Source organism: Butyrivibrio sp. AC2005, from assembly GCF_000424145.1.
Lineage (GTDB): Bacteria > Bacillota > Clostridia > Lachnospirales > Lachnospiraceae > Butyrivibrio.
The window spans coordinates 1-57,671 of the sequence record NZ_AUJI01000038.1; the positions used below are offsets into that span (position 1 = coordinate 1).

Genomic DNA, 57,671 nt, shown 5'->3' on the forward strand with positions numbered 1-57,671 from the left:
GTAGATTACTTTTACCACGAAGAAGTAAGAGGAACTGCCAATAGTGGAAAGAGAAATGTAATACATAATCCTTGATGGAAGAATAAAGTTTATAATTTTTTAATAAATTTCCTGCTCCAGGCCTATTGACTTAGAGTTAACTCCAGGGTGTAGGATGACCATATCGAGCCCGAGAAAAAGATGAAACTACAGATGATTTTTTTATAGAGAGAAGAGGTAATCTGATGAACGATATGATTATAAAGAACAAAACTTTTGATGAAGAGAGAGCCCTTTATGGGAGCAGAGATATTACAGCGACGGACTGCAAGTTTGATGGTCCTGCAGACGGAGAAAGTGCTTTTAAAGAAAGCAGGAACGTTACTGTGAAGAACAGCTTTTTTAATCTCAGATATCCATTCTGGCATGATGATAAGCTGGTTCTTGATAACATCGAAATGACTGAAAACTGCAGGGCAGCCCTCTGGTATACAAATGATGCAACAATCAGTAATTCCAAAATGCACGGGATTAAAGCATTGCGGGAGTGTTCAAATATTAAAATCGAAAGCAGTGACATTATTTCTCCTGAGTTTGGATGGTCGGTAAAAGACATTGAGATGAAAGATACTACTGTCCAGGGTGAATATTTCATGATGAGATCAGACCGACTTCATTTTGAGAATGTGACGCTTAAGGGTAAATACTCTTTCCAGTATATTACAGATTCTGTTTTTGAGAACTGCAACTTTGATACAAAAGATGCCTTCTGGCATGCAAAAAATGTGGTAGTAAGAAACAGTGTTATAAAGGGTGAATATCTTGCGTGGTATTGTGAGAATGTTACGTTTGAGAACTGCACAATCATTGGTACCCAGCCTCTTTGCTACTGTAAGGGATTAAAACTGATTAACTGCAAAATGGTTGATGCAGACCTTGCTTTTGAGAAATCTGAAGTGGAGGCAACGATTATCTCTCCTGTTGTCAGCATAAAAAATCCTCATTCAGGTTCTATTTCAGTTCCGGAAGTTTCAGAGATCATCATGGATGATGCAAGTGCTTCAGGAAAGATAATTGTTAATGGTATGGAAAAATGTGCCTGATAAATAGGAATCCCAATTATAGGAGATAAAGACCATGACAATCAAGGAAGTTTGTGAGATGTACAATCTGACCCCAGATACGCTGCGTTATTATGAGCGCGTAGGCGTCATCCCTGAGGTAACAAGAACAGCCGGAGGCATAAGAGATTATCAGGAAGAAGATATCGGATGGGTTGAAAATGCTGTGTGTATGCGTGACGCCGGAGTTCCTGTCGAAATGCTGATCGAATATGTGAAGCTTTTTCGGGAAGGCGATTCCACCATTGATGCCAGGACAAATCTGCTGAAGGAAGCTAGGGAGCAGATCCTTGAGGCTAAGAAGAAATATGATGTTGCCCTGGAGAAGCTGGATTATAAGATTGGTAGATATGAAGTGGCACAGAAAACAGGTAAGTTCACGTGGGAGTAAATGAGTAATTATCAGAAATGTAGGGGGTTATGACTTATGGCAATGGTTTACAGAGATTTTCAGGGTATCAGTCTTTCAGGGCTTGGATTCGGGGCTATGAGGCTTCCGGTTGTAAACGGTAACGATGCGGAGATAAATCGTGATGAGGCCAAAAAGATGGTTGATAGAGCAATGACAGCTGGAATCAACTATTACGATACAGCATTCGGATATCATGACGGTAACTCTGAGATAGTGATGGGTGAGATACTTTCAGGATACCCAAGGGACAGCTATTATATCGCAACAAAGTTTCCGGGGTATGACCTTTCAAATATGCCAAAGGTTAAAGAGATATTTGAAAAGCAGCTTGAAAAGACCGGGATGGAGTATTTTGATTTCTATCTTTTCCATAATGTGTGTGAGATGAACATCAATCAGTATCTTGATCCGAAGTACGGGATCTTTGATTATCTTATGGAGCAGAAGAAAAATGGCAGGATAAAGCATCTTGGATTTTCATGCCATGGAGAGTATGAAGTCCTTAAGAGATTCCTGGATGCATACGGTGAGCATATGGAATTCTGCCAGCTTCAGCTTAATTACCTTGACTGGAAGTTCCAGAAGGCTGAGGAAAAGGTTAAACTCCTTAATGATATGAATATACCAGTTTGGGTAATGGAGCCACTTCGGGGCGGCAAACTTGCAAAGCTTGATCCACTGTCAGAAGAAGAATTAAAAGCTCTCAGGCCTGACGAGGAAATCCCGGCATGGGCTTTCAGATTTTTGCAGTCAGTAAAAGGCGTAACGATGGTTCTTTCAGGGATGTCATCAATAGAGCAGCTTGAGGATAACCTTAAGACTTATTCTGAAGATAAGCCTCTTAATGAAAAAGAGATGGAAGGACTGATGAAGATAGTGGACAGGATGATGTCCACAAAATCTGTTCCATGCACAGCATGCCATTACTGCGTTAGTCACTGCCCACAGGGACTTGATATACCCTATCTTATCTCTTTATACAACGAACATCTCTATACAGCAGCTGCCGGAGGAATGACGTTCATAGCCCCCATGGCGCTTGCAGCAATGGATGAATCCAAGAAGCCGGTATCCTGTCTGCACTGTCATAGCTGCGAGAAGGTATGCCCACAGCAGATAAAGATTTCAGATATGATGTCTGATTTTGTTGAAAAGATTGGATAAATAGTACTGGAGATTTTTTATGAGATACAGGGTAAATAAAAGAACCGGAGATAAGGTCAGTGAGATAGGATTTGGCTCTGCATATATTTATGAAGCGGGAACCAAAGCTGCGGTTGAAGCAATCAGACGTGCCTATGATGGTGGTATCAACTACTTCGATATGGCCGCAGGAGATGGCAGTGCATTTCCCATGTATGGAGAGGCTTTGTCTGATGTGAGGAATAATATCTTTTACCAGATCCATTTTGGGGCGGATTATTCAAGAGGGACTTACGGGTGGTCACTTGATCTGGACACGGTTAAGAGATCACTGGATAAGCAGCTCCATGACCTTAGGACTGACTATATTGATTATGGATTTATTCACTGTCAGGACGAAGATTCTGATTGGGAAACTTATCAGCGGAACGGTGTATATGATTATCTTCTGAAAATGAAGGAAGAGGGAGTGGTAAAACATACAGGCCTTTCATCCCACACGCCATCAGTGATACAGAGGATTATGAATGAAGCTGAAATCGATATGCTCATGTTTTCTGTTAATCCGGAGTATGACTATGGTCGGGGCGATTATGCTCATGGCGGTGTTGACGAAAGATCGGAAATATACAAGAGATGTGAGAAGGAAGGGGTTGGAATTTCAGTAATGAAGCCATTCTCAGGAGGCCAGCTCCTTGATGCAAAGAGGTCGCCTTTCGGACAGGCACTCACACCTTTTCAATGCATAAAATATGCGCTTGATAAGCCCGGAGTACTCACAGTGCTCCCGGGAGCGCAGAGTGTAGCAGAGGTTGACGAACTATTGTCTTACTACGACAAGACAGATGAAGAGCTTGATTACTCAGTAATAGGTTCCTTTGCACCACCGCAGGCAAATGGTAAGTGTGTGTACTGTAATCATTGCAAACCGTGCCCCATGGGCATAGATATAGGCCTTGTGAACAAATATTATGATCTGGCAAAGGTGGGAGATACGCTTGCAAAAGAACATTATAGTACCTTGGAAAAGAAGGCATCAGATTGCATTTCCTGTGGCCACTGTGACGACAGATGTCCATTTGGCGTAAAGCAAAGCGAGAGAATGACAGAAATAAAGTCATTCATGGAATAACAAGAGGAGGATTTAAAATGAGCAGAGTGAATTTGTGGATGCCCCGCTTATAGATGAACTACCAATGGCTTTAGAGTGCAGAGTAAAAAGCTTTGAGGATGGTATTCTGATCGGTGAGATTGTAAACGTATCCGCTGATGAAAGCGTAGTTACGAACGGAAATGTAGATCCAAAGAAGCTTAAGCCAATTACCTTTGATCCGTGTAACAATACGTATGTTGCCCTTGGTGATGTTGTGGGTAATGCTTTTAAGGATGGAATGTCACTTAAATAAGACGGAAGGAGAATTCTTGTAGTGAAGGTATTGATAATCAATGGAAGCCCAAGAGTGGGTGGTAATACTTCAATAGCAGTGGACGAAATGGCTAAAACATTTACTGAGGAAGGTATTGAAGCGGAAATTGTTCAGGTCGGTAACAAAGATATCCGCGGATGTATCGCCTGTGGAAGCTGCATGGAGAAGGGAAAATGTGTATTTGATGATGTAGTAAACGAGCTTGCACCTAAGTTTGAGGAGGCAGATGGACTAGTAGTTGATTCACCTGTTTATTACGCATCTGCCAATGCAACACTTATAGCATGCTTGGACAGACTTTTCTATAGTACGCATTTTGACAAAAGCATGAAGGTTGGCGCAAGTGTGGTAGTATGCCGAAGAGGCGGCGCGTCAGCTACTTTCGATGAATTAAACAAGTACTTCACCATCTGTAATATGCCTATCGCATCCAGCCAGTATTGGAATAGTGTTCATGGAAGGGAAAAGGGACAGGCTGAAAAAGACCTTGAAGGCCTTCAGACAATGAGAGTTCTTGCCAGAAACATGTCCTTCCTAATGAAGAGCATAGCTCTAGGAAAAGAAAAATATGGCATGCCAAAATCGGAAGAACACTTGTGGACACATTTTATCAGTGAATGATTTAATACTCTTTTTGTCGATGCTAATCAAAGTTAGACCTTAATGATGGGAGCATAGTTACTCTATTTAAAGGACCTCAGCAGTTTTTCGATATTTATTGGAAATGATATAAAAAATCCTATAAAAAAATTAGCACTCTACTTGACAGAGTGCTAATTTGGTGTTATACCATATATAGAACAAAGGAACAGAGAAGACCATAAGGACTTGGGTTCCCTAGATCTGAAGAGTGGAATCGCCCCCTCCCGGTGGTCGGCGGCATATCGGTCGCCACATTGGAATCAGCTTCGCTGATGGTGGCTCCCTCCCTCCGTCCCAATGCTCAAAAATAAATGTTTTTGATGCAAAGGAGGAAAAAACTATGTTAGCACCTAGTATTTTTGAAGAAAATCTTTTTGACAATCTGTTCAATTTCCCGGATTTCAGAGAACTGAACAACATGGAGCGGAAGCTCTACGGACGTCACGCCGACAGGCTGATGAAGACTGATGTTAAGGAAGAGGATAACCAGTATGAAGTTAGTGTTGATCTTCCTGGTTTTGCCAAAGAGGATATTAACCTTGAACTGAATGACGGATACCTTACAATCAGTGCTTCAAAAAACATGAACAATGACAAGAATGATAAGAAAGGACGTCTGATCAGGCAGGAGCGATACAGTGGCTCGATGCAGAGAAGCTTCTATGTAGGCGACCAGATCACAGAAGAGGACGTAAAGGCAGCCTTCCATCACGGAGTTCTGACACTTACCATTCCTAAGAAAGAACAGGAAAAGCTTCCTGAAAAGAAACATATCATGATAGCTTAAGAGCCAATAGGCTCCACATAATAAGAAAACTCCTAGAAGGCATCCCGAGACCAATCACCTCGGGATGTTTTTTGTAGTATGATTTTCACGACAAATCAGAGCAAGAAATGTCGGGTAAGCTCTCGTATGATATAGTTAAACGAATTTTTACTTATACCTGCCCTCTTTGTTTTTTTGAGCTTCCGATGTATTTAATTTTGCGGTTTTAGCCAACTCCCTTGGTGATATTCCATATTCCTTTTTAAATGCGCGATAAAAATTTGAATAATCCTCAAAGCCATAATTATTGCAGGCTTCAGACATTGATTCACCGCTTAAAATTGCGTCGTGACATAGCTGAAGCCTTTTTTTTGCAACATATTTATGTAGTGAGATGCCAATGTTGTCTTTAAAAACATGTGAAATATAGAACTTACTCAAAAAGAAATGATTGGCAATGCTGTCCAAAGATAAGTCCTCGTCTATATTTCTTTCGATATATTCGCATATATTCTGATACAGAACATCCTGAGTTATTTTTTTGTTGTTAAATTGTTCATACGCAAGTCTGTTAACAGTAAGTATAAGTTCACAAACGCTGAGCTTTAGCTGACATTCTCTTCCAAAACGGGCACTCTTATTTTCCTCAATTATGTAAAAAAGTTTTGAAAGGATAGAATTAAAAGTAATTCTGTCAGTGTGAATGACATGTCTTGATTCTGTCAGCGCCATATTTACGGCATATGCATATTCCTGTCCCAGATGCTTCATTTCGGAAAAAGCTGATTTGCTGATCCATAAATCAAAACGCCTGTAGGGTATGTCAAAATCATGGACGAAAATTCCATGTGTAACAGAAGGCGGCACAATCAGAATATCTCCGTAGCTCAGCATATAGTGCTCTTGTTGTACCTGAGCTTCTGCATGTCCCTCTAGGAAAAAATAAAATTCATAATATTTATGCCTATGAAGACCGGTTCGGACCGTTGGCTTAGTGTCGTGATAATAATATAGTTCGAAATCAAGCGATTCCATATACTGTCTGTCGTCATACTGGCTGGTTAAATTCTTTTTCATATCCGATATTCTATACCATAATAGCAATAATTGCAAAAAGATTCATAAACAGCAATAAATGCAATATTATAAACAAGTTATGAATTTTTTTTGCAACAATGCTTTTATATAATACGTTATAGCAACAGGTGATAAACACACCTGATTCAAGAAGGAAGGGTATAGGAGGACAAAAATGAAAAATAAGTTACTTTCAATTCTGCTTTCGACATCTATGGTGGTGTCACTGGCAGCTTGTGGAAGCTCAAATCAGGGGGCAGAAACAGCAACAAGTGATGCTGCAGAATCAACAGAGGCTGCGGATTCAGCAAAAAGTGATGAGTCTGGGGAGACTGCGTCTGAAGAAACTGCTGAATCTAATGAGACAGCATCTGAAGAAACTGCTGAATCTAATGAGACAGCATCAGATTATGAACTTACAGATCTGTACATAACAGTAGACGGAACACTTACTGCAAATGTTGACAATGGACAGGATGCATTTGTAGAGCAGTGGGAGAAGGCTGTATCAGAGAAACTTGGACATGATATCAAGCTTCACATCAACCAGCCTGAGCATTCCGGATATAAGGACAATGTTGCTCAGCTTCTTACAACAGGTCAGCCCGGTGATGGACAGTATCCTGATGCTATGATAATGTCCGCTACAATGCTTAAGCAGTATCAGACTACAGGAATTCTTTGGAACCTTGCAGATGCATATGACAATGCTGATTTCCAGTCAAGGATTACACTGCCGCTTGTAAATGAGAATCTTAAGCTTGAAAACGGTGAGCAGTATGGATTTGCTCCTACATACGGCAATGGTTGTGTGACATATGTTAAGCAGTCATGGCTTGATGAAGCAGGAATAACAGCTGACAGCATTAAGACATTTGATGATTATTACAATATGCTAAAGGCATTTACAAAGGATGGCAGAACAGGTGTCATTGCCGCAGGCTTTGCAAAGCTTGACGAAGCACCTTATATCAATTATTTACCTGAGTTCTGGCAGGGAGCTTATCCTGCTATCTACGAAAAGGATGGCCAGTGGGTCGATGGATTCCAGGAACAGGCTACTATCGATGCGCTTGAGAGACTTGCACAGGGTTATGCTGATGGCGTAATTGATACAGATACAGAGGAAGCATCAACAAAGACAGCTCGTGAAAAGTGGTTCTCAAATGATCAGAGTACTTCAGAAGGTGTGTTCACATATTGGGCAGGAACATGGCTCAGAACACTTACAGATAATCTTGATAAGAATGATGTAGATACTGATCTTGGAGATGATAAACTTGTGCAGCTTACTCCTATCCAGGAAATTAAAGATACCTGGGGTGGCTACCTTAACCGTGAAGCACCTGTTTGGGTAATTACAGATGATGGCGATGGTGATAATTCACGTGAGCAAGCTATATTTGATGCACTTCTCGAGACCATGCTTGATGGAGATACCGTACAGACACTTTGGACTTATGGTGCAGAAGGTGTTCACTGGTCAACAGAGGCTGAGTCTTTCACAACAAATCCGGATGATCCTGAGAAGAAGACTGACTATGAGTATGCTGATGGTGAGTTCCACCTTAAGCAGTCACCGAATGACCCTAACACTTTATGGAAGAAGAACCATCTTGATCCGGTTCTTGTTATTGCACCTCTTACAAACGGATATGCTGATACCGATCCTCTAGTAGAGAAAGGAAATACATTCTTTACAGAGAACTGTGTAGACGCTCCTGCAGCTCCGTCATCAGAGGCTCTTACAGAGATCGAGGCAGATCTTGCTACAGATAAGACAACACTTGTTAACGAAGTTGTTGCAGGCAAAAAGACAGCAGCAGATGCTATTGCAGAGTATCAGAGTAAATGGGGTGATACAGTAAGCAGCATCCTTGATGAACTTAACGCAGCAGAATAATTATTGCTTTACCATTGGTTACTATTTTTTATATTCAAAATTATATGGGCATCCCACATGGATGCCCATATATCAACTAATGAGTAGGTTTACAACTCGTTAAAAACTATTTATGAGGTATTTTCATGGGCAAGACACAAAAGGTTACATCAACAGGACAGGTTATAAATAAGAAACCGTTAAAAACCAGAATATGGAATAATAGGGGATTTTACCTTATGTTCCTTCCGATTTTTATCTATGTGCTGATAGTTTACTATTGGCCTATGCTTGGAATTCGTTATTCGTTTTATGATTACACACTTAAGAAAATTGAATTCGTTGGCTTAAAACATTTTTCAAAAATGTTTTCAGATGTTGAATTCTGGAGAGCCTTTACTAATACGCTGAAACTATCTATTACAAAGCTTTTGATAACAACACTTACAGCCGTAATCGTGTCGGTATTTATCAATGAGATGACAAATCTGTTTGCAAAAAAAGTTTTACAGACAGTTATTTATCTTCCTCATTTTATGTCATGGACAGTTACAGCTGCTGTATTTACGCTTTTTCTTTCCACTTCATCGACAGGATTTATTAATGAGACTTTGAAAAGCTGGGGGTGGATTAGCCAAAGCATAGACTTTATGCATGAAACGAAGCTGTGGCCGATAGTGTATTATCTGGTAAATATATGGAAAGAGACAGGATGGGGAACAGTTATATTCCTGGCGACTCTTGCAGGAATAAATCCGGAAATATACGAAGCAGCTGACATCGATGGTGCAACGAGACTTCAGAAAATATGGTTTGTGACAGTACCTGAACTTGCAAACACAATAATAATTGTTCTTATTCTTAATCTTGCAAAGGTTCTGAATCTGTTTGAATCAGTTTTTGTAATGTATAACAACCGTGTTTTTGAAACATCTGATGTAATATCTACATATATTTACAGAAAGACTTTCCTTACAGCAATACCCAATTATGGATATACAACTGCAGTAGGTTTGTTTAAGTCACTTGTAGGATGTTTTCTGGTAGTTTTGTGCAACTGGGCAAGTAAAAAAATCCGCGGACGCGGAATCATCTGAGGAGGAATACAATGGCAAAGGCTAAAGAATATGCGGTTGGTCGTAAGAGAAAGACGGGCCTCTTCGATGTAATTAATTATGTTGTTTTTATACTTATAGGACTTATAGTTCTCGTACCTATATGGAAGGTTGTTGCTGACTCATTTAATGCGGTTGGGGTATATAAATTTCAGCTGTGGCCCAATCAGCCCACTCTGGATGGATATCGTACTATTTTGCATACTGCAAAGTTGTATACACCATTTGTAAATTCAGTAATAACTACTATTCTCGGAACTCTTCTGGGACTGATATTATCTACCCTTGGAGGTTATGTGCTTGCACAGTATGACCTTCCGGGAAGAGATCTTTTGGCATATTTTCTTTTGTTTACCATGATATTTTCAGGCGGTATGATACCTGAATACCTGGTTATGAAGAAACTGCATCTGGTTAACAGCATGTGGATTTTGGTTGTTAAGCATGGAATGAATGTTTACAACCTGGTGCTTATGAGAAACTTCTTTGAAGGAATTCCGGGATCATTGTTTGAGGCTGCAAAAATTGATGGATGCACACCAATGGGGATTTTCTTTAAAATAGTGCTTCCTCTTTCAAAGGCTGCGCTTGCATCCATAGGTCTTATGTTTGCTGTAACAGTTTGGAATGATTATTCAACAGTTCAGATTTATATTACGAATCGTGATCAGGTTAATTTCCAGTATATTCTGAGAGTTATGGTCATGGACGGAGATACGCCAACAACTTCATATAATGTTTCGCAGAACACTTTGTATTATTCAGCGATTGTTTGTGCGATTCTTCCATTTATGGCACTTTATCCGTTCCTGCAAAAATACTTTGTAAAGGGTGTAAATATCGGAGCGGTAAAAGAGTAAGAAATATATTTATAGAGCCGAAGCTTCGAAACATGAGCTTCGGCTTATATCTTAAGATGATGACAGGCAGGATATAAAAACTACTGACTTACTTAAGGGATGTCTCTGGAGGAGAAATGAGAATAATATTTTGGGCAGGAGATTCCACAAATACCTGCAATAAGGCAAATAAATATCCACAAACAGGTATAGCTCAGGCTTTTGACAGATATACCCGCCCCGATGTGGTCATATATGATCATGCTATTAATGGCAGAAGCACTAAAAGTTTTATTGACCAGGGAAGACTTGCGACAATAAACGATGAGATAAAAGAAGGAGATTTCCTTTTCATTCAGTTCGGACACAATGACGAGAAAAAAACTGATTTTAGCAGGTATACCGATCCGAAAGGATCTTTTGTTGATAATCTGGGAAAATTCGTGAATGTAGCCAGAAACAGAGGTGCAATACCGCTTTTTATAACACCTTTGGAGCGCAGAAGCTTTGAAGATGATCATGTACATCTTAGAAAATCAGATCATGAACCTTATGTTGAAGGATATTATATTGCTTCAGAAAAATACAATGTACCAATAATAGATCTGTATAAAGTAAGCAGAGAATTTATTGAAAAAACGGGAGATGAACCTACAAAAAAGTACTTTATGCACGTAAAACCGGGAGAGGTATTCTGGCTCCCGGATGGTTTGTCTACAGATAATACTCATTTAAGGTATGAAGGTGCTATGAAGTTTGGGGAACTTCTGGCAGGTGAGATTATAAAGGCAGGCGAGCCCTATGCGTCACTCATTGATGAAACAGTACTGGCGGAGCTTAAAATGGTTCACGATTCCAATCTGATGGACGAGGGTGTGGCAGATGAGTATAAGTGAGAAATGCACTAATCCAATTATATTTGTAAATCAGTAAGAAGGATAACAGCGATGCAATTGACACAAGATAGTGATTCAAACAGATTTGAGGAAAGGTACAGAAAATATAAGGACAAGCCGCTTGTAGCTCTAATATCTTTTTACAGTGGATATTATCATAACTTTGTTTTATCAGTATTTTTTTATACTATAAAACATTCACCTGTGTGGATAATGCCTATAGTTACAGCAAATATCATCAATTATGTAACAAGGGGAGCAGAAGATGCAGGCAGACTGATTATATTTAATGCATCGATTGTTGCAATATTGCTGATACTTAACATCCCTATGAATTATCTACATATGCATTTCAGGGCATCAGCAGTCAGAAAAGTTGAGGCCGGACTTAGAAGTGCACTTGTTCACAAAGTGCAGACGATGTCTATCCTGTCAGAAAAGGACATTCAGTCAGGACGTATACAGTCAAAAATAATACGTGATGTTGAGGCGATTGAGACACTATCAGATCAGATTTTTGTTAACTTCATGAATATCATCATCAATGTGGTGGTGGCACTTACAGTAACAGTATCAAAAAGCAGGGTTGTATTCATCTTTTTCCTATTGATGGTACCTATGGCGGCGATACTTGTATATATTTTCAAAAAACCGATAAAGGTTCATAACCAGCGTTTTAGAAAAGAAGTGGAGGCAACATCTGCAAAGGTATCAGAAATGATTGAACTGGTGCCTGTAACAAGAGCTCATGCACTTGAAGAAGATGAAATAAGCAGAATGGATGAACAAATGTATCAGATAGCAGCAGAAGGCTATCAGCTTGATATGGTTCAGACCAATTTTGGTGCGGTGAGCTGGGCTTTTTTTCAGATGTTTCAGGTAATATGCCTGGTATTCACATCTTTTCTTGCTCTGAGTGGCAAAATTCCTGCAGGTGACGTTGTTCTTTATCAAAGCTATTTTACAACTATAGTCGGGCAGGTGACGAGCATGCTGAATCTGTTGCCTACCATTTCAAAAGGGCTTGAGTCAGTAAGTAGTGTAGGTGAGATCTTGTCAGTTGAGGATATTGAAGATAACGAGGGAAAGATATCGATTGATGATTTAAAGGGCAATTACAGGTTTAGCCACGTCAGATATGCATATCCGGGTGATGAAAAAAATGTAATAAACGATTTGGATTTCGAGGTACACCGGGGAGAAACAGTAGCATTTGTTGGAGAATCAGGAGGAGGTAAATCCACAATTCTCAATTTGATAATCGGCTTTATGATGCCGGTGGATGGGATGATATATGTGGATGGAATTCCGTTAAATGAGATTAATCTTAGAAGCTACAGGAGATTCCTGGCTGTAGTACCACAGAATACAGCGCTGTTTTCAGGATCTATCAGAGACAATATCCTCTATGGAACAACTGATGTATCCGAGGAGGTTTTAGATCGGGTCATAAAGGAATCAGGGTTACAGGAAGTGATAAAAAAGCTTCCGAATGGCATGGATACATTTGTGGGAGAACATGGTGACAGACTCTCGGGTGGCCAGAAACAAAGAATATCAATTGCAAGAGCGCTTATACGTGATCCCAAAGTCATCATTCTGGATGAGGCAACTTCCGCTCTTGATGCAATTTCCGAACGGGAGGTTTCCGGTGCACTTGATAATATGTCTGATTCAAGGACTACATTTATCGTAGCTCATAAACTGGCAACCATCAGAAAAGCAGACGAGATAATTGTTATAAAGAATGGCAGGGTTGTAGAAAAAGGCACCTATGAAGAACTATTGAATAACAAGGGATATTTTTATTATATGGGTGAACAATTTGAGAACTGACAAGTATTACGCTATTTCCATGATGAGATACTGACGGAGGTGTTTGGGAAATATGACTAAAGCAGAAACAAAAGAACTTCTCAAAGAATATGTACTGTATCTGATGGAAAATTCCGATGCGGAACATCCTATGTGGAATATTGAGAAGGTCAGAAGCGGGAAACAGAATAAATGGAATTATATAGACGGGTGCATGATCACAGCGCTTCTAAGGCTATATTCAATAACGGGTGAGCGAAAGTTCCTGGATTTTGCAGATGATTTTGTCTCATTTTATGTAAATGAGGATGGAACAATAAATACCTATGAGGTAGGAGAATATAATCTGGATAATATAAGGCCTGCCTGCAACTTGTTCGCGCTATATGATCTGACCGGCAGGGAAAAATACAGAAAGGCTATGGATACAGTAAGAAGTCAGCTTGATACCATGCCAAGAACGAAGGAAGGCAATTTTTGGCATAAGCAGATTTATCCGAACCAGGTATGGCTTGATGGCTTATATATGGCACAGCCTTTTTATATGGAATATGAAAGAAGATATCGCAAGATGAACGGATGTCTTGATTCCTTCAGGCAGTTTGAGAATGTCAGAAGATTTATGCGAGATGAAAAGACAGGTCTGTATTATCACGGATATGACGAGTCAAGACAGATGTATTGGGCAGATAAAAATACGGGATGTAGCCCGAATTTCTGGCTAAGAGCGACAGGGTGGTTTATGGCTGCTCTTGTGGATACTGCAGAAGCAATGGGAGAGCAGACATATTACGAATACAGAACGCTTCAGGATATGTTAAAAAATCTGGCAGACAGTCTACTCAATTACCTTGATCCGGAATCAAAAATGTTTTACCAGGTAATAGACAAAAAGGGAGCTGCGGGCAATTATTTGGAGACCTCAGGGTCAGCCCTTATTTCTTATGCTTTGGCAAAAGGAGTGAGGTTATCTTATTTACCAAAAAGATATGCCCAAATTTCAGAAGAAATATTCTATGGAATAACAGAAAAATATCTGTCCAAAAACGAGGATGGTCTGCCAAGACTTGGAGGAATATGCCTTGTGGCAGGACTTGGTGGAAAAGATCACAGGGATGGTTCACTTTCGTACTATTTTGGCGAGCCTGTTGTAGAAAACGATGCGAAAGGAACTGCCCCGCTCCTGATGGCATATACAGAGCTTCTCAGTCTGGAACAACGAGGTGTGTTAAATGAAATTTGAAGTTATTGATACAGAGCCCAGAAATATTACGGTGGAACTTGATAATACTGAATGTTTTATGCCTGCAGAAGCAGTAAAAGTTATGGTTAATGATATTGAATACCATGCAGAGAACAGGAACGTATTTAGCATCGGTGGACTTGAACCTGATAAGGAATATGAGGTTTCAATCATTGATCATGAAGGGATATGTGAAAGAAAAGTCATAAAAACATCTTATGAATCTGTTTTGCTGGATGTAAGTGAATTCGGGGCAGTCGGAGATGGAAAAAATGATGACACGGCATATATTCAGGCCGCAATAAGTTCATGCCCATCGGATGGAACGGTATACCTGGGAAAAGGAACATTTTTATCGGGACCATTGTTTCTTAAAAGCGGCGTTCATATATGGATTGATAAAGGAGCGACTCTTTTAGGCAAAACCGATAGACAAAGTTACCCTATTCTGCCCGGAATGACACTATATACGGATGAAACTGCGGAATTTAACCTTGGTACCTGGGAAGGCAATCCTTTATCGTGTTTTGCCGCACTGATAACAGGTATTAATGTACATGATGTGAAGATATTCGGAGAGGGGACGATTGACGGTAATGCACAAAGGGGAGATTGGTGGATAAACCCAAAAGAAAAGGCTGGGGCATGGAGACCGAGACTGATATTCCTTAAGGAATGCAGTAACGTTACCGTGCAGGGGATAACTGTTCAGAATTCACCATCCTGGACAATCCATCCTTATTATTCGGAAGCAATAAATCTGATCGGTTTGAGTATTAAAAATCCGGACAATTCGCCAAATACTGATGGAATTGACCCTGAGAGCTGCAGTGATGTGAACATTATAGGAACTACAATATCTGTTGGGGATGATTGCATAGCAATTAAGTCAGGAAAATATTACATGGCTCTTAGGCACTACAAGAATACATCAAATATAACTGTCAGGAATTGCAGGCTTAACAGAGGGCATGGAAGTGTCACAGTAGGAAGCGAATGTGCAGGTGGAGTAAATGGCGTAAAGGTGACCAGATGTCTGTTTGATTCCACTGACAGAGGACTCAGAATTAAGACAAGAAGAGGAAGGGGTGAAAAGTCAATTCTTCAAAATATTCTGTTTGAGAATATAAAAATGGAGAATGTAAGAATGCCGTTTACCATCAATATGTTTTATTTTTGTGATCCGGACGGACACAGCGAATACTGTCAAAGTAAAGAGTTCATGGAAGTCAATGAAATGACTCCGTCAATAAAAGATATTACTGCGAGAAATATCGAATGTGCGGGAGTTGACGTGTGCCTGATCACGGTATATGGACTTCCGGAATCTAAAGTTGAAGAGGTAACGCTTGAGAACATTAAGGCAATCTACATGGATGAAAAGGACAGAGCTCCCGAAGTCCCTGTCATGATGGATGGCATTGACAAGATGAGCGGGAGAGGAATATTTGTCAGAAACACAAAGAAACTTGTCATTAGGGATGTGGAAGTAACAGGTACGGTGGACTCGGAGCCGGATATCAGCGAAACAGATATATGTGACATAGAAAATGTAAAGTTAGGATAAAAACCGGTATTGCGGGGAAAATGATGGAAAAAATAAGGATATCAGTGGGTCCTTTGGGGGATTACCGCACAATAGGAGAAGCTGCTGAAGCAGTGCCGTATATGGCAAGTGCTGTTATAGATATAGCAGAAGGGATCTATAAAGAAAAACTGTCCATAGAAAAAAAGGACATAACCCTCAGAGGGGCCGGAATGAATAAGACGGTCATATCTTATGATGACTGTGCAGAACAGCTTCTTGAAGATAATACAAAAAGAGGGACGTTCAGAAGTCAGACATTATTTATCGGCGGAGAGAGGGTCAAAGTGCAGGATCTGACCGTAGAGAATACTGCAGGCTGGGGAAACGGCGTAGGTCAGGCGCTTGCAATTTACGCAGATGCTGATGAGGTTGTAATGGAGAATGTCAGTATACGCTCAAGGCAGGATACACTTTTTATGGCACCACTTCCTTTGACAGAGCGGTTTAAGAACGGTTTCTTTGGTCCACGTATGCTTACAAACAGGCGAAATACGCGTCAGTTTTATAAAAACTGTGTGATTTGTGGAGATGTTGATTTCATATTCGGCGGTGCGGATGCGGTGTTTGATAACTGTGAGATAGTGGTAATGGACAGGAAAAAAGACATTAACGGCTATGTTACAGCGCCTTCCGAAAATCTTGGAGAATTAGGCATGGTGTTTAGAGAATGCCATATCCATGGTGAGAATAAAGATATGGAAGGTACCGTATTTTTAGGAAGACCCTGGAGACCGACAGGTAAGGTGGCATTCATAGATTGCACCTACGATAATTCCATACACCCACTAAGATTCAGCGAGTGGTATGAGATGGAAACGATGGAGAGTGAGGCATTCTTTGCGGAATACAATTCGAGGGATGAAATGGGGAATGAGCCTGATTTATCAAAGAGAAATAAATGGGTAAAACTCCTGTCACCTGAGGAAGCTTCAAAAATAAGAGAAGCGGCAGATAGTCTGGTAATGAGTGTTAGGAGGCAGAATTAATGCAGATAGGATTACGTGCACATGATGCGGAATATGGACCGTTAAATGAACTTATACCCAGAATAAAAGAACAGGGCTTTAGCTGTATTCACCTGGCGCTTTCCAAATCCATAAAGGAATTCAAGGTGACTGAAAGTGCCATGACTCCCGGACTTGCCATGTATATTAAAAATCTATGCAGAAATAATCATATAGATATTGCAGTGCTTGGCAATTATCAAAATCTTGCACATCCCGACAAAGACAAACTTGATGAGATTAAGAAAAGATATATAGCGCACATGAGATTTGCATCAATTCTTGGCTGCGGCGTTGTGGGTACTGAAACTGGTGCGGTTAATGCTGAATATAAATACGAGCCGGCGAATCATGAGCGGGAAGCACTTGATATTTTTATTAAGAATCTGAAGCCGGTGGTAAATGCTGCGGAGAAATTCGGTGTGATAGTTGCTATAGAACCTGTCTGGAAGCATATTGTATACGGCCCTGAACAGGCGAGATTTGTGCTTGATGAGATAGGAAGTCCCAACCTTCAAATTATTTTTGACCCTGTAAACATGCTCTATTCAGGAAATATTGATGAACAGGACAGCATTATTACGAAGACCTTCGATTTGCTTAAGGATGATATAGCTGTAATTCATATGAAGGATTTCGAATTATGCGGAGATGAACTTAAATCAATACCTGCGGGTAAAGGTGACCTGAACTATGAACTTCTTTTATCCAAGATCAAAGAATACAAGCCGTGCATACAGTGTACTCTGGAAAACACATCTCCTGACAATGCGGTAGATACGCGAATGTATGTGGAGAAATTGTATGCAAACATATAAAATAACTGCTGTTATAGAAGACGGACATAAATATTGTAAAAATTGTTGTACTTGTTGTATAAGTTGGTTTAAAACCCCAAAGCTATATAAAAAATAAAGATTTGCAATTAGTATTATAGGAAAGGTTTTAATTGGGAGCTGGTAAAAGATGAAAAATTTTTTAGATGAAGATTTTATTTTACAAACTGAGACTGCAAAGCATATTTTTCATGATTATGCGGAAAAATTGCCAATAATTGATTATCATTGCCATATTTCACCTCAGGAAATATATGAGGACAGGAGATTTGAAACTCTTGGAGATGTATGGTTTGGGGGAAAACAGGAGGATGGTTCCTATTTTGGAGATCACTATAAATGGAGACTGATGCGTTCAAACGGAATTCCTGAGGAGATGGTAACGGGAAGGGAAGATGAACTGCAAAGATTCAAAGGATTTGCAGAAGCTTTAACTAAAGCGATAGGCAACCCTATGTATCATTGGTGCAATCTGGAACTTAAAAAGTACTTCGGAATCACCAAGCCGCTTACTGTTCAAAATGCCGAGGAAATATGGAATAAATGTAATGACATGCTGCAAAATGATCCGGGGATGACCGTAAGAGGGCTGATCAGACAGAGCAACGTGGCATATGTGGGAACAACAGATGATCCGACAGACTCTCTTGAATGGCATGAGAAAATTGCGAACGACGATAGCATAGAGTTTATGGTCAGACCATCCTTCAGACCTGACAAGGCAATCAACATAACAAAAGAAGGCTTTAGAGAATATATTGTAAAACTTGCTGAAACTGTTGGAAAAAGATCACTTGATTCTGCTGAGGAAGTTATTGATGCGCTGATACAAAGAGTAGAATTTTTTGCTGCGCACGGCTGCGTTGCATCTGACCACGGACTGGATTATATCCCGTTTAAAATGATGACAATGGCCGAATGTAACAATGCTTTTACAAAGGTAATGAACGGGAAAGAAATAACACTTGATGAGGCAGAAGGATATCAGACAGCGCTGCTCCTTTCACTCGGAAAGGCTTATCACAAGCATGGAATTGCTATGGAGCTCCACTATTCCTGTCTTAGAAATATGAATGAGAGAATGTTCAGGCTGGAGGGACCGGATACCGGATTTGACATGATTGCCAATAATTCCTGCGGAGGGAATATTGCAAAGCTTATGTCGGAGCTTGATAAAACAGGTGAACTTCCAAAAACGATAATTTTCTCTTTGAATCCTGCAGATAATGCGCAGATAGAAACTATATTAGGATGCTTCCAGTCATCTGAGGTTCCCGGGAAAATTCAGCATGGTCCCGCATGGTGGTTTAATGACACCAAATCAGGAATGGAAGAGCAGATGAAATCGTTAGCTAATTTGGGGCTGCTTGGTAATTTTATTGGTATGCTTACAGACTCCAGATCATTTTTGTCATACACAAGGCATGATTATTTTAGAAGGATAATGTGCAATCTTATAGGAGAATGGGTAGAAAATGGGGAATACCCAAATGACGAGAAGGCACTGGAAAGCATTGTTTCCGGGATTTCTTATTATAACGCAAAGAGATATTTCGGAATCTGAGAGGAGGACTTTTAACATGGAGAAGCTTAGTTACAAACTATTGGGGGAAAAGGGGTACGATGGATACCTTCTAAAGGATGCACCGGAGAGGGTTCTTCAGTTTGGCGAAGGAAATTTCCTTCGTGCGTTCGTCGATTACTTTATCGATCTTATGAACGAAAAAGCAGGATTTAACAGCAAGGTTGTTTTATGTCAGCCAATAGAACAGGGACTCGCTGATATGATAAACGATCAGGAAGGTCTTTACACACTTTATTTACGGGGACAGGAAAATGGGCAAAAAGTTAATAACAAAAGAGTTATTTCCAGTGTTTCAAGATGCCTTAATCCATACAGAGAATTTGATGAATTCTTAGCCTGCGCCAAAAATCCCGAAATGAGATTCATTGTAAGCAACACTACAGAGGCAGGTATAGCTTATGATCCTTCCTGCAAACCGGAGGATAGACCGTGTGCAAGTTTTCCGGGAAAACTGACACAGTTCCTGTATGAAAGATTTAATAACAAACTTCCGGGATTTATTATTTTATCCTGCGAGCTCATAGACAGAAACGGAGATGAGCTACTAAAGTGCGTAAATAAATATATAGATCAGTGGGGATTGTCTGAAGAATTCAGAGACTTTGTAAATAATGATAATATTTTCTGCTCCACACTCGTGGACAGAATAGTTCCAGGTTATCCGAGAGCAGAAGCTGATGCTATTTGTGAGGAGCTTGGATATAAAGACAATATTATTGATACGGCTGAAGTGTTTGGCGCGTGGGTTATAGAAGGACCGCAGAAGATTAAGAAAGAATTTCCTGTGGAAGAAGCCGGACTTCCCATACTTGTAGTAGATAATGTTGATCCTTATAAAAAGCGCAAAGTAAGGATCTTAAACGGTGCGCATACATCTATGATTATGGGTGCATATCTTGCAGGACAGAATATTGTAAGAGATTGCATGAAAGATGATGTAATAAGGGGATATATGAATAAGGCTCTCTATGATGAGATTATTCCGGTTCTCAAGGGACTTGATAAGAAAGATCTTGAGGATTTCGCAGCCGCAGTTACAGACAGATTTGCAAATCCTTTCATTGACCATGAACTGCTTAGTATTTCCCTGAATTCAGCATCTAAGTGGAAGGCAAGAGTTATGTACACAGTACTCGAGTATTATGAACAGAAGAAGGAGTTACCCAAAGTACTGACATTTTCGTTTGCTGCATTTCTTGCTTTTTATCACAGAGGTTATGAAAAGCGGGAAGGCGCTCTGGTTGCAGAAAGAGACAATAATGAATACCTTATCAAAGATGACGAATGGGTACTTGATGCGTTCCTTGCTCTGAAAGATGCTGATAATGAGAAGTTGGCAAGAGATATTATTGCCAATGAGAAGATGTGGGGAGATGCGCTCATAAAACTATCCGGATTTGAAGAAGCAGTTATTAAAGACCTTGCCCTGATAGATGAAAAGGGCATGTATGAAGCCATGAGGGAGGTTCAGGGTGAATAGTATCAGGATACATCCTCTGGATAATGTTGCAGTTGCACTTAGAGACCTGGAAAAGGGTGAAATTATAGATGCATCTGAAGATGGGTTAAAAACTATTGAGGCAATTGGAAGAGGGCATAAAGTAGCGCTTAATGACATAGCCGAAGGATCCTCGATAGTAAAATACGGAAACTGTATAGGCATTGCCACAGATGAAATAAAATCAGGAAGTTTTGTGCATGTACATAATGTCAAAACCTCTCTTTCTGAGAATTCCAAATTTGAGTATAAACCTGAAATACCATTGCTTCCTAAAGTAGCAAACAGGACTTTTATGGGTTACAGGAGAGCCAAAGGAAAAGTAGGAATCAGAAATGAAATATGGATTATTCCTACTGTCGGATGTGTGAACCGGATTGCGGAGAAATTGGCCAGAGACAATCAGAACCTTGTAAAGGGATCAATTGAGGGATTATATGCATATACCCATCCGTACGGATGCTCTCAAATGGGTGATGACCATGAAACTACAAAGAGGGTCCTTGCAGCACTTGTAAAACATCCAAATGCAGGCGGGGTTCTTGTTCTTTCTTTGGGGTGTGAGAATCTTACTTCAGAACAATTCAAGGAAGAACTCAGGGAATGGAACGGAGAAAGAGTGAAATTCCTTACCTGTCAGGACTGCGTAGACGAGATTGAGGAAGGCAGCAAACTTCTCAAAGAATTGGCGGATTATGCAGGCCAGTCCAAGCGTGAGGAAATAGATGCATGCGAGCTTATTGTAGGAATGAAGTGCGGAGGTTCTGATGGCCTTTCAGGAATAACTGCCAATCCAACGGTTGGCAGATTTTCTGACAGACTTATCTCTCTGGGAGGTTCTACTGTTCTTACAGAGGTTCCTGAGATGTTCGGGGCTGAATCAATTCTTTTTAATAGATGTAAGGATAGCGCCACGTTCCATAAAGCAGTTTGTATGGTTGATAATTTCAAGAAATATTTTGTGGATCACGGACAGGTTGTATATGAAAATCCAAGCCCCGGAAATAAAGCTGGCGGGATTACAACTCTTGAGGACAAGTCTTGTGGATGTGTTCAAAAAGGCGGAAGTGCTCAGATTTCAGATGTACTGGAGTATGCTGAGCCGGTAAAAATTAAAGGACTGTCATTATTGTCAGGTCCGGGAAATGATATGGTATCTACTACAGACCTTACAGCTGCAGGAGCACATCTGATACTTTTTACAACCGGAAGGGGAACACCCTTTGGGGCACCTGTTCCGACAGTGAAGATTTCAACGAATACTGCGCTATATGAGAAGAAAGGCAATTGGATAGATTTCAATGCAGGAAAGGTAGCTGAAGGAAAAGAGTCTCTGGATGAAGCAGGGGACAGACTCCTGGACTATGTTTTGGATGTTGCAAGTGGACAAAAAACCAGGCAGGAAGACGCCGGGTATAGAGAAATATCCATATTTAAGGATGGAGTAACGCTCTGATTCGGAGTAAAACTTAAAGGTATTAATAGCGAATAGTTAATTTATTGGAGGAGATCATGGATTTAAATTTGAGAGAAGATGCAATATTTGATGCAGTATCATTAGGGGAAGTTATGCTTAGACTTGATCCAGGTGAAGGAAGAATCAGAACAGCCAGACATTTTAATGTTTGGGAAGGTGGCGGAGAATATAACGTAATAAGGGGCCTTAGACGTTGTTTTGGACTTAAGACCACTGTTCTTACAGCCTTTGCTGATAATGAAGTCGGAAAGCTTATGGAGGATCTGATTCTGCAGGGTGGAGTAGATACATCCTTCATTAAATGGATGAAAACAGACGGAATAGGCAGAGAGTGCAGAAATGGCCTCAATTTTACAGAGAGAGGTTTTGGAATAAGAGGAGCAAAGGGATGTTCCGATAGAGCAAATACTGCTATATCAAAGGTAAAGCCTGAAGATTTTGATCTTGAGAAGCTTTTTGGAGATATGGGAGTAAAGTGGCTTCACACCGGCGGAATATATGCTGCATTATCAGAACAGTCATGTGAGACAGTGCTTGAGGTTATCAAAACAGCTCGTAAATATGGAACAGTTATTTCTTATGACCTGAATTATCGTCCTTCCATGTGGAGTGCAATCGGAGGAAAGGAAAAGGCTCAGGAAGTAAATAAAGAGATAGCTAAGTATGTTGATGTAATGATTGGAAATGAGGAAGACTTTACTGCCTGCCTGGGATTCGAAATAGAAGGCAATGATGAGAACCTTGCTAAGCTTGATATTGATGGCTATAAAAAGATGATAAGAGAGGTAGTGAAAACATATCCTAACTTCAAGGCTGTTGCGACTACATTAAGAGAGGTAAAGACAGCAACAGTAAATGACTGGAGTGCGTTATGCTTTGCGGATGGTGAGATTTATAAGGCCAAGGACTACAAAGGTCTTGAGATTATGGACCGTGTAGGTGGCGGAGATTCATTTGCTTCCGGTCTTATATATGGGCTGATGATCACTGGCGATGCAGAAACAGCTGTTAATTACGGTGCGGCACATGGAGCTCTTGCTATGACTACTCCCGGAGATACAACAATGGCTGATAAGAGTGAAGTTGAAGCTATTATGGGCGGAAAAGGCGCAAGAGTACAGAGATAATAGGAAAAGGTATGGAGAAAAGGTATGGATATTAGATATTCTGCAAATCAGAGAGATGTAAAAAGATATACAACAGAAGAACTCAGAAAAGAGTTTTTGATAACAGGACTTTATGAGGCTGACAAGGTAAAGGCTGTTTACTCACATGTGGATAGAATGGTTACCTTTGGCTGTATGCCGGTTACGAGAGAAGTAGCCCTTGATGATGGAATAGATGTATATCACAATTTCGGAACTTCTTATATTTTGGAGAGAAGAGAAATCGGCATTTTCAATATTGGTGGTAAAGGTAAGATAAAGGTCGATGGAACAGAATATGCCCTTGATCATAAAGATTGCCTTTATATCACAAAGGGAGCCAAATCGATTCTGTTTTCATCAGACAATAAGGATACACCGGCTAAGTTTTATATGGTAAGTGCTCCTGCACATTGTTCTTATGAGACAAGGCTTCTTACTTTTAAGGATGCTGTTAAGCGTCCTCTTGGAACAACAGCCGAATGCAATAAGAGAGTCATTAACCAGTTTATTCATCCGGATGTTTTGAAAACCTGTCAGCTTAGTATGGGAATGACGGTTCTTGAAGAGGGAAGCGTATGGAATACGATGCCTTCACACACTCATGAGAGAAGGATGGAGATATATACATATTTTGATATACCTGAGAACCAGGTAGTATTCCATTTTATGGGAGAACCTACTGAGACCAGACATATTGTAATGAAAAACGAGGAGGCAGTAATATCACCTTCATGGTCAATTCATTCAGGAGCAGGTACTTCAAACTACACATTTATATGGGCAATGGGCGGAGAAAACCAGGAATTTGACGATATGGATAATCTGAAGCCGACAGATCTTATGTAATGTGAATGTTCATAGAGGAGAAATGAAATGAGCGAAGATATGTTTTCATTAAAAGGTAAGGTGGCATGGGTTACCGGTGCTGCCTATGGAATAGGTTATGCGATTGCTAAGGCATATATTGAGGCTGGAGCAAAGGTTGTTTTTAACTGCAGCAGACAGGATACTGTGGACAGAGGACTTAAGAGTTATGAAGAGGATGGGCTTTTCGATTCAGTTAAAGGTTATGTCTGTGATGTAACTGATGAGGCAGCCGTGAAAAAGCTTCATGAAACAATTGTGAAGGAAGTGGGTGAAGTAGACATCCTCGTCAATAATGCAGGAATGATAAGACGTGTGCCCATGACGGAGATGGAAGCAAGTGACTTTAGAAGAGTTATCGATGTTGACCTTACGGCTCCGTTTATCGTATCTAAGACTGTCATTCCGTCCATGATAAAAAGAGGTGGCGGTAAGATTATAAATATATGCTCAATGATGTCAGAACTTGGAAGAGAGACTGTATCAGCTTATGCGGCAGCAAAGGGTGGTCTTAAGATGCTTACCAGGAATATCGCATCGGAGTATGGTGCCTACAATATTCAGTGCAATGGTATCGGCCCGGGCTATATTGCTACAGAACAGACAGCTCCGCTGAGGGAGAGACAGGCTGATGGTTCAAGACATCCTTTTGACAGTTTCATAATTGCCAAGACACCTGCTGAAAGATGGGGTGAGTCAGATGATCTTAAAGGTCCTGCAGTTTTCCTTGCATCAAAGGCATCAGATTTTGTTAATGGACATATACTTTATGTTGATGGCGGTATTTTGGCTTATATCGGTAAACAGCCATAATACCGGATTAAGAATAATTTACTAATAAGAAGATATTAAAGGGAGAATCAAATGAGCAATATTATTGAGGAGCTATCACAATATGGAGTGGTTCCGGTAGTGGTTATAGATAGAGTAGAGGATGCAAAACCTCTTGGAGAGGCACTCGTTAAAGGTGGTTTAAAATGTGCTGAAGTGACATTCAGAACAGCTGCTGCAGCTGATGCAATTAAAATAATGACAGATAATTTTCCGGATATGCTGGTTGGAGCAGGAACTGTTTTATCAACAAAACAGGTGGATGAGGCCATTGAGGCAGGAGCAAAGTTCATTGTTAGCCCGGGATTTGATCCTGAGGTTGTGGATTACTGTCTTGAGAAAGGGTATCCAGTGCTTCCCGGAGTAGCTACTCCTTCAGAGGCAGCGCAGGGCGTAAAAAGAGGCCTCAAGGTTCTTAAATTTTTTCCCGCTGAACAGGCAGGCGGTCTTGCAATGATCAAGGCTATGGCAGCACCTTACACAGGCATTAAGTTCATGCCAACAGGTGGAATCAATGAAAAGAACATGAGAGATTATCTTTCTTATGACAGAATTGCATGTTGTGGTGGTAGCTGGATGGTCAAAGGTGATCTTATTAAATCATGCGCCTTTGATAAGATTGAGGATATGACAAAAGAAGCTGTTAAAGTTGTTAAGGAAATCAGAGGATGAAAGAACCAATACTGATGCACTATGGAGTCCAATCAATAGACTGATATTGTTTACGAAAAGCTGCGGGGGGTGATACCTCGCAGTTTTTTTTAATGACTGCCCAAAAAGGGAGCAAAGCAGATCAATCTTTTTGGTGAAGAAGCATACCAAGTAATGCAGCTCCGATTATTAACGGAGGTGACCTATGACATTTGATGATGAAAAAGACTATATCATGAGGATTATCAAAGAAGTAGCAAGAGTCCTCTTCTCATTGATGCTTGGCAAAAAATATGTTGCGGTAGAAATGGAAAAAGATAATGGATATGAAGTTTCAGGGAAAAAGCTTGAGGATTTCCTAATGATGATTGACCAGGGAATGATAAACGAAGCTGAAAATCAGCTCCTGGATAATATCGATTATTCAGATAAAGAAAATGTTGCTGCTGCAGCCTTGTTCTATCAATATTTATCAGAGAAAAGTGAAAGCTTCCTGACAGAACATGACTTTTTAAAGGAAGAGGTCCTGGATGGAATGAACCGGTTGGTTCAGAAGGCTGGATATGGAGATCTGCTAAACATAGTTGAGGGATTACAGGTACTATAAGCATATTATTGGCAGGTTAAAGGGGATGTGCCTTAAATAACAGGCACATGCCTTTTTATATATGAAGAATCAAGAATTTCTCATTGGTTAAAAATATTTCCAAATGATTAACCTGAATTCAATATCAAAATCAGATCCTCTTAGGTATCATTATTATTGAACCGGTTCCAATACTGTTTGGAGGAATTGCAGATGACTATTGGAAAAGTAATAAGAAAGTACCGCAAAGAAAAAGGGCTGACACAAGAGGAAATTGCTATCAGGCTTGGAGTGAGTACTCCTGCGGTAAATAAATGGGAGAATGACAATACCCTTCCGGATATCTCGTTATTAGTGCCTATTGCGAGATTATTTGGCATTTCTACTGATGAACTACTGTCATTTAAAGATGATATCACTGATAAAGAGATCGATATCTTCATCAAGGAATTGGATAGGAGATTGAAGCAGGAGCCATTTGAGGATGCCTTTGCTGATGCTAAAAAGAAAATTGAAGAATATCCCTGCAACGAGAAGCTTAAGTGGCAAGTAGCTGTTGTACTCAATGCGGCGAGACTTCTTAATGAAGTAGACAACAGCGACCAATATGATGAGGCAATCCGTTCATGGTTTTCTGGGTTGTTGGGATCAGAGGATTTATCAATCCGGAAATCGGCAGCGGAATCGCTTTTTCATTATTATTGCAGAAAAGAGGATTATCAAACTGCAGAAAAGTATCTCCAATACTATTCAGAGGACAATCCGGAACGCAAAGTGCTCCAGGCAAATATATTTGCGAAAACAGGACGGATTAGCGAAGCTTATGTAGCATATGAAGAGCTGATGCTTGCAGAAGTTAATCGGCTTCGCATTATAATGAATGCGTTGCAGGTTCTGTGTGAGGAAGACGGCAATTTGGAACAGGCTCATAGAGTAGCTGATGCCAATGAAAATGTAGCAAAATGTTTTGACATGGGTGTTTATCAGGAAAAATCAGTACAGTTAGAACTTGCTGCATATGAGAAAAATGTCGATGAAACAGCCAGGATTATGGAGGCTCTGATTGACAACTGCGCGTCTATATCAGACTTTACCAAGTCAAATCTGTTTTCACACCTTACATTTAAGCAGTCGGGGAAGGATTTTTATGCGGAGTTACAGGCTGAACTGATTAAAAGATTCTGCGACGAAGAGACTTTTGGATATATGAGTGGTAATATTTATTGGGAGTCTTTAAAAGATAAATCTCATGAAGTTTAAAGGTGGGAATAATTCTATGAAACGAGTATTGTTGGCAATTACCATATTATCCTTGAGTTTAGGACTGACTGGATGTGGAAAGAATTTCTCACTATCAGCAAATGCTTCTGAAGATGAGCAGGTTACGTGTCCTAAAGTACGCAAATGTTCATTTGTATCATTGTCAGAAAAATATGATGATGAAGAGGAAGAATGGTATTTTGATTCCAGTATTTTCAGGCACACCATGAAATATGACTTAAATGATTTTTATAGGCATAATGACAACTATGAAGCTATATACCGTACTTATAAAAATGTTCAAAGAAACAGCTCTAATTATATGATTATCTATGCAAGTCAAAACCTGGATAATCTTAGAGAAGAAGCAGCCTTGAACGAACACTATCACTTTATAGTTCTTGATCTTGCGGGTGACGATTTGTTGCCTAACAGCGAAAAGGAGTATCAGACACTGGTTTTTGATGTGGAAACAGGAGATTACTGGACTGGTGCTAGTAGCGATGAATTATCAGTTTATGGGAAATGCGTTGATAAAGAGTTTAGCGCTGATTCTGATCTGATTGAGTATGTCGAAGGAAAATGGCCAGTACCGGAATATATGACTTTTTATGAATACTTATGTTCTAAGGATTGGATGCCAGGTGGAAAATTGGATGATCTGTGATTTATGGGTTGGTATTACAGTAATATGGAAGACCTTCAGGATTTGTTTTCTGAAGGCCTTTTTTCTTACAACTTATTAACATACTTGATTTGATTGACATGGGTGACAGCGATGTAATAATGTCTTCAAATGTAGTCCCGCCCACATATTTCCTTGTCATTGGATTGATGAAAAGATTTTTGTATCCACCAATAAGAGAAAAATAACCTATATCGGTCAGCATTCTCTCAGCATAATTGATATCATTGATTATCAATCCTTTATCGTGTATAAGCTTTTGGATTTGCTGCCCATACGGAAGATATGGCTTAGACATAATAGAAACTCCCCAAAACAAAATTAAAGGAGGGCCATCAGGTCCTCCCGCGGTCCCAGTCCTCACGAGTATCTGGAACTTAGTCACTATAATTAGTTTAGTGGTTTTAAGGAGTTTGTCAATGTTGGCACCGATTTTGAAAAAATATTTTCCAGGTGATATGTTTTCATGACCTGAATCGTATTATAGTTAGAAGGCCTTCTAAAAATACAGAAAGAGAGTTTTGTCATGGAGGAAAAAGAAGCTAGGCGGATACTGGAAACATATGCTGATATGATACTGAGGATCAGTTATAGTTACTTACGCCAGACATATGACGCAGAGGACATCTGCCAGAATGTAATACTGAAATACCTGTCCTCCCACCAAAGATTTGATAGCCGTGAGCATGAAAAAGCCTGGATAATCAGGACTACGATCAATGCCTGCAAGGATCTGAGAAAGAGCGCTTTCTTCGGAAAGACAATAGGGCTTGATGCGCTGCCGGAAAGAGCTGTGCCGGAAGAACCGGTGTCTGTACTTACAGAAGAAATAAAAAAGCTCCCGGCAAATTACAGGATAAGCATCCACCTCTTCTATTACGAAGGGTATACCATCAAAGAAATTGCTCAGATTCTTGGAAAAAGAGAAACTGTAGTAACCAACTATCTCTCAAGAGGCAGAAAAAGGCTCAAGGATTCGCTGTCAAAGGATTCTCGTTTTTTTCTAAAGGAAGGTGAAGCATATGAATGATCAGATAAAAGAGATTTATAACCACTCCATGAATGAACTCCGTTTCTCCGGACAGACTAAAGAAAAAATGTTCCGCGTAATAAGTGAACAGTACTCAGAACAGCACAGTGGAGGAAAGATTATGAAGGCAAGTTTCAGATTTAAGTCAGCAGGTATCGTTGCAGCAGCATGTGTAATGCTTGTTGGAGTTACTGCTTTTGCAGGAAGTGGCATTGTTTCAAGTATAGAAAGCCATAACAGGATAGGCAGCGAGATAACGGCTTATGAGGATATGGCAAAACTGGAAAAGACTATCAGCATGGATGTACTTACAGTTGAAAAGTTCTGCAACGGCTTTACATTCAGAAACGCTGAAATCTATGATGAGTCAGATTACAGTGATGATGGAGCCAACCTAGCTAATGCTGCTGGCGTTAACATCACATATTCAAAGGATGGAATGGCTGATATCTATTTGGATGCCGATCCAGTCAGCACCATAAGGAATGACAAAGATACATCTATGGAGACAAGGATGGTTGGAGATGTTGCCGTAAAATACAGCCTTGATGAATACCTATTCCTTCCGCCAAGCCAGGAGGGACAGGCTTCACAGGAACTCCTTGACAGGATGGAAAACGATGATCATTTCTTTATCAGCTATGGCTCTGATCAGGAAACAACACAGATGATCACAAACCTTACATTTGATGTGGGCGATGTTCACTACTGCCTTATAACCTTCGATACAACACTTACAGTTGATGAATTGTTTGACATGGCTGAAGAATTGATTACATCAGGGAAATAATGCATAGCTATTATGGAGAGCTGTCAGTATTCGGGCAGCTCCCATTTTTGTTGTGACAACAGAAATATTCAGCTTTTTATTTACAGAGAAAATGTATATAGTATGATATGTTGGCTTATAAAATAATTTGGTGAGGAGAAATGCTTTGGGGGTAATAAATAAAAAACAGAAAATGACGAAGCTGCTGACCGCAGTATATATTTTAATTCTTGTGTGGCTAATCTTATTCAAAATGGCGATGCCAGCAGAGATACCTTACTTGGATCACATCAGGAATATCAATCTGATTCCGTTTTACTATGACAACGAGACATCCGGCCATGCTGCGGAGGTTATTAAGAATGTCATATTATTTATTCCGTTAGGGTTGTACCTTGCTATCTTGGGATTAAATTGTCAGAAAGCTGTTGTTATTGGCACTGCTCTGAGTATTGCGCTTGAAGTATTACAATATATATTTGGGGTAGGTGCCTCTGATATTACAGATGTGATTACTAATACGTTGGGAACAGCGGTTGGAGCAGGAACTTATGCTTCTCTTTCAATTTTTTTCAAGAAGAAAGAAAAACTTAATAAGGTTCTAAATATCATCGCATTAGTTTGTACAATTCTTATAATGGGTATGATAGCGTTGCTGTTTGCAGTTAATTGAAAAGCCCATAAACCCTGTAGGAAGTGATAGAATCAATCAACATTACACGCTTGACATTTTGCTGTTTTTTGTTAGTATTCTAATCAGAAGATGCGATTACACATCTATTGGAGTTTCGCCTCCATTAAGTGCGAACGATTATATTGGGGTTTCACTCCCACTAAATGTGAGCGATTATATTAGGATTTCACCCCTACAAGTGTGAGCGAATGTAATCAATTAGAGCAAGCTTGGCTTGCTCTAATTTAATGTATGGGAGATATATGAAGATTTCTTTTTATTATGTTGACTCGGAATATGTAGAGTTTTTAAAGGATACGGAGATAAATGCCAGGGGATTTACCAGAGTCCCTAATGTAGAATATGCTAATCGCAGGAAATTTGTATATGGCGTAATCATGAATATTGGCGATATCAATTATTATGTGCCAATCTTCGGAGAATAACGCCATCATGGATAATAAAGCATTTGATTCAAAGAGAATAGCGGCTGGATATGCCAAGAGACCATGGCTTCACAAATCTGTGATAGAGCAGCTTAAGATGGATTGTGGTCTCCCACAGGGATATAAGTTTAAAAAGGGTCTTGATGTAGGCTGTGGTGCAGGGCTCTCAACCAAGGCACTAAGGCTCATATGTGACAAAGTAACTGGAACGGATATTGCAGAATCAATGGTTGAGGTATGTAATGATATTTATGGTGCTGATACTGCATATTCCTTTTACGTTGCAAAAGCGGAAGAAACAAAAATCCCTAATGAAAAATACGATATTGTAACGGCTGCCGGATGCATCAACTGGGTGGATGAAAAGAAGTTCATGAATAATATGGCTGAGGTTATGGCTGATAATGGGCTTGTTGTAATATACGATTTTGGAATCACTGACAGGATGCTGGGAAACGATGGTTATACCAGATGGTACCAGGATGAGTACCTGCGCAGGTTCCCAAAGCCACCAAGAAAAGAAGACAAGTGGACTCAGTCTGATCTGATCGATGGCTTTGCAATGGAAAAGCAGACTGAATATAGCATGGAGTACAATTTTACCTTAGATGAATTTGTTGATTTCATGCTGATACAGTCAAATGTTAATGCCCAGATAGAAAGCGGAAGCGTCAGCTCTGATGATGTAAGAAAGTGGATGATGAAATCCCTTTCACCGATTTTTGGTGGTGGAGAGAGAACGCTTGTATTCTATGGATACAGCTGGTATGTAAGAAAATTGTAAAGTAGAAACAGGCATAATCGTATAAGGATAGGGCAGCAATAAAAATAGTTATCTGTAGTAGCGGATGGCTATTTTTTTTATATAAATATGTATACAGTGTCCAATTTGGACTTTATAAATCGTATTATTAGTAGAAGGCCTTCTAAAAGGAACAGAAAGCGAGATTACTCACACATGGATGAACAGGAAGTCAGGCGAGTTGTAAAGGATTACTCTGATATGATCAAGAGGATCAGTTACAACTACCTTCAGCACAGTTATGACTGCGACGATATCTGCCAAACTGTTTTCTTAAAGTATTTAACCGGAAATATCTCATATGAAAGCCGGGAGCATGAAAAGGCATGGATGGTAAGAACAACAATAAATGCCTGCCATGATCTGAAGAAAAGTGCTTTTTTCAGGAAAACAGTAGCGTTGGATGAAGTCACTGAGAAGGAAGCGCCACAGGTAAAGAACTCAGAGATACTTGATGAGATATGTAAACTCCCAAGTAATTACAGAACTGCCATCTATCTGTATTATTACGAGGGATATAATACTGAAGAAATTGCAGATATCATGGGCAAAAGAAAAACAGCAGTTTCAAAGTATCTCTCAAGGGGCAGAAGAATTCTTAAAGATACATTGTCAGATGAATATGCACCCAGAAATAAGGCAGGTGAATAATATGGGAAATGAAAGAATAGAGATCTACAAAGAATCCATGGAGAGTATCAAATTTTCTGATTATGAAAAGGAGCATATGGTCCACCAGATACTGAATGGTGGAGCTAAAGATGGAGGTCGTATGAAAGGAAAACTTGATATTAAAAAGCTTGGAATAACTATAGCAGCATGCCTGACATTATTTAGTGTGACAGCCCTTGCAGCAGGGGAAGCAGCAGGCATTGTCAGTTGGAACAGGATAGATACTAGAACAAGAAATTTTGAGGATTTGCCCAAGATTGAAGAAAAGGCCGGCATGGATATCACTGCTGTTGAAGCATTCAGTAATGGGTACACATTTGAGTATATGGAAGTCAGTGAGGCAAAAACACAGGATGCAGATGGCAATGATCTTAGAAACTTTAAAGGAATTGACTTGACTTATACAAAAGAGGGATGTCCTGATATTTATATTGGTATGGATCAGGCAGATATGTACGGTGATCCTCATGATAGGGATACGGCTGTTAGGGAAATTGACGGTATAACAGTTCACTATAACTATGATGAATACCTAAATCTTCCTGGGGATGAAAGACCTACAGAAGAGGAACTACAACGAACAGAAACAGATAATCATTTCTTTATCAGTGATGGAAGTGATGAGCGTTATACTTCCTATGTGAGTGGCATCGATTTTGAAATAGATGGCATAGCCTATATAATGATAGGCTTTGACATTGATATGTCAGCGGAGGATCTTTTTGGAATGGCTGAGGAAATCATCACTGCAAGGTAAGAAATGATTAAAGAGCATTCCTCAATGTGAACAGCCCCCTATCTACTTGACAGGGGGCTGTTCAAAAACGAGAGTGCCTTTTTATATTTTTTTAATAATTTCAGGGTACATTCCATATGAAGTTAAGACGATAAAATATATATAAGAAATGGATAAGTGTCTTACTATGCGTTTTTAGATATAAATGAATGAAACGGATGTCGGCTTTTTTACAAGGAGGTAGATCAGTATGACAGGAATTAATGGCATTTCTGCATATCAGCAGATAAATCAGAGTGTCTATAACGAGAAATCGGGAGTGTCTAAGACTCCTGATACAGGTAGGGCAGATCAGGCTGGTTCAGCAAAAAATTCTCAGCAGGCTAAAGTAGAAACAAAAGCGTGGAGTCCGATAGATACCACGAGTTCACTTGTGCCCAGAAAAACTGAATATGGGATGACTATTGGAGATGTGCAGCTTTCCGATAAGGCAAAGGACTACTATAATTCGCTGAAATCAAAATATCATAACATGGAGTTCATTGCTGTCAGCAAGGATATGAAAGCACAGGTCCAGCAGAATGCTGCCTCCTATGGCAATGCCAACAAAATGGTAGTCCTTATAGATGAAGAGAAGCTTGAGCGGATGGCGACGGATGAATCATATCGCAAAAAATATGAGGGAATCATTGCCATGGCACAGACAAAGATGTCAGAGGCTAAGATGGGACTTGCCAGCAGCGGCGCAAGTGTTAAGAATTTTGGGATGAGTGTTGATTCTAATGGTAAGGAGAGTTTCTTTGCCACTGTAAATAAATCTTCAGATCTTCAGAAAAAGCGTACAGAAAAGAAAGCAGCAGAGAAGAAGGCTCAGAAACTTCAGGAGAAGAAGAAAGCGGAAAAGAAGGCGCAGGAGGAACGTATCCAAAAAGCCAGGGATAAAAAAGCTGAAAAGGAAGATACTGATAAAGATGATTCCAGGATTAAAGATGACGAGGAATATGTAACATTCGAAGCAGATTCCATGGATGAACTTCTCTCTAAGGTGCAGACATACTCATACAATAATGCATCCGGAAAAGTTATGACTCAGGCCGAGCAGATGGTAGGAACAAAGATAGATTTCAGAGGCTGATGTTTTATGCACACAGCCGCACAGTGGAAATTGCTGCTATGCAGCGTGCGGCTGGCGCGAGAGGAATCGTATAAATACGATTCCTATATGTTATGAGGTACGGCATGAATATATCATTTATTGCGAATAATCTATATAGTTCACAGTACATGAAGAATGCCCAGGGGAATCTCTATGCTCAGAAGACTGACGGAGCCATGAAGAATACAATTATGGGAAAGATGCCGGTAAATCCTTTTGTATCAAGCTTTGACAGAAGAACAGACAATGAGGTTAATGATCGAAAAGGATTATCACAGCAGATGCGGCAGATGATACGCTCACTGAAGCAGGATTCTCAGCAAGATCAGAATAATAAAAAAATAAATGATTTTCTGACATCATCCGGTTCACCGGATGCAGCAGAGGAAGAGACAGCGCCTAAGCCGACCTATAATTATAAAGAGGTTGCATCCAAAATACAGAGTGCAAAGACATCAAACAGTGCCGGTCAGGCAGTACTGGCAGCAAAAAGAGCTGTGACGCAGATAAAGAGAAAGATTTCTGCGGGGGATGGTGATCCTGAGGAACTACAGTTTGCTTTAACCCATGCAAAGCGCATGGAAATGGTGGCAAGAAAAAAGAAACATCATCTGGAACTGGAAGAGATGGTGGCCCGTGCGCAGAAGCAGGATGAGCGCCTTGACGAACAGGAAGATGCTGTCCGGGGTATTCAGAGTGCCATAACACAGGCAGAGGAAGAAAAGATCACTGAGAAAGAAGACCAAATCTTCGATGAGCGCGAGGAGATGTTGGAGGGAGTCACCATCCGCGAAGCGGATTTAAGATGTGACGACCGAAATGCCGCCGAACAAAGTGAGGGGGAGGATAAGTTGCAGGGAGTCACCATCCGCGAAGCGGATTTAAGATGTGACGACCGAAATGCCGCCGAACAAAGTGAGGGGGCGGTTCAGTTGGAGGGAGCTCTAGAGCAAATCGAAGAAAGCGGAGCTAATGTTTCGGATGAAATGATGGCTGATCTGAACAAGATGATCTCTGAATTTGGCGAAGAAGAATTGGAAGAGTTGGAAGAAACCATGGAGATGCTTGAAGATATGGAAGTCGTAGATCCGCATATGAGCAAAGAGGATTTCGAGGATCTCAAGAGAAAGCACCGGGCTTCGGAAAACAAGGCTATAGTAAAAGCAAATATGGAATATCTTAAAGATATGATCAAGCATGAGCTTGGAAAAGCCGGAAGTATTCCCGGTATGGGAGGTGGACAGTCAGCTTCTGGAGCGGTTGGAAGCCCAGCAGTGCAGGGGGTAACCGTATCAATGCCGGCAATGGCAGCTCCGGTTTCAGATGGAGCTTCGATTGATGTTTCAATCTGATATGTAGTGGGTTATAAGAAAATAGCTAGCGAAAATACTAAGTTGAACAAAAGAATTTTTTGCCTATTTCGTACAAAAAAGTAAGTGTAAAACAGACCTTTATCAGTGTAATTGATAAGGTCTGTTTTTCTCTGTAGTAGTGTATTTTTTGGAATGGAGGTGACTGAGTTGAAAAAGAGAAAAAAGAAACCTATTGGAGTGATCATTACGACTACTGTGTTGCTGGTAATGGTAGTCTGCGGTCTTGTGTATAGCCATTTTGGAGGATTTAGTACAGGAAAAAGCGCAGATGTAGATGAATTTGCAAAGTATGCAGAGAAAATCACAGGTGATGAGCTTCCCGGAATAGATGTGCCCGAAGGCACGCGTATTGTTGCGCTTGGTGAAGCAACCCATGGTAATAAGGAGTTTCAAGAGCTAAAGAAACTTGTGTTTCAGGACATTGTAGAAAACAATGGAATAAGAGCATTTGCCCTTGAAGCAGACACTGGATGCTGTGAAGCTATAAACCGTTATATCCACGGAGGTGAGGGAACTTTGGAAGAAGCAACTGAAACTCTTAGATTCACAATTTACAGAACAGATGAGATGGAAGATCTCATATCCTGGATGAGATCCTATAACGAGACGGCACAGGAAGGTCAAGACCTGCGGTTTTATGGATTCGATATGCAGGATTATGAGTATGAGTATAGATATGTCCTTGAAGCGCTCACAAAGTCTGGAATCAGTACCACAAAGCTTGAAAAGCTGATGGATGGAACAGAATATTCAGATGAGTTTAGCAGGGAGGACAGAGAAAAGATTTTCTCGGAGGTTCGGGATCTTTTGTTAGAAAACAATGATCAGATGGCAGCACATTATGCGGATGTACTGATACAAAACAGTAAGCTCTTTGATGCGTATGAAAATGATCCGTCTGGTTCAAATGGTATGCGTGATATTTTAATGGCAGAAAATGCAATGTGGATTTTGAATCATGAAGAGCAGCTTGGAAATAATATGATCTTTATATGTGGGCATAACGGGCATATGGAGCAATTTGGAACGTACGTTGGCGGAAAAGATAAGGTCATGGGAAATATACTTGCTGATAAGGTTGGTAGTGATGCCTACTTTAGTATTGGAACGGATTTTTATAAAACAACCTGCAATGTGCCTCAAAACGGGAAACGGCGTACTACTTTCACAGCTTACTCACACGATCCTTTGGCAAAAGCAGCATATAAGAATGGGTATGATATGTGTTTACTTGATTTTTCAAAGGTTCCGGATGATTCAAGCATTGCAACTTTAGTAAATGGCTATATACTACTGGGAAGTTTGGATGAGCGTCCGGTAGGCGGACTTAATGGTATAATTATGAGAGCTATCCCATATGCTTACAGACAATGGAGAAATCCATCAGAAATATATGATGCTATGATATTCGTATCAAAGGCGCATCCAACAAAATCGAGGCCCAAAACAGGAGATACACTATGAAATTATCAAAACTTGGTATATGTGGAATTATCAGTCTGCTTTCATATACTGCGATGGTTATGTTTTCGCCCCTTGCTTATCCGGGGTATGACTGGCTTAGCATGGCGGTAAGTGATCTAAGTGCTGTTGGAGCTCCATCTGCAGAGCTTGCAGGGCAGCTGAATGCCTTGTATGGACCATGTGGACTTGTTTCTATCATGGCCGTCTGCGTGGCATCTCAGAATCTTAAGACTAAGGTTTTGAGGCTGGGAATATATTTCTTTGCTGCTATGGAATGGATTTCGGATGTAGGATACAAGCTTTTTCCATGGGTGGCAGATGCTGACAGTAGTCACCCCCAGAACATAATGCACCTTATAGTAACTGCTTTAGTGGTGATCTTTTCTCTGACAGCGCTTATCCTCTCAATAATCGGAGCTAAAAAAGAGGGGATGAAATCTCTTTTTATATGGGCCTGCGTGTGCCTTGCTGCGATGCTCCTTGGGCCTGTCGGAACAGGAATCATGCCAAAGGCAGTATTCGGGTTGTTTGAGAGATTCAGTACCTTTTCGGCAGTAACATTTAACGCAGTGTTGGGAACATTCTTGTTGCTTGGAAAATTCGGTAAGAGTTTTGACTGATCTGCAAAATATAATAAAGTAAGTGTAAAACAGACCTTTATCAGTGTAACTGATAGGGGCTGTTTTTTATTGTGATAGATTAGGGTGTGAAAGGGGAGTGGCATCAAGTAAAGCTTTGGTATGGTTATTGCAAGGAGTAAGAAAATGAATAGAAAACATGAAATTATATGTAATAGCGAAAGAGAAATGGACAGACGGGCAGATTCCTTGATAGAGCAGGGATACACGGTTGAGAGACATTCAGGTGTATTGCCTCTTCGGCCGGTTTGCATCCCCATATATAAAGTAGTATTTTGGGGGTGAATCAGCGTAAAACAGGAAGAGAAAAACATATTAGGAAAAGGAGATTGACCATGACGGATTATATCGCATTCTGCGGACTTGATTGTGAACAGTGTGACGCGCGTAAAGCAACGGTTAATGATGACAACGAGCTTAGAGTAAAGGTTTCTAAAGAATGGTCTGAGCTAAATGGAGTAGAGATAACCCCCGAAATGATAAATTGCGTAGGCTGCAGGCTTACAGGAGTGAAGACGCCTTTTTGCCAGTCTTTGTGCAAAATCAGGCAATGTGCATTGGGCAGAAAGGTTGTTACTTGCGGAGACTGCACTGAAATGACATCATGTTCCAGGCTTTCTGAAATAATCAGTAATAATCCTGATGCCAAGCGCAGACTTGAGGGTAAATAAAGCTCAGGACTTTGATATAATGTGTTGTAGTTAAAGATAATCGCGATATGACAGGGGGATTTATGGAAAACAAGGATTTTATTGAGGGTTCTGAATTACGTATTGCTATATGTGATGATGACAAGTCTGATCGGGAAAAGGTACATGTCCTTCTTCAGGACTACTTGAAGAAAAACTCTATAAAAGCACAGGTCAGGATATTTGATCATCCTGATACGCTCATAGAAGAGTGCGAGCATTACAGACCTCATATTTACATTCTAGATATAGTTATGCCAATGGTTACAGGAATACAGGCTGCCAGGGAACTTAGGTGGAATCAGCCGGATGCCCAGATCATTTTTGCAACTTCTGAGAGCTCATATGCGCTGGAGTCTTTTGATGTAAATCCCATAAATTATATTTTGAAGCCGATTGAAAAGGAAAAGTTCTTTTCAACTCTTGATCTGGCTATTTCCCGCGTGGATATTGGTAGTGATAAAAGCGTTTGTATAAAGATCAAGGGTGGCATGCAGACACTGCGGCTTAGCGACATTCTTTATATAGAATATCGCAATCATGTGGTTTCATACCATATGGATAATGGTGAGATCATATCAACCCCAACCCTGAGAATAGGATTTGCAGAATATCTTTCAGAGAATCATTCCGGCAAAGATTTTGTAAGATGCCATGAATCAATAGCTGTCAGCATAGCAGCAATTGATAAGCTGACAAAAACTGATATAACGCTTCGTGGTGGAGAACAGATACCTGTAACAAAGAGTAGATATTCAGATGTTTGTGACAGGTACATGGATTATAGGCTATGAGGAGTTGAAAATGGATAACAAAGCGAACAAGTATGATATCCCTAAAAGGGATGGCAGTGTATGGCCGGAGGATATCTGCCCGGCATACACACCAAGAGAGGATGCTATTCCAAGTATAAAAGGCTGCTGGTATTGTAAATATGCAGATTTTCATCTTAAAGAAGAAAGGGCACTTGAGGTAGGCATCTGCAAATGGCCAAAAAAAATTATTGATTAAGAGGGAAATGAAAATGATTTTTATAACACCAGTGCTTGGAATTATAGGCATAATAGGAGGACTGCTTTGTGCAACGGCTGATCTTTTGCTGGATTTAAAAGGGACGAAAAATAAGAAACTTGGAAAAATGGGAGTGATCGACAGCGAATGGGAAAACATGGCACATTGGAGGTTTGTACTGTCTGATATTCTGGCGATGTTTGCAGTACCGATGTACTCATGTGGATTTATTGCATTGATGATGATTCTAAAAAAGGAGCATCTGGTAATCTCGACAGTGTTCACAGTCATATTTCTGATTGGAGTAATGGGCGGGTTTATGATACATACTTTTCTGTGCCAGCAGCCGACTATTTACAGAAAAATCGTTGCAAAAGCTGATCAGGAGCTTGCTGAGGATGTTATACAGTCAGCCTTCAGGCAGATTTATGTACCGTTTTTTACACTGTATTCAATGCTTGTCATTATACCTGCGATTGCAGTCATAGTGCTGATTATTATTGGATATATTCATGCTCCGCTGTGGTGCGTGATTCTTAATCCCTTTGTCTTTCAACTTGTTGGATTTTGTTTTAGAGCAACGAAGCTTGAGATCTTCATTGATGCACCAAGCTGCTGTGCTGCGAGTCTGGGGCTTGCGGCATATGGGCTGTTGACACTCATTTGTTTATGAGGATTATTGAAGAATGAAAATAAGTGTAAAACAGACCCATATAAGTGTAATAAAGGGTCTGTTTTATCGGAGCTTATGCAGATGCCGGAATAACTATAGTGGTAAATTCGGAGAGGACTTCGAATAAACAGCATTTTACAAGTGGACTGCCTGGAACTTGAAATGGTATTATGAAAGACCGGAAAAATTAACGATGCTATAATAATTTAGAAATACATAGTATCAAGGGGGGATTAGTTATGGCTGACCTTTTGTCCAATCCATATACATTGCTGCTATTAGGGGATATAGTAGCTCTTTTTCTGTATTATGCCATGCATTTGAGTTTTTACGTGATGCGAGAATTCTTTAAGAAGCATAGGATTCTCGTATTTATGATATATGCATTAACTGTGCTGTCTTTCTTTTACGCCAATACGCTGGGAGTGATTTATATAAATCTGATAGCATCATACCTGGCATTCCTCATTCCATTATTCATTTGCTATAAAGTTAATAATATTCGAGGCATAATAAATTTCATTTTCTATTTTGCTGCCCAGAGCGCAATTGAAGTATTCATCACGATTTATGTTCAAGGCGTTCAGAGTATGGATATGGTTAAGATAAACTATGACTTTATGACTCCTCAGAGCTATGGAATTATCTTGTCTTTGCAGATTATTGTGGCCAGAGTCATCTGTCTTTTCGGAAATAAGGATAAGGACAAGAGGCTTGATAAGGAAATGCTTCCATATGTTGTGCTGCCAATCGCTACTATCATTATTTTGGTTCTTGATGGCAACAGATATCTTAGAGGAGAGGAATATAACCTTTCCCAATATTCTGAACTTATGGTGGTTCTTGTAGCTATTAACATACTTGTCTTTGGATTTCTTGAAAAACACACAAGACTCATGAAAATGGAGATGGAAGCAAGGCAAAATGAGTTAAAGCTTCAATCAGATGCGGTTATTATGGAGATTGCAACCAAAGCCATGAGGGAACGACTTGCTATTTCTGAGAGCATCATGCAGCAGGACAGAGCCATGCGTCATGACAGAAGACATTTTGAGGCTCTTCTTCAAACTCTTTTACAGGATGGCAAGACGCAGGAAGCCCTGGATTGTCTTAATGAGAGGCTCAAACAGGAACCCCACTCTGTAAAAAGATATTGCGAGAATACTACACTTAATGCGGCAATCACACATTACCTGTCTATGGCCGAAAAAGAGAATATAAAGGTAAATATATCTGCTAATATCCCTGCAAATCTGAATGTGGATGAGATGCAGCTTGCCATAGTGATCAGTAACCTTATAGAGAATGCTATCCATGCTTGCGAAAAAGTTCCTGAGAGTGAGAGACGGATTGACATCACGGCAAGGTATAAAAGTCAGCTTCTGTTTGAGATCACGAACTCATGCGCTGAGGAAGTAAAGCTGGATGAGGAAGGACATCCGTTTAATACTGAGGAAGAGCATGGAATAGGAACTAGAAGTGTTCTTAACTTTATAAATCAGACAGATAGCGAGATTAGATATATAGCAGAAGAGAAGACTTTTAAGGTCAGGATGCTGATAAATTAAAGAATAAGTGTAAAACAGACCTAAAATCAGTGAAACTGGGGTGGTCTGTTTTATTTTTGGGGGATAATAGTATTGTGAAAGGGAGAAACTGATTATGGTTACGAAGAAGGAACTAAAAGAATCACTAAAAGCACTTGGGATAGAAAATGGGATGACCTTGGAGGTACATTCTTCACTAAGCAGTTTCGGCGAACTAGAGGGTGGTGCAGAAACAGTGATAGATACGTTAAAAGAGCTTGTTACAACAGAGGGCAGTATTTTCATGCCTGCACTACGCCTAAGCCCAGAACTGCCGCTATCTGAGGAAGATAAAAAGCTTGGTGTTACGGTGAAAATAAAAATACTTCCAGCTGATGCAGACAGGACAGCCATGGGAATAATTGCTGATACATTCAGGAAAATGCCAGACACCTATACGGGAACAGATACGATCAGCACTTCCGGTTGGGGAAAGCACGGAAAAAAGGCGGTGGAAAGCGGCCTCGATTATCCAATCCACAATGGAGGAAAGGCTCTTTTGCTGGGAGTTGATATATATAAATTGACAGCGATGCATTACGTGGAAAGTATCACACCTGAGGATATCAATAAGAGGTTTGAACCCAATGAGGAGATAAATCGAATATATCCCCCGGGGGAGTGGTTTATGGAAGCAGGGCATCCACCTGTAAAGGCATGGTACAAAATACAGGATATGGCTTATGAAAATGGACTTATCAGAGAAAGCTTTATCGGCGACTGCAAGGCAATGTTTTTTGATATATGGTCTGTAGTTTCTTTATATGAAAATGAATTAAGACAAGATCCTTACGGTCTATGGGGTATGAAAAATGAATAAACGGTTCAGACAATATATAGGCATAGTAGTTGCAATATTTACGTATTATGTGGTTCATGAGGGTGCTCACCTTATCTGCGCCGCTTCTTTTGGCGTATTTAAGCAGATCATCTTTTCAGGGATAGGCATGCAGATAGATGTCTATCGTGAAAAGATGACAGATAATGAACTTGGCATTTTCTGCCTGGTAGGTGCGATAGCTACTTTGCTTGTGGGATATGTTTGGGTTCTTTTGGCAAAGAGAATCTGCAGGTCAAAAAATAAATTGATACTTGCATGCATGTACTACATAACAATAGCGCTTCTATTCCTGGATCCGTTCTACCTCAGCGTGATATGTGGCTTTGTGGGAGGCGGGGATATGAACGGCATCAGGCTCATATGCCCTGAAGTGGCAGCCCGAGTGATGTTTGGGGTGTTATTTATTATAAACGGCTTAGTTTTCTGGAAAAAAGTACTACCATGTTATAGAATGGCTTTCAGCATCAGCACATTCTTTATATAGAATATCGCAATCATGTGGTTTCATACCATATGGATAATGGTGAGATCATATCAACCCCAACCCTGAGAATAGGATTTGCAGAATATCTTTCAGAGAATCATTCCGGCAAAGATTTTGTAAGATGCCATGAATCAATAGCTGTCAGCATAGCAGCAATTGATAAACTGACAAAGATAGATATTACGCTTCGAGGTGGGGAACAGATACCTGTTACAAAGAGCAGATATTCTGAAGTTAGGGATAGTTATATGGATTTTAGATTTTGAAAGGCAATGCAATGGATAATAAAGCAAACAATTATGATATTCCTAAGAGAGACGGAAGTGTGTGGCCAGAAGATATCTGCCCTGCATACACTCCAAGAGAGGATGCAATTCCAAGCTTGAAAGGCTGCTGGTATTGTAAATATGCAGATTTTCATCTGAAGGAAGAAAGAGCTCTTGAGGTGGGAATCTGTAAATGGCCAAATAAAATAATTGATTAGTATGAATGATCCGGGAGGTTACTATGAAAATAGAAACAGAGAGATTAATCCTCAGAGAATTCACAGTAGATGACTTTGATGCCTTATATGAAATATTATCCGATCCTGAGACTATGCAGCATTATCCGGCCCCGTTTGACAGAGAGAAAACTATGGGATGGATAACCTGGAATCTTGATAATTATAAAACTTATGGGTTCGGATTATGGGCAGTCACACTTAAAAATACAGGGGAATTCATAGGCGATTGTGGTATTACAATCCAGAATATTGATGGAGAATTGCTACCTGAAATAGGCTACCACATTAACAAGAAACTCTGGAGACAGGGATTTGCAAAAGAAGCTGCTCGCGCATGCAGAGACTGGGCGTTTGAGAATACAGATTATGATAAGATTTACTCTTATATGAAGTATACCAATATCGGCTCCTACTCAACGGCTATGGCCAATGGTATGAAAAAAGTGAAAGAATACCCTGATCCCAAGAATGAAATATCTTACGCGTATGCAATTTCACGTACGGAGTGGGAAAAAGAGAAAGGGCAGGAGAGGAGTCAGGATGATAAAGAGTAAAACGAAATATGAAGCAACCCTAGAAGAAATAAGGGAACTTTTCGCATTGAAATGAATTATTATAAGTGCAGAACAGGCTCAAATAAGTGTATTTGGGTCTGTTTTATTTTGAGGATGATAGGATGAATCGGAAAGAGGAATGCTATCATGAATTATAAGATTTTTGGAAGTAAAACTGTAGATATCGTAATAGAAATGGGCCTTGGAGCATGCATAGCTGAATGGGAAGCGCTTGCAAGAGAGCTTGGAGAGAATCACGGTGTGCTTGTCTATGAACGAGCCGGGATAAATCACAGTGATAAGAGTGATAAAGAAAGAACGCCTACGAATATTGCTAAAGAATTAATGAATCTCCTAGATGAAATCCCGAATGATGAAAAGCTGGTGATAATAGGACATTCGCAGGGAGGACTGTATGCCAGCGAGTTCTGTGGTCTCTATCCGGAGATGGTAAAGGGACTAATTCTTTTGGACCCATTAACTACAGAAGATAATAGATTTAAGAAGGAATTAACTGCGAAGGAGTTTAAAAAATCCGGAGTAGATAAGAGTAAAAACTTTATTTTTTTAGAAACGCTTACTAAGCTTGGAATGAAAGGCTTTGTAAAGAAAGTGATGTGTCAGGCACCGCCTTTTTATTACGCCAATTTTTCCAAGGAGCAAAATGAGGATATCCTTAATTCGCTTGTAAATACCACGCATCTACGCACATGCAGGGAAGAGTATAGGCTAGCTCACGATGATGCATCGTTAAAAAATATGGTATCTAAGGAAAAATATCCTGATATTCCGATCATTCTTGTGACTCATTCATCTGAGGAAGCAATCAAGGAAAACATGGAATTTGGTGGAAACAGCCGTCCTTTTGCCGCCAGGATCGAACAACTGTGGCAGGAGATCATGAAAGAGTATTTAGGGTATTCGAAAATAGCAATATGGATCCAGGCTAAGAAAAGCACTCATTATATTCACCTGACGGAACCGGAAATAGTTATAGAGAGCGTCAATACCTTAAATAATTGATATACTTAAGAAAGGATATGTATCTGTTGCAGAATTGCAGGTAAAAAGTAAACACAACATACATTAAGGATGACGTTATGAGAATAGGAATAATTCAAGCGAGCTCTCAGGCTGAAAAAAATGAGCTTATTTTCAATACTGTAAAAAAATATGCCCCTAAAGATGCAGAGGTCATAAACTTTGGCTGTACTTTAGAAGAACAGGAAAAGTATTCATATATAGATGTTTCGGTTCTTGTTGGTATATTACTTGCAAGCGGCGCAGTTGACTTTGTTGTTACCGGTTGTTCATCCGGACAGGGAATGATGCTGGCGTGTAACAGTATGCCTGGAGTAATTTGTGGATATGCGCCTACTCCAAAGGACGCTTATCTGTTTGCACAGATCAATAATGGTAATGCTATTTCACTTCCGCTAGGCGAAGACTATACCTGGGCAGGGGAAGATAACTTTGAAAAGACAATAGAAGCGCTTTTTTCTGAGCCATTTGGACAGGGATATCCAAAGAGTGAAGCAGAAAGAAAGCGGAAAGACACTGAGAAACTCAAGGAAATAAGAAGAAAGTCGCAGATTCAGTTTGAGGATTTATTGGGTTCATTAGATACGTCAATAATTGAGAAGATAAATAAAAAGAATGATGTGATCAAGTATGTGAACGAATACGGAAAGTAACAACATTCGGTAAAGGAAATTCAGTGATCAGCAATTTTAAGTTAATCGGACTGAGAATAGGACAGATTTGAACAGAAAATGACAGGATGAGTACTTACTGACCAGATATACTAATTGTGTCAGGGTAAAGGAAAGGCTGTTTCGAGTCGTTGGTGTATGTTTAGCAACGGCCGGAACGGAGTAGGAGATTGTATAAGATGGAGTGGCTTACCAGCATTCGCACAGCAATTGATTATATGGAAGAACATCTGAAAGACAACATCAGTGCGCAGGATGTGGCAGATCAGGTGTATATTTCTCCGTTCTTTCTTCAGAAGGGATTCTCCTTGATGACCGGATACGGAATTGGGGAGTATATCAGAAACCGCAGGCTGTATCAGGCAGCATTGGATCTGAAGAATACGGATGATAAGGTAATCGATATTGCATACGCTTATTGCTATGAGACGCCTGAGAGCTTCACAAAGGCATTTTCTCGCTTTCACGGTGTAACACCATCACAGGTCCGTGATGGGGCGGCTGTGAGGACGTTCCTTCCACTGACTGTAAAACTACAGGTTCAAGGAGGCGATCAAATGAATTGTAAAATTACAAAAATGTTCCAGTTTAAGGTTATCGGTTTTCAAAAGATATTTGATAATGATACTGCTTATCAGGAGATCCCAAAGTTCTGGGATGAGATTTGCGAGAAGTATGCAGCAAATGTTTATGCCGGGAATGCTCCGGCCAATCCTTATGAGAAGGCTATCGTAGAGAACTGCATTGGAGAGTATGGAGTCTGCATCGATGATATCGGAGAGGGAAAGTTTAGGTATCTTGTGGCTGGGAAGTATGCCGGAGGGGAAGTTCCTGAAGGAATGGTGGTCTATGAGTTTCCGATGGGTGACTGGGCAGTATTTGACTGCATCGGCCCTATTCCTGAGGCACTGCAGAGCCTGAATACACAGATTTTCAATGAGTGGCTTCCGGGTAATCCGGACTATGAACTTTGCGGGAATGCATCTGCAGAATGGTATGATTGTGTAAATGGCGAAATGACGGATAAGGATTATCACAGTGCAATCTGGATCCCCGTGAAGAAGAAAGATGGAAATAACTGATGCATGTCTTGGAGAGAAGAATCGGGCGACCGATTCTTCTCTCATTAACAAACATGATACCAGTTTCGCAAGATGAAAAGTTACAAATGAAAAGAAAACATGAGATTTCAATCAGTGGATTACAGATTTGATGGAGTAAATGGAGATGCGGCGGCTTTGTGCAAGTCGCTTCAAGAACATATCTTGGTGGGACAGCAAAATGATTAGACTTATGGAGAACATTGACTTAGCACAATGTGGCATGATTTATGCAAAAGCATTCCCCATGGAACATTGGGGAATAGATTGGACTGCAGAAAATGCAACAGAATATCTTCGCGATTTTTTTGAACAGAAAAGATTTGTTGGATATGTTTATGAAGAAAATGATGAAGTGTTAGGTTGTATATTCGCACTTTGTAAAATTTCCGGAAGCAAAGAAGAAATTTACATTAATGAGATGGCAGTACTTCCCGAACGACAAGGGAATGGAATAGGTAAACAACTATTAAATGCGGTCAAAAATTACAGTAAAGAAAAAGGACTTGCAGGCATTGTTCTTTATACAAGCGAGTATGCACCAGCGGCTAAGTTTTACGAAAAGAACGGATTTAAGTTATCAAATGGAACAATATGTATGTATTGCGAATAATTGAAAAGAGAAAAGTATAAAGGACATTAAACTTGATCTGCGGGAATAGGGAGAAAATCCTTATGCCCGCTGTTTTTTGGTTGACAAAACTAACAATGTTAGTATAATATTAACTAACATTGTTAGTAAAAGCGAGATGGGAGTAATTATGCCAAGAACAGGATTATCTAAGGAAGAAATAATAGAAAAAGCTGCTAAATTAGCAAATGAGAAAGGGCTGTCATATTTAACCGTTACAACACTTTCGGACTATTTAGGGATCAGAAAACCCTCTTTATATAACCACGTAAAGACTATAGATGATGTACATCATAAGCTTATGATTTATGGTTGGAAGAAGGTTTCTGAAGAGGTTGTTGCAGGACTTGATTCAGAAGATCCAAAAGAGAACATCGCAAATTTTGGAAGAGCATTTTATAAGTTTGCCATGGAGAATCCAGGCGTATTTGAGGCAATGCTTTGGTATAACAAGTATTTGGATGAGTCCTTACTTGAAGCTACCGAAGGTTTGTATGCATTTTTCTTTAGGCAGACAGATGGCATGGGAATTGAAAGAGATGTTGCTAATCATTTACTTAGAACCTACAGAGCTTTTCTTGAGGGGTTTGTTATGCTACAGATCCACAATTCTTTTGGCAATCCGATTTCTATAGATGAAAGCTTGGAGATATCAATGAATGTACTGATAGCAGGTATGGAACAGTATAGACGATGAGTGAATATAGTGGGGAGGATTAGAATGCACGAGATAACATTTACAAAAGCAAGCGAACAGCATCTGAGGGATTGCAGGGACGCACTCTGCCAGTCAACGCTTGGCGAAAAATACTTTTCTTCCCCAGGGAGCGCGGAAGACGCGATACTTGAAGGGATTCGCCAAGAAAATTTGTATGTGGCGTTCATCGGTGAAGAATGCGTTGGCTTTACATATACACAATAATACTGTTAGGGGATAGGCTAAGACTAATATAAAATCAGACTTTAGATTAGTCGTGGGAGACCTGTTTTCCGATTATGAAGTTCAATTAAATCAGTGAAAAACAGACCTAAATCAGTGTGATTTGAGTCTGTTTTCTTTTGCTATGATAAAGTATGATCACTACTACATATAAATGTACAGAGGCTAAATTGAAGGCTCTGAGTTGTAAAAGATACGAAGAAGAATCCCAAGAGAGCGCAGCGTGATGCAAAAAAGCAGAATTTTGACGTAAGAGACTAGTATCAGGAGGCTATTTTGAGTAAAAGGACGAGACAATACCTTGGATTGATTATAGCTATAATTTCATATTACATGATTCACGAAGGAGCACATTTGTTATATGCAATGACCATCGGAGTGTATAAGCGGATCAACATGATAGGACTAGGGGTTCAGGTAGATGTATTTGCTGAGAAAATGACAGACATTCAGATGGGGGTGTTTTGCATTGTTGGTTCAGTGGCTACGCTGATAACTGGCTATATACTTGTAAGAATAATAGATATTTTGATCAAAGTTCCTTCAGATGTAGTTAAGGCATGTATGTTCTACGTAACGATAATTATGCTATTTGTGGATCCGATATATTTATGCTTTCTGTATTCTTTATTTGGTGGTGGAGACATGAATGGGATATCACTTATCATTCCTGAAATTGCTGCGAGAATACTGTATGGATTCTTTCTTGCATTGAATACAGGGATCTTTATTAAAATAGTTTTACCAAAATATAAAATAGCATTTCAACAGGAATAAGTTTTTTCAAGGAGTCAATATGAGTTTACAGTTATTAAAGGCAAGTACTTCTGATGCGCTTTCATTGAATGGAATATCGAAGCGCGCATTTGACAGTGATGTACTGATCGGTGCGGAATCACCGGGAGGACCTCCCGGATATATGTCATTACAATTTCATACGAAAATGGCACGACAGGGGCATTTGTATAAATTGACAGATGATGGACTCATTGTTGGCGGAGCAATCCTTTTTTTGGAAAATGATGTTTTAAATGTTGGCAGGATATTCGTTGCACCGGAGCATTTTCGAAAAGGGTATGGGCTTTTTATTATGCGAGAAGTGGAGAATATGTTTCCAGAAGTAAGAGAGTATACACTTGATACTCCTATTTGGAATGTCAGGACAAATAGTTTTTATACTAAGCTTGGCTATAAAGAAATAAAGCGCGATAAGGAGTTTGTGTTTTATTCAAAACATGTAGGACCACATTGTCTTTTTTGATGAACTCCTATTAAATCAGTGAAAAACAGACCTAAATCAGTGTGATTTGGGTCTGTTTTCTTTTGCTATGATAAAGTATGGTCACTACTACTACATATAAATGTACAGAGGCTAAATTGAAGGGCCTAATAGGAGAGATGATCAACAATGGATAGAGTAAGTGGCAGGCTGATCGTGTATTTTGAAGATCCATTTTGGGTGGGGGTATTTGAGAGGGTTATCGATAAAAAACTATCAGCAGCTAAAGTGACTTTTGGTGCTGAACCAAAGGATATAGAGTTGCTTGAGTTTATTAATCGGAACTATTATCATCTGCATTTTAGTCCAGAGATTGAAACGACCGTAAAGGAAACTAAGAAGAATCCCAAGAGAGCGCAGCGTGATGCGAAAAAGCAGATACTGGAGACTGGCATAGGTACTAAATCACAGCAGGCTCTCAAATTACAACAGGAGCAGAATAAACTGGAACGGAAATGCAAAAGCCGCGAACAAAAGGAAGCTGAGAATCAGCGTTTGTTTGAACTAAAACAGGAAAAGAAAAGAGAAAAGCATAAAGGGCATTGACAGGAATTTAGACGTAAGAGATTAGTATCAGGAGGCTATTTTGAGTAAAAGGACGAGACAATACCTTGGATTGATTGTAGCTATAATTTCATATTACATGATCCACGAAGGAGCACATTTGGTATACGCAATGACTATCGGAGTGTATAAGCGGATCAATATGATAGGACTAGGAGTTATCATACCTAAAAAGTGGGAGTAAGTAGAATGAATCAGAATATCAGAATACAGGAAGAGCGCGTTGGCGCAGAGGAATACATAGATTTTCTCAAAAGAACAGATCTGGGTTCACAGTATCCTAAGGAACGGTTTGAGGAAAGAATAGCTAAACTTGTAAAGAACGTATCTATCAGTCTGATTGCGAGAAATGAAGAAGGGATGGTTGTTGGGGCTTTATTTGGCTTGACTGATTTCTGCTATTGGCTCTATGTTACTGACCTTGGTGTGGATAGAGACTATGAGAGACAAGGAATAGCTTCAAGACTAATGAAGACAGCGCATAATCTCGCTGGTGGAGAAAAAGACATAGCTGTTTATCTTATTGCAAATGAAAACGCTGTACCTTTTTACGAGAAGCTTGGAATGAAAAAATCAGATGATGTGATGCAGTATAACCATATCGAATGGACTGAATGGACAGTGGAATGAAATCAGTGAAAACCAGACCTAAATCAGTGTAAAAAGACTCCAAATAAGTGCAAGGAGTCTTTTTGATTTTGAAAAGTGTATAGTTACTAAACAGTATAGCAGCTATACAAAAGGAGGAAAAAATGAATAGCAAAATTGATTTTATTAATGGAGAAACAAATAAGTCACTTATCAAGATGTTTGCTCCACTTATGGTAGGCATGATCATGCTAATGATCTATAACATGGTGGATGGTCTGTGGGTCGGAAACCTGCTTGGAGAGCTGGGTATGTCGGCACTAACCGCTGGAACGGCGATTGTTTTATTTTTAAATTCCATTTCAATGGGTGTTGGTAACGGTATTTCAGTTATGATAGCTAATCTTGTAGGAGCAGATGACAGGAAACATATTCCGGGGGCAGTAGGGACCGTTATAGCAATGTCCACCATTTTTTCAGTTGTACTTCTCATCTTAGGCGAAGTACTTGTTGATCCGATACTGGTTCTTATGGGAACGCCGGAAATTATTTTTTCTGATGCCGCAACATATTTAAAGATCTACTTATTGGGAAATGCAGCATTATTTATCTATATGGTGTTTACATCAATCTTTAGGGCATTTGGTGATCCAATGTTTCAGATGAAAGGTATGATGCTCACAGCAGTGTTTAATGCAGTTGTTGATCCTTTTGCAATAAAAGCTTATGGACTAGCCGGCGCAGCAATTGTTACAGTGGCTTCTGAAGTTCTATGCCTGGTTTACGCCATTATTTATCACAAAAAGAAAAAGATGTTTTCTATGGATTTTAAAAAGATCAATATGAATGATGCCATAACCATGGTCCGTTTATCTGTGCCAACTACAGTACAGTCAATCATGCCGCCACTTAGTTCTGCTTTTATGATTTCTTTCATCTCCTCATTTGGAATGAACACGATAGCAGGCTTTGGAGTCGCCAGAAATCTTGAACTTATAATGTTTATGCCTACTACAGGAATGTGTATGGCAGTGACATCCATAGTGGGACAATGTGTAGGAGCAAAAAGGCATGACAGGGCTATGGATTATCTGAAATCAAGCATGATCATAGGAGGCTCTCTCATTGCAATTACAAGCGTGCTAGTGATCCTTTTTTCAGGTCAGCTCACAGCAATTTTTGGACAGGGGGCAGAAGTCGCACAGGTAGTATCAAGGTTCTTTTCAATAATCAGTATTGGCTATGTTCTGTACATGCTCACAAGTTGTATGCAGGGATATATTACGGGAGTTGGTAAGCCGGGAATGGCGATGGTTCTTTTGGTTCTTTATTACATAGTGTTCAGAATTCCAACTGCCTATATTTTTAAACAGCTCTTTGGCTTAAACGGAGTATGGTTTGCATTTTTGATAAGCCATATTTTATCTGTGATAGTGGCTTTTGCAATGGTATCCTATATACAAAAGACATATTCAGCAGAGTATCGTATTTGTCACAGATTAGGAGCGTAAGATATGAAACACTACAAGGAACTTGCCTGGTTAATGGAGCGAATCATCCATAAATACATTCAGTATGAAAAAAAGCCTCAGGTTTACTGCAAGGATATAATCCTTACTCAGCCTGAGATCCATACAATAGCCATAGTTGGTGATAGTGAGGGGATCAACATCACACAGCTTGCCAAGGTGCGCGGAATCACTAAGGGCGCTGTATCACAGATGGTCAACAAGCTCGTGGACAGGGATCTTATGGAGAAGAGAGTGTCTCCCGATTCAGATGCTGCGATTTGCCTGTATCTTACAAAAAAAGGTAAAGCGGCAAGGAATGATCACCGCAAGATGCATGAAAACATGGGAACTATGTATGAAGCTATGCTCGACCAGATACCTGAAAGTACTTTGGATAGCATGAGGCAGTTCCTTGAAGCTTTTGACAGAGCGCTTGATGATATGGATAAATCAGTGTAAAAAGCAGGTTAATGAAAATATAAATAATTCATGACTACAGGTATCTGAGGATTCAATGACACACAGAACGATATACCACGGATATAATCGTGAAGGTGGTAGAACAGTTGGATCAGGCCGTGTTGCTACAATCATCGAGTAATCCGGACTGAATAGTTCAAACTATTAGTAAAATCAAGGCTTCCGAGAGTTTTCTCGGGAGCCTTTTTACGTGGTGAAAATGTTAAACTAATGATGTAAAAAACGTTTTTGGTACCATTTTGGTACCATTTTTTAGGGCTCCGGTACCAAAAAAAGATTTCTTTACAAAAATCCTTTAAATGCGGTAAAGTTTAAATATAAACATAAGTCTGTAATTGCGACTGCAAAGAGTTACCAATCATAAGGGATGACTATGAAAAATAAGAGATCGTTAAAGGACAGAATTCGTGATTTAAAGCTTACCCATGCCGTAAACAAAGGTGCGGGAGGTTCTGTTTTCAAGCGGATGTTTTTCATGATTCGCCGCTATATTGGAATACTTCTGGTAATATTTGCTTCTTATGTTGCTCTACTGGTTTTACTGGTAGAAATAGAAAAAAAAGATCCGAATGCCACAATCCATACCCTTGAAGAGGCATTCTGGTATTCTGTGGTCACTCTGACTACCATAGGCTATGGTGATTTCTATCCAGTTACTCATGCAGGTCGGTTCATAGCGTCTGTATTTGTCATACTCGGTATCGGTCTTTTAGGCTTCTTCCTTGGCTTCATGATGGAATTTGTTTCCCGTGTAAAGCCTATCATTCAGCTTTCCATACAAACAGCAAAGCCCTGGTATATATTTACTGATCAGTCGCAATATGCAATGATTTTTGCTGACAATATTAAAGCGGTGCGCCCTGATGCAGTAATTATATATTCAGGTACTAAAGATGCAGGGAAAACCTCAAGAGCTATCGCAGTGCAGTGGTCACCGGGGGAGCTTTTGGAACGCCGAGGATCTTTGTATGATGCTCATCTTATGTGCATGAAGGACAATGAAATGGAAAATTTCCTTGATGCAATAGAGCTATCTGATACTGGCGCTCCTATAGTCTGTCTTGCCAATTTTACACCTGCTTATCATCCGATGAATATAAATTTCTTCTCATTATCGGATTGTACGGCTCGTCTATTTTGGCAACAATATCCAATAAAAAAGAAAAATGAAAATATTATTCTTATAGGCTTTGGCTCTGCGGGTAATGAGCTGCTTGACAGGGCACTTGAACTAAATGTCTTGTATGATGGACAGGCAATATCCTACCATGTATTTGGTGATTCCGGTGAATATTGCAGAAATCGCAAAGAATTAAATAAAATGGTCAGCCTAAATGAACTGTCTGAAACAAGAGACAGTATTGTGTTCCACGATACTCCTTGGAATACTGATGAAAAGCTTCTTTCTGAAGCGGACCGTATTATTTTGTGCAGCGATTCGGAGATGGAAAACATTTCTATTCTTCAGACTCTTCAAAAATTTTTCCCGTTCAGAGGAGAAGTGTATATTTACAACAGTAATGTAAGAAGTGTTGCAACGCCGTTTGGTCAGACAAGAGATGTACTTACGCCTGCTTTTGTATTGCATAACACTTTGACTGATATGGCGTTATGCCGTCATGAAATGTTCAGATTCTATGCAGGTGGAGATATTCCTATGTGGGAAAACTTAAACAGTCTGATCAAGGATATACACTATATTACAACTGATCATATAAGTCTAAAGGTTCGCATGCTTCTGGGCGACGAGGCTCCGAATCTTCCTTTTGACGATATTCCCTCTAGTATACTGAGGCAGGCTTCTGCAGCAAGAAATGAGCTTTCCGCTGAACAAAGTGAAGCTTTGATAAGGCTTGAGCATGAACGTTTACTTCGTTTCTATTACCTTCATAATTATCGTTATGGCGAAACTGCAAATGATGAAATAAGAACCAATAACATGCTAAGATCCTTTGATAAATTGACCGATCATGAGAAAAAGATGGTGGAAATAAGCTGGTTACTGCTTGATGAATTGGCATCACACAAAGAAGCAAAGGGGAGATAGTAACAGACATAGGCAGGAATTAAATATAAACCTGATAATTGCAGGAGGTTTGGTTGTCGGTGAAAACTATTTTGCAGGGAAAAGAAGTAATTCCATATCTTGCAGATATATATAATCAGCTATATGTTATGCCGGGCATTGAAGGTGCAAAGGAGAAATATGAAGCGATTGTAAAGCGCGGAAAAAGTGCACCGGAGAAGGTGTTGTCACACTTTTTATTATCGGAGTATGACAAGATAGAAGTAGTCGGGACTCCTGCAGGAGACGTTAAGATTGTGACGCTATATGAGCGGCGCGATTTTGAGACCTTTTTACAGATAATGGCTAACAGATGTACTGTGAAGGATATCCCTGAGACTCAGGGGGCAGCTATCATTGATGGCATTATAAACTGGCGAAGGATAGAGGCGCATAGAGATGAGTTTGTAAAAGACGAGCTTGAAAAGGGTAACGAGATACCTGACTGGAATGCGGATTGAAGAAAGAAGGCGCCATCTGCAAAGCGGATTTGAGATGTGAAGACCGAATTGCTGCCGACCAAAGAGAGGGAGCAATACATATGGACCCTTTTGAGATAGGAATTATGCTGGAGGATAATAAAGAGAATGTAGAGAAAGATTTGTAAATAATATGTTGACATGTTGGTCTATGAGGTATAGACTAAAAATATGAAGTCGATAGGGGATAGACCAAAAGGAGGCCAGCATGGCAGTTGAATTAGGGGAAGTTCAGATGCAGTTTGCCAAGCTTATATGGGAGAAGGAACCGGTTGGCTCCGGTGAGCTTGTGAAAATGTGCGCTGACGAATTCGGGTGGAAGAAATCAACCACCTATACTGTTCTTAAAAAGCTCTGCGAGAAGGGCTTGTTTCAAAATGTGGATGGCGTAGTCACGTCCATGATTTCCGAGGATGAATTTTATACCAGGAAAAGCAAAGAGTTTGTAGAGGAGACCTTTGGAGGATCGCTACCTGCTTTTCTTGCGGCATTTACATCAAGGCAGAAGCTTTCAAAAAAGGAATTGGCTGAGATAAAGAAGATAATCGAGAATGCGAAGGAATGATGTCGTTTGCCGTGATGAGTATAGACTGAAGACATAGAACTCTAAGGAATAAGAGGCATAGAGGCAATTGACTATACCAAAAACGGTTTTGGTGAATACTTGAATGAACATGCAAAGACAGATCCGAATGGTCTTTACAGCAAGTACTTTGATCCGGTAGAATCCGCAAAGTATCTGCTTAATCTCTCTGACGATGGGGCAAAGGTTGTTGTGACAAAATCAGAGGATAGAGCTGACGGAACAATAGTATCCATCAAATTTGTAAAGGAAAACAAGTTCATGGATATTCTGATGATAAAGCCCTGGGGCGATGATGGTATTTATGTTCCCAAGATGAAGATGCCCAGTGGATCATATGGCGAGAAAAACTATGAACTGCTTAATGATGAAATAGGAAGTTTGCAAGGGGATGAATCAGCATCGGAAGAGGATAAGAGCAATCTTCTTTACACGGAGAATACGGATGAAGAGATTTTGAATCTTCCTTATTCTGGTGGCATGGAGGAGGTTCAGGATGTAGATGAACCCGCAGAGTATGAGATAGTTAGCGGAGATGAACCGTAGATAACCGATGAGAACGAATCGGAAAAAAAAGACTCCAAATAAGTGCGAGGAGTCGCTTGCCAAGGTGCGCGGAATCACTAAGGGCGCTGTATCACAGATGGTCAACAAGCTCGTGGACAGGGATCTTATGGAGAAGAGAGTGTCTCCCGATTCAGATGCTGCGATTTGCCTGTATCTTACAAAAAAAGTAAAGCGGCAAGGAATGATCACCGCAAGATGCATGAAAACATGGGAACTATGTATGAAGCTATGCTTGACCAAATACCTGAAAGTACTTTGGATAGCATGAGGCAGTTCCTTGAAGCTTTTGACAGAGCGCTTGATGATATGGATAAATCAGTGTAAAAAGCAAAATAATCAGTGTAATTCATGTTTTCTTTTCTCCAAAGGGTATAGTAACTATACAGTCTATTGTTTAACACATTTGGAGGATATTGAATGAAAACCTTGTATTTCAGCTCAACTGGAAATTGCTTGTATGTGGCCAAGTGCTTGGGAGGAGAGTGTTTATCTATTCCCAAGCTGATCAAACAGGGAATCTATGAGATAAAAGATGATGTTGTGGGTATAGTATTTCCGGTTTACGGGCTTTGTATACCACCATATATTGAGGAGTTTTTGCAGAAACTGAAGGTGGAGTGCAACTATCTCTTCGCCATAGCAACTTACGGATGTTTTGCCGGATCTGTTTGCAACGAGGTAAACAAGATTACTCTGGCAA

At 40.0% G+C, this 57,671-nt stretch carries 69 protein-coding genes (1 of these 69 running past the window's edge); 67 read left to right on the plus strand and 2 right to left on the minus strand.

Going from position 1 to position 57,671, the window contains the following annotated elements; genetic code table 11:
• Nucleotides 1-224: 224 nt before the first annotated feature.
• The 7 genes from G602_RS0111510 to G602_RS0111540 all read left to right on the plus strand — a co-directional run bounded on the left by G602_RS0111510 (nt 225) and on the right by G602_RS0111540 (nt 5,511).
• A complete protein-coding gene (locus G602_RS0111510; RefSeq protein ID WP_026527971.1) occupies nt 225-1,082 on the plus strand; it encodes a DUF3737 family protein in 858 nt (285 codons plus the stop codon).
• A gap of 34 nt (nt 1,083-1,116) precedes the next feature.
• The gene (locus G602_RS0111515) at nt 1,117-1,491 is read left to right on the plus strand and encodes a MerR family transcriptional regulator (protein WP_026527972.1); all 375 of its coding nucleotides are present in this window, start codon (nt 1,117-1,119) and stop codon (nt 1,489-1,491) included.
• Nucleotides 1,492-1,533: 42 nt separating this feature from the next.
• Nucleotides 1,534-2,676 (plus strand): aldo/keto reductase, encoded by a 1,143-nt coding sequence (locus tag G602_RS0111520; protein ID WP_026659131.1) that lies wholly within the window; start codon nt 1,534-1,536, stop codon nt 2,674-2,676.
• Nucleotides 2,677-2,695: 19 nt separating this feature from the next.
• On the plus strand, nt 2,696-3,787 hold the full coding sequence (locus tag G602_RS0111525; protein WP_026659133.1) for an aldo/keto reductase: 1,092 nt from the start codon (nt 2,696-2,698) through the stop codon (nt 3,785-3,787).
• A 34-nt stretch (nt 3,788-3,821) separates the two neighbouring features.
• A complete protein-coding gene (locus G602_RS26315) occupies nt 3,822-4,061 on the plus strand; it encodes a hypothetical protein (RefSeq protein ID WP_196808657.1) in 240 nt (79 codons plus the stop codon).
• Between the two features lie 21 nt (nt 4,062-4,082).
• A complete protein-coding gene (locus tag G602_RS0111535) occupies nt 4,083-4,703 on the plus strand; it encodes a flavodoxin family protein (protein ID WP_026659134.1) in 621 nt (206 codons plus the stop codon).
• 361 nt (nt 4,704-5,064) lie between these two features.
• Nucleotides 5,065-5,511, plus strand: coding sequence for an Hsp20/alpha crystallin family protein (locus G602_RS0111540; protein WP_022762324.1), 447 nt, complete (start codon nt 5,065-5,067; stop codon nt 5,509-5,511).
• A 147-nt stretch (nt 5,512-5,658) separates the two neighbouring features.
• On the opposite strand, the gene G602_RS26320 is transcribed toward G602_RS0111540, so the two are convergent.
• Nucleotides 5,659-6,567, minus strand: a complete 909-nt coding sequence (locus tag G602_RS26320; protein ID WP_044931928.1) for a helix-turn-helix transcriptional regulator — start codon at nt 6,565-6,567, stop codon at nt 5,659-5,661.
• A gap of 175 nt (nt 6,568-6,742) precedes the next feature.
• Between G602_RS26320 and G602_RS0111550 the strand changes: the two genes are divergently transcribed.
• The 19 genes from G602_RS0111550 to G602_RS0111640 all read left to right on the plus strand — a co-directional run bounded on the left by G602_RS0111550 (nt 6,743) and on the right by G602_RS0111640 (nt 28,352).
• Nucleotides 6,743-8,470: a hypothetical protein gene (locus G602_RS0111550; protein ID WP_026659135.1), complete on the plus strand. Its 1,728-nt coding sequence runs from the start codon at nt 6,743-6,745 to the stop codon at nt 8,468-8,470.
• A gap of 125 nt (nt 8,471-8,595) precedes the next feature.
• Complete coding sequence (locus G602_RS0111555) at nt 8,596-9,546, plus strand: ABC transporter permease (RefSeq protein WP_026659136.1); 951 nt, start codon at nt 8,596-8,598, stop codon at nt 9,544-9,546.
• Nucleotides 9,547-9,557: 11 nt separating this feature from the next.
• A complete protein-coding gene (locus G602_RS0111560; RefSeq protein WP_026659137.1) occupies nt 9,558-10,424 on the plus strand; it encodes a carbohydrate ABC transporter permease in 867 nt (288 codons plus the stop codon).
• Between the two features lie 116 nt (nt 10,425-10,540).
• Nucleotides 10,541-11,299: a rhamnogalacturonan acetylesterase gene (locus tag G602_RS26325; RefSeq protein WP_044931930.1), complete on the plus strand. Its 759-nt coding sequence runs from the start codon at nt 10,541-10,543 to the stop codon at nt 11,297-11,299.
• 51 nt (nt 11,300-11,350) lie between these two features.
• Nucleotides 11,351-13,135, plus strand: coding sequence for an ABC transporter ATP-binding protein (locus tag G602_RS0111570; RefSeq protein ID WP_044931931.1), 1,785 nt, complete (start codon nt 11,351-11,353; stop codon nt 13,133-13,135).
• 52 nt (nt 13,136-13,187) lie between these two features.
• Nucleotides 13,188-14,357, plus strand: coding sequence for a glycoside hydrolase family 88/105 protein (locus G602_RS0111575; RefSeq protein WP_026659140.1), 1,170 nt, complete (start codon nt 13,188-13,190; stop codon nt 14,355-14,357).
• Nucleotides 14,347-15,924, plus strand: a complete 1,578-nt coding sequence (locus G602_RS0111580) for a glycoside hydrolase family 28 protein (RefSeq protein WP_026659141.1) — start codon at nt 14,347-14,349, stop codon at nt 15,922-15,924. The genes G602_RS0111575 and G602_RS0111580 overlap by 11 nt, the downstream gene beginning before the upstream one ends.
• 23 nt (nt 15,925-15,947) lie before the next feature.
• The gene (locus G602_RS0111585) at nt 15,948-16,931 is read left to right on the plus strand and encodes a pectinesterase family protein (RefSeq protein WP_026659142.1); all 984 of its coding nucleotides are present in this window, start codon (nt 15,948-15,950) and stop codon (nt 16,929-16,931) included.
• Nucleotides 16,931-17,767: a sugar phosphate isomerase/epimerase family protein gene (locus G602_RS0111590; protein ID WP_026659143.1), complete on the plus strand. Its 837-nt coding sequence runs from the start codon at nt 16,931-16,933 to the stop codon at nt 17,765-17,767. The genes G602_RS0111585 and G602_RS0111590 overlap by 1 nt, the downstream gene beginning before the upstream one ends.
• A gap of 148 nt (nt 17,768-17,915) precedes the next feature.
• Nucleotides 17,916-19,349, plus strand: a complete 1,434-nt coding sequence (gene uxaC / locus G602_RS0111595; protein WP_026659144.1) for a glucuronate isomerase — start codon at nt 17,916-17,918, stop codon at nt 19,347-19,349.
• Nucleotides 19,350-19,365: 16 nt separating this feature from the next.
• Nucleotides 19,366-20,850 carry a tagaturonate reductase gene (locus tag G602_RS0111600; RefSeq protein ID WP_026659145.1) on the plus strand — a complete coding sequence of 495 codons (1,485 nt, stop codon included), beginning with the start codon at nt 19,366-19,368 and terminating at the stop codon, nt 20,848-20,850.
• Nucleotides 20,843-22,324, plus strand: coding sequence for a UxaA family hydrolase (locus tag G602_RS0111605; protein ID WP_026659147.1), 1,482 nt, complete (start codon nt 20,843-20,845; stop codon nt 22,322-22,324). Before G602_RS0111600 ends, G602_RS0111605 begins: the two co-directional genes overlap by 8 nt.
• A 56-nt stretch (nt 22,325-22,380) precedes the next feature.
• Complete coding sequence (locus tag G602_RS0111610; protein WP_026659148.1) at nt 22,381-23,472, plus strand: sugar kinase; 1,092 nt, start codon at nt 22,381-22,383, stop codon at nt 23,470-23,472.
• A gap of 24 nt (nt 23,473-23,496) precedes the next feature.
• Nucleotides 23,497-24,339, plus strand: a complete 843-nt coding sequence (gene kduI / locus G602_RS0111615) for a 5-dehydro-4-deoxy-D-glucuronate isomerase (protein ID WP_026659149.1) — start codon at nt 23,497-23,499, stop codon at nt 24,337-24,339.
• 27 nt (nt 24,340-24,366) lie between these two features.
• Nucleotides 24,367-25,170, plus strand: a complete 804-nt coding sequence (locus tag G602_RS0111620) for a gluconate 5-dehydrogenase (protein ID WP_026659150.1) — start codon at nt 24,367-24,369, stop codon at nt 25,168-25,170.
• A gap of 51 nt (nt 25,171-25,221) precedes the next feature.
• Complete coding sequence (locus tag G602_RS0111625; RefSeq protein ID WP_026659151.1) at nt 25,222-25,860, plus strand: bifunctional 4-hydroxy-2-oxoglutarate aldolase/2-dehydro-3-deoxy-phosphogluconate aldolase; 639 nt, start codon at nt 25,222-25,224, stop codon at nt 25,858-25,860.
• Nucleotides 25,861-26,044: 184 nt separating this feature from the next.
• A complete protein-coding gene (locus G602_RS0111630; RefSeq protein ID WP_026659152.1) occupies nt 26,045-26,446 on the plus strand; it encodes a DUF6483 family protein in 402 nt (133 codons plus the stop codon).
• Nucleotides 26,447-26,638: 192 nt separating this feature from the next.
• Nucleotides 26,639-27,685, plus strand: coding sequence for a helix-turn-helix domain-containing protein (locus G602_RS29865; protein ID WP_026659154.1), 1,047 nt, complete (start codon nt 26,639-26,641; stop codon nt 27,683-27,685).
• 16 nt (nt 27,686-27,701) lie between these two features.
• The gene (locus G602_RS0111640) at nt 27,702-28,352 is read left to right on the plus strand and encodes a hypothetical protein (protein ID WP_155829836.1); all 651 of its coding nucleotides are present in this window, start codon (nt 27,702-27,704) and stop codon (nt 28,350-28,352) included.
• 1 nt (nt 28,353) lies between these two features.
• On the opposite strand, the gene G602_RS28925 is transcribed toward G602_RS0111640, so the two are convergent.
• Nucleotides 28,354-28,668, minus strand: a complete 315-nt coding sequence (locus G602_RS28925) for a hypothetical protein (protein WP_049945193.1) — start codon at nt 28,666-28,668, stop codon at nt 28,354-28,356.
• A 228-nt stretch (nt 28,669-28,896) separates the two neighbouring features.
• On the opposite strand from G602_RS28925, the gene G602_RS0111650 reads away from it, so the two are divergent.
• The 41 genes from G602_RS0111650 to G602_RS0111855 form a co-directional block, all read left to right on the plus strand.
• Nucleotides 28,897-29,400 carry an RNA polymerase sigma factor gene (locus tag G602_RS0111650; protein ID WP_026659156.1) on the plus strand — a complete coding sequence of 168 codons (504 nt, stop codon included), beginning with the start codon at nt 28,897-28,899 and terminating at the stop codon, nt 29,398-29,400.
• Entirely contained in the window at nt 29,393-30,190 is a 798-nt protein-coding gene (locus tag G602_RS0111655) for a hypothetical protein (RefSeq protein ID WP_026659157.1), read from the plus strand. Before G602_RS0111650 ends, G602_RS0111655 begins: the two co-directional genes overlap by 8 nt.
• Nucleotides 30,191-30,335: 145 nt before the next feature.
• Nucleotides 30,336-30,842, plus strand: coding sequence for a VanZ family protein (locus G602_RS0111660; RefSeq protein WP_049945194.1), 507 nt, complete (start codon nt 30,336-30,338; stop codon nt 30,840-30,842).
• 263 nt (nt 30,843-31,105) lie between these two features.
• Nucleotides 31,106-31,288, plus strand: a complete 183-nt coding sequence (locus G602_RS0111665; RefSeq protein ID WP_026659160.1) for a type III toxin-antitoxin system ToxN/AbiQ family toxin — start codon at nt 31,106-31,108, stop codon at nt 31,286-31,288.
• Between the two features lie 7 nt (nt 31,289-31,295).
• Nucleotides 31,296-32,072 carry a class I SAM-dependent methyltransferase gene (locus G602_RS0111670; protein ID WP_026659161.1) on the plus strand — a complete coding sequence of 259 codons (777 nt, stop codon included), beginning with the start codon at nt 31,296-31,298 and terminating at the stop codon, nt 32,070-32,072.
• A 174-nt stretch (nt 32,073-32,246) separates the two neighbouring features.
• Nucleotides 32,247-32,741: an RNA polymerase sigma factor gene (locus G602_RS0111675; RefSeq protein WP_026659162.1), complete on the plus strand. Its 495-nt coding sequence runs from the start codon at nt 32,247-32,249 to the stop codon at nt 32,739-32,741.
• Between the two features lies 1 nt (nt 32,742).
• Nucleotides 32,743-33,519, plus strand: coding sequence for a hypothetical protein (locus G602_RS0111680; protein ID WP_026659163.1), 777 nt, complete (start codon nt 32,743-32,745; stop codon nt 33,517-33,519).
• A gap of 229 nt (nt 33,520-33,748) precedes the next feature.
• The gene (locus G602_RS0111685; RefSeq protein ID WP_044931934.1) at nt 33,749-34,633 is read left to right on the plus strand and encodes a DUF6033 family protein; all 885 of its coding nucleotides are present in this window, start codon (nt 33,749-33,751) and stop codon (nt 34,631-34,633) included.
• Nucleotides 34,634-34,737: 104 nt separating this feature from the next.
• Nucleotides 34,738-36,006 carry a hypothetical protein gene (locus G602_RS0111690; protein WP_026659166.1) on the plus strand — a complete coding sequence of 423 codons (1,269 nt, stop codon included), beginning with the start codon at nt 34,738-34,740 and terminating at the stop codon, nt 36,004-36,006.
• A 159-nt stretch (nt 36,007-36,165) separates the two neighbouring features.
• Nucleotides 36,166-37,491: an erythromycin esterase family protein gene (locus G602_RS0111695; protein WP_242835590.1), complete on the plus strand. Its 1,326-nt coding sequence runs from the start codon at nt 36,166-36,168 to the stop codon at nt 37,489-37,491.
• Entirely contained in the window at nt 37,488-38,111 is a 624-nt protein-coding gene (locus tag G602_RS28930; protein ID WP_026659168.1) for a DUF998 domain-containing protein, read from the plus strand. Before G602_RS0111695 ends, G602_RS28930 begins: the two co-directional genes overlap by 4 nt.
• A gap of 353 nt (nt 38,112-38,464) precedes the next feature.
• Nucleotides 38,465-38,800 (plus strand): DUF3795 domain-containing protein, encoded by a 336-nt coding sequence (locus G602_RS0111705; protein WP_026659169.1) that lies wholly within the window; start codon nt 38,465-38,467, stop codon nt 38,798-38,800.
• 62 nt (nt 38,801-38,862) lie between these two features.
• The gene (locus tag G602_RS0111710; protein WP_026659170.1) at nt 38,863-39,612 is read left to right on the plus strand and encodes a LytR/AlgR family response regulator transcription factor; all 750 of its coding nucleotides are present in this window, start codon (nt 38,863-38,865) and stop codon (nt 39,610-39,612) included.
• A 10-nt stretch (nt 39,613-39,622) separates the two neighbouring features.
• Nucleotides 39,623-39,829, plus strand: a complete 207-nt coding sequence (locus G602_RS0111715) for a hypothetical protein (protein WP_026659172.1) — start codon at nt 39,623-39,625, stop codon at nt 39,827-39,829.
• A 13-nt stretch (nt 39,830-39,842) separates the two neighbouring features.
• Nucleotides 39,843-40,502 carry a DUF6796 family protein gene (locus tag G602_RS0111720; protein WP_026659173.1) on the plus strand — a complete coding sequence of 220 codons (660 nt, stop codon included), beginning with the start codon at nt 39,843-39,845 and terminating at the stop codon, nt 40,500-40,502.
• A gap of 239 nt (nt 40,503-40,741) precedes the next feature.
• Entirely contained in the window at nt 40,742-42,070 is a 1,329-nt protein-coding gene (locus tag G602_RS0111725; protein ID WP_026659174.1) for a sensor histidine kinase, read from the plus strand.
• 94 nt (nt 42,071-42,164) lie between these two features.
• Nucleotides 42,165-42,908 (plus strand): AAC(3) family N-acetyltransferase, encoded by a 744-nt coding sequence (locus G602_RS28935; protein ID WP_026659175.1) that lies wholly within the window; start codon nt 42,165-42,167, stop codon nt 42,906-42,908.
• Nucleotides 42,901-43,413, plus strand: coding sequence for a hypothetical protein (locus tag G602_RS0111735; RefSeq protein WP_026659176.1), 513 nt, complete (start codon nt 42,901-42,903; stop codon nt 43,411-43,413). The genes G602_RS28935 and G602_RS0111735 overlap by 8 nt, the downstream gene beginning before the upstream one ends.
• A 29-nt stretch (nt 43,414-43,442) precedes the next feature.
• On the plus strand, nt 43,443-43,679 hold the full coding sequence (locus G602_RS0111740; RefSeq protein ID WP_026659178.1) for a LytTR family transcriptional regulator DNA-binding domain-containing protein: 237 nt from the start codon (nt 43,443-43,445) through the stop codon (nt 43,677-43,679).
• Between the two features lie 11 nt (nt 43,680-43,690).
• On the plus strand, nt 43,691-43,897 hold the full coding sequence (locus G602_RS0111745) for a hypothetical protein (protein ID WP_026659179.1): 207 nt from the start codon (nt 43,691-43,693) through the stop codon (nt 43,895-43,897).
• 23 nt (nt 43,898-43,920) lie between these two features.
• Nucleotides 43,921-44,472 carry a GNAT family N-acetyltransferase gene (locus G602_RS26350; protein WP_044931938.1) on the plus strand — a complete coding sequence of 184 codons (552 nt, stop codon included), beginning with the start codon at nt 43,921-43,923 and terminating at the stop codon, nt 44,470-44,472.
• Nucleotides 44,473-44,619: 147 nt separating this feature from the next.
• Complete coding sequence (locus G602_RS0111755) at nt 44,620-45,495, plus strand: alpha/beta fold hydrolase (RefSeq protein ID WP_026659180.1); 876 nt, start codon at nt 44,620-44,622, stop codon at nt 45,493-45,495.
• Nucleotides 45,496-45,572: 77 nt separating this feature from the next.
• A complete protein-coding gene (locus tag G602_RS26355) occupies nt 45,573-46,166 on the plus strand; it encodes an RpiB/LacA/LacB family sugar-phosphate isomerase (protein ID WP_044931941.1) in 594 nt (197 codons plus the stop codon).
• Nucleotides 46,167-46,363: 197 nt separating this feature from the next.
• A complete protein-coding gene (locus G602_RS0111765) occupies nt 46,364-47,266 on the plus strand; it encodes an AraC family transcriptional regulator (protein WP_026512223.1) in 903 nt (300 codons plus the stop codon).
• A gap of 199 nt (nt 47,267-47,465) precedes the next feature.
• Nucleotides 47,466-47,897 (plus strand): GNAT family N-acetyltransferase, encoded by a 432-nt coding sequence (locus tag G602_RS28940; RefSeq protein WP_049945195.1) that lies wholly within the window; start codon nt 47,466-47,468, stop codon nt 47,895-47,897.
• A 148-nt stretch (nt 47,898-48,045) separates the two neighbouring features.
• Nucleotides 48,046-48,612 carry a TetR/AcrR family transcriptional regulator gene (locus tag G602_RS0111780; protein ID WP_026659181.1) on the plus strand — a complete coding sequence of 189 codons (567 nt, stop codon included), beginning with the start codon at nt 48,046-48,048 and terminating at the stop codon, nt 48,610-48,612.
• 24 nt (nt 48,613-48,636) lie between these two features.
• Nucleotides 48,637-48,837 carry a hypothetical protein gene (locus tag G602_RS0111785; protein WP_026659182.1) on the plus strand — a complete coding sequence of 67 codons (201 nt, stop codon included), beginning with the start codon at nt 48,637-48,639 and terminating at the stop codon, nt 48,835-48,837.
• Nucleotides 48,838-49,131: 294 nt separating this feature from the next.
• Nucleotides 49,132-49,632 carry a hypothetical protein gene (locus G602_RS0111790; RefSeq protein ID WP_049945196.1) on the plus strand — a complete coding sequence of 167 codons (501 nt, stop codon included), beginning with the start codon at nt 49,132-49,134 and terminating at the stop codon, nt 49,630-49,632.
• A 19-nt stretch (nt 49,633-49,651) separates the two neighbouring features.
• The gene (locus tag G602_RS0111795) at nt 49,652-50,116 is read left to right on the plus strand and encodes a GNAT family N-acetyltransferase (RefSeq protein WP_026659184.1); all 465 of its coding nucleotides are present in this window, start codon (nt 49,652-49,654) and stop codon (nt 50,114-50,116) included.
• A 147-nt stretch (nt 50,117-50,263) separates the two neighbouring features.
• Nucleotides 50,264-50,680, plus strand: a complete 417-nt coding sequence (locus G602_RS0111800; RefSeq protein WP_026659186.1) for a YjdF family protein — start codon at nt 50,264-50,266, stop codon at nt 50,678-50,680.
• Nucleotides 50,681-50,720: 40 nt separating this feature from the next.
• Nucleotides 50,721-50,882: a hypothetical protein gene (locus G602_RS30415; protein ID WP_155829838.1), complete on the plus strand. Its 162-nt coding sequence runs from the start codon at nt 50,721-50,723 to the stop codon at nt 50,880-50,882.
• Nucleotides 50,883-50,887: 5 nt separating this feature from the next.
• Nucleotides 50,888-51,328 carry a GNAT family N-acetyltransferase gene (locus G602_RS0111810; RefSeq protein ID WP_026659187.1) on the plus strand — a complete coding sequence of 147 codons (441 nt, stop codon included), beginning with the start codon at nt 50,888-50,890 and terminating at the stop codon, nt 51,326-51,328.
• Nucleotides 51,329-51,450: 122 nt separating this feature from the next.
• Nucleotides 51,451-52,797 (plus strand): MATE family efflux transporter, encoded by a 1,347-nt coding sequence (locus G602_RS0111815; protein WP_026659188.1) that lies wholly within the window; start codon nt 51,451-51,453, stop codon nt 52,795-52,797.
• A 3-nt stretch (nt 52,798-52,800) separates the two neighbouring features.
• Entirely contained in the window at nt 52,801-53,256 is a 456-nt protein-coding gene (locus tag G602_RS26370; RefSeq protein WP_049945197.1) for a MarR family winged helix-turn-helix transcriptional regulator, read from the plus strand.
• Nucleotides 53,257-53,650: 394 nt separating this feature from the next.
• Nucleotides 53,651-55,324 (plus strand): potassium channel family protein, encoded by a 1,674-nt coding sequence (locus G602_RS0111825; RefSeq protein WP_026659189.1) that lies wholly within the window; start codon nt 53,651-53,653, stop codon nt 55,322-55,324.
• A 59-nt stretch (nt 55,325-55,383) separates the two neighbouring features.
• The gene (locus G602_RS0111830) at nt 55,384-55,803 is read left to right on the plus strand and encodes a DUF7005 family protein (protein WP_026659190.1); all 420 of its coding nucleotides are present in this window, start codon (nt 55,384-55,386) and stop codon (nt 55,801-55,803) included.
• The gene (locus tag G602_RS30420; protein WP_155829840.1) at nt 55,800-55,949 is read left to right on the plus strand and encodes a hypothetical protein; all 150 of its coding nucleotides are present in this window, start codon (nt 55,800-55,802) and stop codon (nt 55,947-55,949) included. The genes G602_RS0111830 and G602_RS30420 overlap by 4 nt, the downstream gene beginning before the upstream one ends.
• Before the next feature lie 80 nt (nt 55,950-56,029).
• Nucleotides 56,030-56,386: a BlaI/MecI/CopY family transcriptional regulator gene (locus G602_RS0111840; protein WP_026659191.1), complete on the plus strand. Its 357-nt coding sequence runs from the start codon at nt 56,030-56,032 to the stop codon at nt 56,384-56,386.
• 99 nt (nt 56,387-56,485) lie between these two features.
• Nucleotides 56,486-56,950, plus strand: a complete 465-nt coding sequence (locus G602_RS0111845) for a hypothetical protein (protein WP_026659193.1) — start codon at nt 56,486-56,488, stop codon at nt 56,948-56,950.
• A gap of 7 nt (nt 56,951-56,957) precedes the next feature.
• Entirely contained in the window at nt 56,958-57,239 is a 282-nt protein-coding gene (locus tag G602_RS30425; RefSeq protein WP_155829842.1) for a MarR family transcriptional regulator, read from the plus strand.
• A 149-nt stretch (nt 57,240-57,388) separates the two neighbouring features.
• Nucleotides 57,389-57,671 carry the 5' portion of an EFR1 family ferrodoxin gene (locus G602_RS0111855; RefSeq protein WP_026659195.1) on the plus strand. Its footprint extends 464 nt past the window's final position, so only the first 283 of its 747 coding nucleotides appear in the window; it begins with the start codon at nt 57,389-57,391; the stop codon falls past the right edge of the window.

Coding starts and splice junctions, on each gene's coding strand:
- G602_RS26320 (WP_044931928.1), bottom strand. CDS start 6,567: ATGAAAAAGAATTTAACCAGCCAGTATGACGACAGACAGTATATGGAA.
- G602_RS0111570 (WP_044931931.1), top strand. CDS start 11,351: ATGCAATTGACACAAGATAGTGATTCAAACAGATTTGAGGAAAGGTAC.
- G602_RS26370 (WP_049945197.1), top strand. CDS start 52,801: ATGAAACACTACAAGGAACTTGCCTGGTTAATGGAGCGAATCATCCAT.
- G602_RS0111670 (WP_026659161.1), top strand. CDS start 31,296: ATGGATAATAAAGCATTTGATTCAAAGAGAATAGCGGCTGGATATGCC.
- G602_RS0111725 (WP_026659174.1), top strand. CDS start 40,742: ATGGCTGACCTTTTGTCCAATCCATATACATTGCTGCTATTAGGGGAT.
- G602_RS0111735 (WP_026659176.1), top strand. CDS start 42,901: ATGAATAAACGGTTCAGACAATATATAGGCATAGTAGTTGCAATATTT.
- G602_RS0111560 (WP_026659137.1), top strand. CDS start 9,558: ATGGCAAAGGCTAAAGAATATGCGGTTGGTCGTAAGAGAAAGACGGGC.
- G602_RS0111765 (WP_026512223.1), top strand. CDS start 46,364: ATGGAGTGGCTTACCAGCATTCGCACAGCAATTGATTATATGGAAGAA.
- kduI (WP_026659149.1), top strand. CDS start 23,497: ATGGATATTAGATATTCTGCAAATCAGAGAGATGTAAAAAGATATACA.
- G602_RS0111745 (WP_026659179.1), top strand. CDS start 43,691: ATGGATAATAAAGCAAACAATTATGATATTCCTAAGAGAGACGGAAGT.
- G602_RS30425 (WP_155829842.1), top strand. CDS start 56,958: ATGAGAACGAATCGGAAAAAAAAGACTCCAAATAAGTGCGAGGAGTCG.
- G602_RS0111715 (WP_026659172.1), top strand. CDS start 39,623: ATGGATAACAAAGCGAACAAGTATGATATCCCTAAAAGGGATGGCAGT.
- G602_RS0111590 (WP_026659143.1), top strand. CDS start 16,931: ATGCAGATAGGATTACGTGCACATGATGCGGAATATGGACCGTTAAAT.
- G602_RS0111620 (WP_026659150.1), top strand. CDS start 24,367: ATGAGCGAAGATATGTTTTCATTAAAAGGTAAGGTGGCATGGGTTACC.
- G602_RS0111685 (WP_044931934.1), top strand. CDS start 33,749: ATGACAGGAATTAATGGCATTTCTGCATATCAGCAGATAAATCAGAGT.
- G602_RS0111810 (WP_026659187.1), top strand. CDS start 50,888: ATGAATCAGAATATCAGAATACAGGAAGAGCGCGTTGGCGCAGAGGAA.
- G602_RS0111575 (WP_026659140.1), top strand. CDS start 13,188: ATGACTAAAGCAGAAACAAAAGAACTTCTCAAAGAATATGTACTGTAT.
- G602_RS0111815 (WP_026659188.1), top strand. CDS start 51,451: ATGAATAGCAAAATTGATTTTATTAATGGAGAAACAAATAAGTCACTT.
- G602_RS0111540 (WP_022762324.1), top strand. CDS start 5,065: ATGTTAGCACCTAGTATTTTTGAAGAAAATCTTTTTGACAATCTGTTC.
- G602_RS0111610 (WP_026659148.1), top strand. CDS start 22,381: ATGGATTTAAATTTGAGAGAAGATGCAATATTTGATGCAGTATCATTA.
- G602_RS0111525 (WP_026659133.1), top strand. CDS start 2,696: ATGAGATACAGGGTAAATAAAAGAACCGGAGATAAGGTCAGTGAGATA.
- G602_RS26350 (WP_044931938.1), top strand. CDS start 43,921: ATGAAAATAGAAACAGAGAGATTAATCCTCAGAGAATTCACAGTAGAT.
- G602_RS26355 (WP_044931941.1), top strand. CDS start 45,573: ATGAGAATAGGAATAATTCAAGCGAGCTCTCAGGCTGAAAAAAATGAG.
- G602_RS0111555 (WP_026659136.1), top strand. CDS start 8,596: ATGGGCAAGACACAAAAGGTTACATCAACAGGACAGGTTATAAATAAG.
- G602_RS0111515 (WP_026527972.1), top strand. CDS start 1,117: ATGACAATCAAGGAAGTTTGTGAGATGTACAATCTGACCCCAGATACG.
- G602_RS0111740 (WP_026659178.1), top strand. CDS start 43,443: ATGGATAATGGTGAGATCATATCAACCCCAACCCTGAGAATAGGATTT.
- G602_RS0111710 (WP_026659170.1), top strand. CDS start 38,863: ATGGAAAACAAGGATTTTATTGAGGGTTCTGAATTACGTATTGCTATA.
- G602_RS0111690 (WP_026659166.1), top strand. CDS start 34,738: ATGAATATATCATTTATTGCGAATAATCTATATAGTTCACAGTACATG.
- G602_RS0111520 (WP_026659131.1), top strand. CDS start 1,534: ATGGTTTACAGAGATTTTCAGGGTATCAGTCTTTCAGGGCTTGGATTC.
- G602_RS28925 (WP_049945193.1), bottom strand. CDS start 28,668: ATGTCTAAGCCATATCTTCCGTATGGGCAGCAAATCCAAAAGCTTATA.
- G602_RS28930 (WP_026659168.1), top strand. CDS start 37,488: ATGAAATTATCAAAACTTGGTATATGTGGAATTATCAGTCTGCTTTCA.
- G602_RS0111800 (WP_026659186.1), top strand. CDS start 50,264: ATGGATAGAGTAAGTGGCAGGCTGATCGTGTATTTTGAAGATCCATTT.
- G602_RS0111585 (WP_026659142.1), top strand. CDS start 15,948: ATGGAAAAAATAAGGATATCAGTGGGTCCTTTGGGGGATTACCGCACA.
- G602_RS0111665 (WP_026659160.1), top strand. CDS start 31,106: ATGAAGATTTCTTTTTATTATGTTGACTCGGAATATGTAGAGTTTTTA.
- G602_RS0111625 (WP_026659151.1), top strand. CDS start 25,222: ATGAGCAATATTATTGAGGAGCTATCACAATATGGAGTGGTTCCGGTA.
- G602_RS0111600 (WP_026659145.1), top strand. CDS start 19,366: ATGGAGAAGCTTAGTTACAAACTATTGGGGGAAAAGGGGTACGATGGA.
- G602_RS0111720 (WP_026659173.1), top strand. CDS start 39,843: ATGATTTTTATAACACCAGTGCTTGGAATTATAGGCATAATAGGAGGA.
- G602_RS0111780 (WP_026659181.1), top strand. CDS start 48,046: ATGCCAAGAACAGGATTATCTAAGGAAGAAATAATAGAAAAAGCTGCT.
- G602_RS0111825 (WP_026659189.1), top strand. CDS start 53,651: ATGAAAAATAAGAGATCGTTAAAGGACAGAATTCGTGATTTAAAGCTT.
- G602_RS0111795 (WP_026659184.1), top strand. CDS start 49,652: ATGAGTTTACAGTTATTAAAGGCAAGTACTTCTGATGCGCTTTCATTG.
- G602_RS0111580 (WP_026659141.1), top strand. CDS start 14,347: ATGAAATTTGAAGTTATTGATACAGAGCCCAGAAATATTACGGTGGAA.
- G602_RS0111510 (WP_026527971.1), top strand. CDS start 225: ATGAACGATATGATTATAAAGAACAAAACTTTTGATGAAGAGAGAGCC.
- G602_RS0111840 (WP_026659191.1), top strand. CDS start 56,030: ATGGCAGTTGAATTAGGGGAAGTTCAGATGCAGTTTGCCAAGCTTATA.
- G602_RS28935 (WP_026659175.1), top strand. CDS start 42,165: ATGGTTACGAAGAAGGAACTAAAAGAATCACTAAAAGCACTTGGGATA.
- G602_RS0111785 (WP_026659182.1), top strand. CDS start 48,637: ATGCACGAGATAACATTTACAAAAGCAAGCGAACAGCATCTGAGGGAT.
- G602_RS29865 (WP_026659154.1), top strand. CDS start 26,639: ATGACTATTGGAAAAGTAATAAGAAAGTACCGCAAAGAAAAAGGGCTG.
- G602_RS0111655 (WP_026659157.1), top strand. CDS start 29,393: ATGAATGATCAGATAAAAGAGATTTATAACCACTCCATGAATGAACTC.
- G602_RS0111680 (WP_026659163.1), top strand. CDS start 32,743: ATGGGAAATGAAAGAATAGAGATCTACAAAGAATCCATGGAGAGTATC.
- G602_RS0111550 (WP_026659135.1), top strand. CDS start 6,743: ATGAAAAATAAGTTACTTTCAATTCTGCTTTCGACATCTATGGTGGTG.
- G602_RS26325 (WP_044931930.1), top strand. CDS start 10,541: ATGAGAATAATATTTTGGGCAGGAGATTCCACAAATACCTGCAATAAG.
- G602_RS0111650 (WP_026659156.1), top strand. CDS start 28,897: ATGGAGGAAAAAGAAGCTAGGCGGATACTGGAAACATATGCTGATATG.
- G602_RS0111705 (WP_026659169.1), top strand. CDS start 38,465: ATGACGGATTATATCGCATTCTGCGGACTTGATTGTGAACAGTGTGAC.
- G602_RS0111675 (WP_026659162.1), top strand. CDS start 32,247: ATGGATGAACAGGAAGTCAGGCGAGTTGTAAAGGATTACTCTGATATG.
- G602_RS0111755 (WP_026659180.1), top strand. CDS start 44,620: ATGAATTATAAGATTTTTGGAAGTAAAACTGTAGATATCGTAATAGAA.
- uxaC (WP_026659144.1), top strand. CDS start 17,916: ATGAAAAATTTTTTAGATGAAGATTTTATTTTACAAACTGAGACTGCA.
- G602_RS28940 (WP_049945195.1), top strand. CDS start 47,466: ATGATTAGACTTATGGAGAACATTGACTTAGCACAATGTGGCATGATT.
- G602_RS0111640 (WP_155829836.1), top strand. CDS start 27,702: ATGAAACGAGTATTGTTGGCAATTACCATATTATCCTTGAGTTTAGGA.
- G602_RS0111630 (WP_026659152.1), top strand. CDS start 26,045: ATGACATTTGATGATGAAAAAGACTATATCATGAGGATTATCAAAGAA.